Source organism: Pseudomonas sp. GD03903 (assembly GCF_029840045.1).
In the GTDB taxonomy this organism is placed as follows: Bacteria; Pseudomonadota; Gammaproteobacteria; order Pseudomonadales; family Pseudomonadaceae; genus Pseudomonas; species Pseudomonas pseudonitroreducens.
On the sequence record NZ_JAOCBT010000018.1, the window covers coordinates 1 to 53,248 of the forward strand.

63 protein-coding genes and 1 pseudogene are annotated in these 53,248 nt (G+C 62.5%); 23 read left to right on the forward strand and 41 right to left on the reverse strand.

Annotation, left to right across the window (positions count from 1 at the left end; translation table 11 throughout):
• A pseudogene (locus N5C91_RS23390) lies at positions 1-82 on the forward strand (hydrolase); the annotation flags it as partial.
• Between the two features lie 446 nt (positions 83-528).
• Here the strand turns inward: N5C91_RS23390 and N5C91_RS23395 are convergent.
• From N5C91_RS23395 to N5C91_RS23415, 5 genes are all read right to left on the reverse strand, one after another.
• Positions 529-669, reverse strand: coding sequence for a hypothetical protein (locus N5C91_RS23395; RefSeq protein WP_279832328.1), 141 nt, complete (start codon positions 667-669; stop codon positions 529-531).
• Positions 670-1,302: 633 nt separating this feature from the next.
• Positions 1,303-1,773, reverse strand: a complete 471-nt coding sequence (locus N5C91_RS23400; protein ID WP_279832331.1) for a Bro-N domain-containing protein — start codon at positions 1,771-1,773, stop codon at positions 1,303-1,305.
• Positions 1,774-2,129: 356 nt separating this feature from the next.
• Positions 2,130-3,935, reverse strand: a complete 1,806-nt coding sequence (locus N5C91_RS23405) for an NACHT domain-containing protein (protein WP_279832333.1) — start codon at positions 3,933-3,935, stop codon at positions 2,130-2,132.
• Between the two features lie 125 nt (positions 3,936-4,060).
• Positions 4,061-5,308 carry a ribonucleotide-diphosphate reductase subunit beta gene (locus N5C91_RS23410; protein ID WP_045217833.1) on the reverse strand — a complete coding sequence of 416 codons (1,248 nt, stop codon included), beginning with the start codon at positions 5,306-5,308 and terminating at the stop codon, positions 4,061-4,063.
• 332 nt (positions 5,309-5,640) lie between these two features.
• Entirely contained in the window at positions 5,641-8,529 is a 2,889-nt protein-coding gene (locus tag N5C91_RS23415) for a ribonucleoside-diphosphate reductase subunit alpha (protein ID WP_054909345.1), read from the reverse strand.
• Positions 8,530-9,311: 782 nt separating this feature from the next.
• On the opposite strand from N5C91_RS23415, the gene N5C91_RS23420 reads away from it, so the two are divergent.
• Complete coding sequence (locus tag N5C91_RS23420; RefSeq protein ID WP_054909344.1) at positions 9,312-10,016, forward strand: response regulator; 705 nt, start codon at positions 9,312-9,314, stop codon at positions 10,014-10,016.
• A 3-nt stretch (positions 10,017-10,019) separates the two neighbouring features.
• Positions 10,020-10,574, forward strand: coding sequence for a GNAT family N-acetyltransferase (locus N5C91_RS23425; protein ID WP_279832340.1), 555 nt, complete (start codon positions 10,020-10,022; stop codon positions 10,572-10,574).
• A gap of 163 nt (positions 10,575-10,737) precedes the next feature.
• Here N5C91_RS23425 and N5C91_RS23430 read toward each other — a convergent pair whose 3' ends face one another.
• The 10 genes from N5C91_RS23430 to N5C91_RS23475 all read right to left on the reverse strand — a co-directional run bounded on the left by N5C91_RS23430 (position 10,738) and on the right by N5C91_RS23475 (position 23,203).
• A complete protein-coding gene (locus N5C91_RS23430; protein WP_279832343.1) occupies positions 10,738-11,532 on the reverse strand; it encodes a DNA adenine methylase in 795 nt (264 codons plus the stop codon).
• Entirely contained in the window at positions 11,502-11,693 is a 192-nt protein-coding gene (locus tag N5C91_RS23435) for a Com family DNA-binding transcriptional regulator (RefSeq protein ID WP_279832345.1), read from the reverse strand. The genes N5C91_RS23430 and N5C91_RS23435 overlap by 31 nt, the downstream gene beginning before the upstream one ends.
• A gap of 135 nt (positions 11,694-11,828) precedes the next feature.
• Positions 11,829-14,714, reverse strand: coding sequence for a LamG domain-containing protein (locus tag N5C91_RS23440; protein ID WP_279832346.1), 2,886 nt, complete (start codon positions 14,712-14,714; stop codon positions 11,829-11,831).
• Positions 14,704-14,919 (reverse strand): hypothetical protein, encoded by a 216-nt coding sequence (locus N5C91_RS23445; RefSeq protein WP_279832348.1) that lies wholly within the window; start codon positions 14,917-14,919, stop codon positions 14,704-14,706. Before N5C91_RS23445 ends, N5C91_RS23440 begins: the two co-directional genes overlap by 11 nt.
• The gene (locus N5C91_RS23450; RefSeq protein WP_279832349.1) at positions 14,916-15,146 is read right to left on the reverse strand and encodes a hypothetical protein; all 231 of its coding nucleotides are present in this window, start codon (positions 15,144-15,146) and stop codon (positions 14,916-14,918) included. The genes N5C91_RS23445 and N5C91_RS23450 overlap by 4 nt, the downstream gene beginning before the upstream one ends.
• 8 nt (positions 15,147-15,154) lie before the next feature.
• Positions 15,155-15,976, reverse strand: a complete 822-nt coding sequence (locus N5C91_RS23455; protein ID WP_279832350.1) for a phage BR0599 family protein — start codon at positions 15,974-15,976, stop codon at positions 15,155-15,157.
• Complete coding sequence (locus N5C91_RS23460; RefSeq protein WP_279832353.1) at positions 15,966-17,624, reverse strand: hypothetical protein; 1,659 nt, start codon at positions 17,622-17,624, stop codon at positions 15,966-15,968. The genes N5C91_RS23455 and N5C91_RS23460 overlap by 11 nt, the downstream gene beginning before the upstream one ends.
• Before the next feature lie 47 nt (positions 17,625-17,671).
• The gene (locus N5C91_RS23465; protein WP_279832354.1) at positions 17,672-18,565 is read right to left on the reverse strand and encodes a hypothetical protein; all 894 of its coding nucleotides are present in this window, start codon (positions 18,563-18,565) and stop codon (positions 17,672-17,674) included.
• The gene (locus N5C91_RS23470; protein ID WP_279832355.1) at positions 18,565-19,395 is read right to left on the reverse strand and encodes a hypothetical protein; all 831 of its coding nucleotides are present in this window, start codon (positions 19,393-19,395) and stop codon (positions 18,565-18,567) included. The genes N5C91_RS23465 and N5C91_RS23470 overlap by 1 nt, the downstream gene beginning before the upstream one ends.
• A 7-nt stretch (positions 19,396-19,402) precedes the next feature.
• Positions 19,403-23,203: a tape measure protein gene (locus N5C91_RS23475; protein ID WP_279832357.1), complete on the reverse strand. Its 3,801-nt coding sequence runs from the start codon at positions 23,201-23,203 to the stop codon at positions 19,403-19,405.
• Between the two features lie 62 nt (positions 23,204-23,265).
• On the opposite strand from N5C91_RS23475, the gene N5C91_RS23480 reads away from it, so the two are divergent.
• On the forward strand, positions 23,266-23,502 hold the full coding sequence (locus N5C91_RS23480; RefSeq protein ID WP_279832359.1) for a hypothetical protein: 237 nt from the start codon (positions 23,266-23,268) through the stop codon (positions 23,500-23,502).
• Positions 23,503-23,519: 17 nt separating this feature from the next.
• Here N5C91_RS23480 and N5C91_RS23485 read toward each other — a convergent pair whose 3' ends face one another.
• The 23 genes from N5C91_RS23485 to N5C91_RS23595 form a co-directional block, all read right to left on the reverse strand.
• The gene (locus tag N5C91_RS23485) at positions 23,520-23,984 is read right to left on the reverse strand and encodes a DUF6631 family protein (protein ID WP_279832361.1); all 465 of its coding nucleotides are present in this window, start codon (positions 23,982-23,984) and stop codon (positions 23,520-23,522) included.
• Between the two features lie 2 nt (positions 23,985-23,986).
• Complete coding sequence (locus tag N5C91_RS23490; protein WP_279832364.1) at positions 23,987-24,727, reverse strand: hypothetical protein; 741 nt, start codon at positions 24,725-24,727, stop codon at positions 23,987-23,989.
• A gap of 6 nt (positions 24,728-24,733) precedes the next feature.
• On the reverse strand, positions 24,734-24,952 hold the full coding sequence (locus tag N5C91_RS23495) for a hypothetical protein (RefSeq protein WP_279832367.1): 219 nt from the start codon (positions 24,950-24,952) through the stop codon (positions 24,734-24,736).
• Entirely contained in the window at positions 24,952-25,401 is a 450-nt protein-coding gene (locus N5C91_RS23500) for a hypothetical protein (RefSeq protein WP_279832369.1), read from the reverse strand. Before N5C91_RS23500 ends, N5C91_RS23495 begins: the two co-directional genes overlap by 1 nt.
• Entirely contained in the window at positions 25,398-25,913 is a 516-nt protein-coding gene (locus tag N5C91_RS23505) for a DUF1320 domain-containing protein (protein WP_279832371.1), read from the reverse strand. The genes N5C91_RS23500 and N5C91_RS23505 overlap by 4 nt, the downstream gene beginning before the upstream one ends.
• Before the next feature lie 2 nt (positions 25,914-25,915).
• Positions 25,916-26,470, reverse strand: coding sequence for a hypothetical protein (locus N5C91_RS23510; protein ID WP_279832374.1), 555 nt, complete (start codon positions 26,468-26,470; stop codon positions 25,916-25,918).
• 13 nt (positions 26,471-26,483) lie between these two features.
• A complete protein-coding gene (locus N5C91_RS23515) occupies positions 26,484-27,374 on the reverse strand; it encodes a Mu-like prophage major head subunit gpT family protein (protein WP_279832377.1) in 891 nt (296 codons plus the stop codon).
• 15 nt (positions 27,375-27,389) lie between these two features.
• The gene (locus N5C91_RS23520) at positions 27,390-27,794 is read right to left on the reverse strand and encodes a hypothetical protein (RefSeq protein ID WP_279832379.1); all 405 of its coding nucleotides are present in this window, start codon (positions 27,792-27,794) and stop codon (positions 27,390-27,392) included.
• A 2-nt stretch (positions 27,795-27,796) separates the two neighbouring features.
• Positions 27,797-28,906, reverse strand: coding sequence for a phage protease (locus N5C91_RS23525; protein WP_279832380.1), 1,110 nt, complete (start codon positions 28,904-28,906; stop codon positions 27,797-27,799).
• A gap of 210 nt (positions 28,907-29,116) precedes the next feature.
• Complete coding sequence (locus N5C91_RS23530) at positions 29,117-29,692, reverse strand: phage virion morphogenesis protein (RefSeq protein WP_279832383.1); 576 nt, start codon at positions 29,690-29,692, stop codon at positions 29,117-29,119.
• Position 29,693: 1 nt separating this feature from the next.
• On the reverse strand, positions 29,694-30,926 hold the full coding sequence (locus N5C91_RS23535) for a PBECR2 nuclease fold domain-containing protein (RefSeq protein WP_279832386.1): 1,233 nt from the start codon (positions 30,924-30,926) through the stop codon (positions 29,694-29,696).
• Complete coding sequence (locus N5C91_RS23540; RefSeq protein ID WP_279832388.1) at positions 30,916-32,496, reverse strand: DUF935 domain-containing protein; 1,581 nt, start codon at positions 32,494-32,496, stop codon at positions 30,916-30,918. Before N5C91_RS23540 ends, N5C91_RS23535 begins: the two co-directional genes overlap by 11 nt.
• A complete protein-coding gene (locus tag N5C91_RS23545; RefSeq protein WP_347815395.1) occupies positions 32,490-34,163 on the reverse strand; it encodes a hypothetical protein in 1,674 nt (557 codons plus the stop codon). Before N5C91_RS23545 ends, N5C91_RS23540 begins: the two co-directional genes overlap by 7 nt.
• 1 nt (position 34,164) lies before the next feature.
• Positions 34,165-34,713 carry a phage protein Gp27 family protein gene (locus N5C91_RS23550; protein ID WP_279832390.1) on the reverse strand — a complete coding sequence of 183 codons (549 nt, stop codon included), beginning with the start codon at positions 34,711-34,713 and terminating at the stop codon, positions 34,165-34,167.
• Between the two features lie 2 nt (positions 34,714-34,715).
• Entirely contained in the window at positions 34,716-35,015 is a 300-nt protein-coding gene (locus N5C91_RS23555) for an ArsR family transcriptional regulator (protein WP_279832392.1), read from the reverse strand.
• Positions 35,012-35,332, reverse strand: coding sequence for a DUF2730 family protein (locus N5C91_RS23560; RefSeq protein WP_279832393.1), 321 nt, complete (start codon positions 35,330-35,332; stop codon positions 35,012-35,014). The genes N5C91_RS23555 and N5C91_RS23560 overlap by 4 nt, the downstream gene beginning before the upstream one ends.
• Positions 35,332-35,949 carry a lysis protein gene (locus N5C91_RS23565; RefSeq protein WP_279832394.1) on the reverse strand — a complete coding sequence of 206 codons (618 nt, stop codon included), beginning with the start codon at positions 35,947-35,949 and terminating at the stop codon, positions 35,332-35,334. Before N5C91_RS23565 ends, N5C91_RS23560 begins: the two co-directional genes overlap by 1 nt.
• 186 nt (positions 35,950-36,135) lie before the next feature.
• Entirely contained in the window at positions 36,136-36,372 is a 237-nt protein-coding gene (locus N5C91_RS23570; RefSeq protein ID WP_279832396.1) for a hypothetical protein, read from the reverse strand.
• Positions 36,369-36,998: a transglycosylase SLT domain-containing protein gene (locus N5C91_RS23575; protein WP_279832397.1), complete on the reverse strand. Its 630-nt coding sequence runs from the start codon at positions 36,996-36,998 to the stop codon at positions 36,369-36,371. Before N5C91_RS23575 ends, N5C91_RS23570 begins: the two co-directional genes overlap by 4 nt.
• A gap of 2 nt (positions 36,999-37,000) precedes the next feature.
• The gene (locus N5C91_RS23580; RefSeq protein ID WP_279832398.1) at positions 37,001-37,303 is read right to left on the reverse strand and encodes a putative holin; all 303 of its coding nucleotides are present in this window, start codon (positions 37,301-37,303) and stop codon (positions 37,001-37,003) included.
• 145 nt (positions 37,304-37,448) lie between these two features.
• Complete coding sequence (locus N5C91_RS23585) at positions 37,449-38,024, reverse strand: hypothetical protein (RefSeq protein WP_279832399.1); 576 nt, start codon at positions 38,022-38,024, stop codon at positions 37,449-37,451.
• 602 nt (positions 38,025-38,626) lie between these two features.
• Entirely contained in the window at positions 38,627-39,376 is a 750-nt protein-coding gene (locus N5C91_RS23590; protein ID WP_279832400.1) for a hypothetical protein, read from the reverse strand.
• Between the two features lie 21 nt (positions 39,377-39,397).
• Complete coding sequence (locus tag N5C91_RS23595; protein WP_279832401.1) at positions 39,398-39,808, reverse strand: hypothetical protein; 411 nt, start codon at positions 39,806-39,808, stop codon at positions 39,398-39,400.
• Between the two features lie 119 nt (positions 39,809-39,927).
• Between N5C91_RS23595 and N5C91_RS23600 the strand changes: the two genes are divergently transcribed.
• Positions 39,928-40,137, forward strand: coding sequence for a DNA-binding protein (locus tag N5C91_RS23600; protein WP_279832402.1), 210 nt, complete (start codon positions 39,928-39,930; stop codon positions 40,135-40,137).
• Between the two features lie 149 nt (positions 40,138-40,286).
• On the opposite strand, the gene N5C91_RS23605 is transcribed toward N5C91_RS23600, so the two are convergent.
• Together N5C91_RS23605 and N5C91_RS23610 are read right to left on the reverse strand one after the other, a co-directional pair.
• A complete protein-coding gene (locus N5C91_RS23605) occupies positions 40,287-40,556 on the reverse strand; it encodes a hypothetical protein (RefSeq protein ID WP_279832403.1) in 270 nt (89 codons plus the stop codon).
• Positions 40,549-40,818 (reverse strand): hypothetical protein, encoded by a 270-nt coding sequence (locus N5C91_RS23610; RefSeq protein ID WP_279832405.1) that lies wholly within the window; start codon positions 40,816-40,818, stop codon positions 40,549-40,551. Before N5C91_RS23610 ends, N5C91_RS23605 begins: the two co-directional genes overlap by 8 nt.
• Before the next feature lie 123 nt (positions 40,819-40,941).
• Between N5C91_RS23610 and N5C91_RS23615 the strand changes: the two genes are divergently transcribed.
• From N5C91_RS23615 to N5C91_RS23700, 18 genes are all read left to right on the forward strand, one after another.
• Complete coding sequence (locus N5C91_RS23615) at positions 40,942-41,430, forward strand: hypothetical protein (RefSeq protein WP_279832407.1); 489 nt, start codon at positions 40,942-40,944, stop codon at positions 41,428-41,430.
• Positions 41,423-41,647 carry a hypothetical protein gene (locus N5C91_RS23620; protein WP_279832409.1) on the forward strand — a complete coding sequence of 75 codons (225 nt, stop codon included), beginning with the start codon at positions 41,423-41,425 and terminating at the stop codon, positions 41,645-41,647. Before N5C91_RS23615 ends, N5C91_RS23620 begins: the two co-directional genes overlap by 8 nt.
• Entirely contained in the window at positions 41,644-41,952 is a 309-nt protein-coding gene (locus tag N5C91_RS23625) for a helix-turn-helix domain-containing protein (protein ID WP_279832411.1), read from the forward strand. Before N5C91_RS23620 ends, N5C91_RS23625 begins: the two co-directional genes overlap by 4 nt.
• Positions 41,953-42,005: 53 nt before the next feature.
• On the forward strand, positions 42,006-42,929 hold the full coding sequence (locus N5C91_RS23630) for a hypothetical protein (RefSeq protein ID WP_279832412.1): 924 nt from the start codon (positions 42,006-42,008) through the stop codon (positions 42,927-42,929).
• Positions 42,930-42,932: 3 nt separating this feature from the next.
• Entirely contained in the window at positions 42,933-44,699 is a 1,767-nt protein-coding gene (locus N5C91_RS23635; RefSeq protein WP_279832414.1) for a DDE-type integrase/transposase/recombinase, read from the forward strand.
• Positions 44,699-45,874 (forward strand): AAA family ATPase, encoded by a 1,176-nt coding sequence (locus tag N5C91_RS23640; protein WP_279832415.1) that lies wholly within the window; start codon positions 44,699-44,701, stop codon positions 45,872-45,874. Before N5C91_RS23635 ends, N5C91_RS23640 begins: the two co-directional genes overlap by 1 nt.
• 1 nt (position 45,875) lies before the next feature.
• Entirely contained in the window at positions 45,876-46,199 is a 324-nt protein-coding gene (locus tag N5C91_RS23645) for a hypothetical protein (protein WP_279832417.1), read from the forward strand.
• Positions 46,196-46,483, forward strand: a complete 288-nt coding sequence (locus N5C91_RS23650) for a hypothetical protein (RefSeq protein WP_279832420.1) — start codon at positions 46,196-46,198, stop codon at positions 46,481-46,483. The genes N5C91_RS23645 and N5C91_RS23650 overlap by 4 nt, the downstream gene beginning before the upstream one ends.
• The gene (locus tag N5C91_RS23655) at positions 46,483-46,776 is read left to right on the forward strand and encodes a hypothetical protein (RefSeq protein ID WP_279832421.1); all 294 of its coding nucleotides are present in this window, start codon (positions 46,483-46,485) and stop codon (positions 46,774-46,776) included. The genes N5C91_RS23650 and N5C91_RS23655 overlap by 1 nt, the downstream gene beginning before the upstream one ends.
• The gene (locus N5C91_RS23660; protein ID WP_279832423.1) at positions 46,773-47,276 is read left to right on the forward strand and encodes a hypothetical protein; all 504 of its coding nucleotides are present in this window, start codon (positions 46,773-46,775) and stop codon (positions 47,274-47,276) included. The genes N5C91_RS23655 and N5C91_RS23660 overlap by 4 nt, the downstream gene beginning before the upstream one ends.
• Positions 47,269-47,901 carry a DUF3164 family protein gene (locus tag N5C91_RS23665; RefSeq protein ID WP_279832424.1) on the forward strand — a complete coding sequence of 211 codons (633 nt, stop codon included), beginning with the start codon at positions 47,269-47,271 and terminating at the stop codon, positions 47,899-47,901. The genes N5C91_RS23660 and N5C91_RS23665 overlap by 8 nt, the downstream gene beginning before the upstream one ends.
• A 1-nt stretch (position 47,902) precedes the next feature.
• Positions 47,903-48,292 carry a DUF2528 family protein gene (locus tag N5C91_RS23670; RefSeq protein ID WP_279832426.1) on the forward strand — a complete coding sequence of 130 codons (390 nt, stop codon included), beginning with the start codon at positions 47,903-47,905 and terminating at the stop codon, positions 48,290-48,292.
• Between the two features lie 2 nt (positions 48,293-48,294).
• On the forward strand, positions 48,295-49,014 hold the full coding sequence (locus N5C91_RS23675) for an HNH endonuclease signature motif containing protein (RefSeq protein ID WP_279832428.1): 720 nt from the start codon (positions 48,295-48,297) through the stop codon (positions 49,012-49,014).
• Positions 48,998-49,210: a hypothetical protein gene (locus N5C91_RS23680; protein WP_279832429.1), complete on the forward strand. Its 213-nt coding sequence runs from the start codon at positions 48,998-49,000 to the stop codon at positions 49,208-49,210. The genes N5C91_RS23675 and N5C91_RS23680 overlap by 17 nt, the downstream gene beginning before the upstream one ends.
• Positions 49,210-49,776, forward strand: a complete 567-nt coding sequence (locus tag N5C91_RS23685) for a regulatory protein GemA (RefSeq protein WP_279832431.1) — start codon at positions 49,210-49,212, stop codon at positions 49,774-49,776. Before N5C91_RS23680 ends, N5C91_RS23685 begins: the two co-directional genes overlap by 1 nt.
• Complete coding sequence (locus N5C91_RS23690; RefSeq protein WP_279832433.1) at positions 49,776-50,324, forward strand: hypothetical protein; 549 nt, start codon at positions 49,776-49,778, stop codon at positions 50,322-50,324. The genes N5C91_RS23685 and N5C91_RS23690 overlap by 1 nt, the downstream gene beginning before the upstream one ends.
• Complete coding sequence (locus N5C91_RS23695) at positions 50,321-50,689, forward strand: Mor transcription activator family protein (RefSeq protein WP_065085139.1); 369 nt, start codon at positions 50,321-50,323, stop codon at positions 50,687-50,689. Before N5C91_RS23690 ends, N5C91_RS23695 begins: the two co-directional genes overlap by 4 nt.
• 272 nt (positions 50,690-50,961) lie before the next feature.
• On the forward strand, positions 50,962-52,587 hold the full coding sequence (locus N5C91_RS23700; protein ID WP_236174953.1) for an ATP-binding protein: 1,626 nt from the start codon (positions 50,962-50,964) through the stop codon (positions 52,585-52,587).
• A 199-nt stretch (positions 52,588-52,786) separates the two neighbouring features.
• On the opposite strand, the gene N5C91_RS23705 is transcribed toward N5C91_RS23700, so the two are convergent.
• Positions 52,787-53,215, reverse strand: a complete 429-nt coding sequence (locus N5C91_RS23705; RefSeq protein ID WP_236174954.1) for a TOBE domain-containing protein — start codon at positions 53,213-53,215, stop codon at positions 52,787-52,789.
• Positions 53,216-53,248: the final 33 nt, after the last annotated feature.

The window sequence follows — 53,248 nt, forward strand, 5'->3', positions numbered from 1 at the left end:
ACTGGCGGCGCTGTGCTCGAATCACATTCCGGATTATCGGAACCTGATCACTGCCTACAGCACCCTGACTGCTGGCAAGTAAAAGCTCGCTGAAATGAAAAAACCGGAGCTTCGGAAGATGCTCCGGTTTTTCTTTGCTCGGCTCCTGTAGGAGCGAGCTTGCTCGCGAACATGCCGTGGCACGGTGCCTGTTCGTAGGAGCGGACTCCGTCCGCGATGTGCCCGCCTCGCGCCTTGGCTTCCTGCGTCGCTTCGGCGTGCGCTCGGACTTCTCGTTTCGCCCCCTCGGGCGAGTTACTTCTTTCAAACGCCAAAGAAGTAACCAAGAAGGCTTGCCCCGGACATCCGGTTTTTCGCTTAGGCGAAAAATTCCCTCGTTGAACCGAAGTTTCAGGGGCACGCCACGACGGGCCATCCCTGGCCCATCGTGGCTCTCGCGACATCCATGTCGCTCAACCCCTGAAACTTCAATTCAACGAGGCCTCCTGAACGGGGCATTCGGCGCGTGCGGATGTTTCTCTGGAAGACTTATCGAGCCAAAGCCAAAGCCAAAGCCAAAGCCAAAGCCAAAGCCAAAGCCAAAGCCAAAGCCAAAGCCAAAGCCAAAGCCAAAGCTGTGCGGATACGTTCTCCGCAGAAGCGGCTTTCCTTTGTCTCCAGGGTTTCCATCCACCTCGAAGTCACGGCGGAGCACGAACGTAGGATGGCGTGGAGCGCAGCGATACCCATCAATGCCCACGCACCGACAGCATGGCCATCGCAATCTCGCGGAGCGCCGCCCGACCCATCCGACAAATCCATTGCCGAGCGGCGGCAGAGTGCGATTCGCGAGCAAGCTCGCTCCTACAAAGTTGCCGGCTTCGGCCCGGTCCCGGCTCTCGCTTTGGCTTTTGTGAGTTTTCCAGAGAAACAGCCGCACGCGCCGAGTGCCCCTTTCAGGAGGCCGAAGGTGATCGGAGTTTCAGGGGTTGAGCGACATGGATGTCGCGAGAGCGGCGATGGGCCAGGGATGGCCCTTCGCGGGGGGACGCCTAGTTCGGGCCCCTGAAACTCCGAAGAACCGAGGGTACTTTTCGCGAAGCGAAAAGCCGGATGTAGGGGCGAGACCTTTTGGTTCCTTTTGGGGCGTTTGCCAAAAGGGACTCGCCCGAGGGGGCGAAACACAAAGTCCGAGCGCACGCCGAAGCGACGTTGAACACCTAACCACAGGCAAACACATCGCGGACAAAGTCCGCTCCTACGGCAGATCAGCGCAGCGACGGGGCGAGCAGAGCGATGGGTATCGCTCCGCTCCACACCATCCTACGCACCACCCTCCAGCCGGGCACTCAGCTCCGGCCACTGCCGATACGGCACCCACAACACCCCTTGCCACTTCAACACCGACAGCGACTCCGTCGGCCCGCGCAGCATTTCCCGGCGCGGTTCGCCCAGGTCGGTGCGGTGCTGGTCGCGCAACGTCGGAATCACCTGCTGCGACAACCACTGCCGTACGCTGCGATTCTCCGGATGGAAGTAGTGGATCAACGCGGCATAGACGCCCGATTCGCTGATCAGCAGCTCATCGACGTATTCGCCATTGCCATCGCGCACCCAGGCACGGCGGAACTGATCGTCGTCCAGGTTGCGCTCCACGCGCTCGGCCAGATAGGGCGAACCGATCAGCCGGCCCAGGTCGTGGGCGCAGAACCAGCACTGGTCTTCCAGCAGCGCGGCGCGCAGCAGGCGCTTGTGGCGGACGAATTCGGTGGGGATCAGGACCTCTTCAGACATGGCTCACCTCCGGGAAGGAGGTCGAAGAGGGCGGGTACAGCGAAGCGCCTTCGGGATGAAGGCTGGGGGTGGAAGGCATATCCATTACCTCTGGTCGCTTCTTAGGGCGTAATTGGAGTCGGGAGCTAAGAAACCCACCAGAGACGGGCCGGACGTATTCCCCTTGCGGGTCTTGTATTAGCCCACTCCCGACAGCGCGAGTGCCTTTCTTGCGGACGTAGTAAGACCTACGGGTGCAAAAAAGCCGCAAAAGCTATCGGGTGCGGTGGACCGCTCTGGTTTAAGGCGTTTCTTAGGCGCCGATCGTGAGACTACAAAAAATAAGCTAAATGGTCAATTTATACTTGGTCGACTTCTTAGAAGTCTAAGGAGCACTCTTCAAGTGAGATGTTTTTTATTTTTTCACATAGTTCAAAGTGAAGTGCCTTGAAGTTGTTGTCAATAAATGTGCGCGCGCGAGGGAGTTTTCCTTTGGCTTTTAGATATTCATAAAATGGCATCTGAAGATGAGTGTTCTTAAATTCTTCGGATGTCTTCGATATGCCGGGGTTTTTATTGGACATATTGATTAGTTGGGTTGAAAGTTCGTCGTCAATAGATAGTTTCATTCCTGAGGTGACTATTAGTCCGCCTAGTATACGGCTCATAATTTGGTCGCCGGCGTATTGAGATGGAATATTTTGAAGTGTAAAGTGAGGACCGTAATTTGGGTCTTCCTTTGGGAATACTATTGCAAGGTCTTCAAGGAAGAGTCTTGTTTGGCTTTCGCTCATGGGCTTCCAAGCGGTAGAGGAGTCGATGTCATATCTATTTAGTGTTTCGCTCATGCTGGGTATGTAGAGGAATTTTGTATACCTGTATGTGTCGATTTGTTGAAGGAATCTAATTTCTTGTCGCCACTTATAATGTTGGGAGTAGATCATGGCTGAATAGAAAACCGCAGAAGTTTCCTCTGGCCGGCTTCTGATGTAGCTTGCAGCATAGAATTCTTGTACGCTTTTGTGGATGAAGTGATAGGTGTATCCTTCTTCTAGTATTAGGTTTGATACTTTTGTTATATCCTTTATGAAGTCAAGTGTGTCGCAGGTTGTGGCAGTTAATTTGAAGGCCTGCTCGGCGGCGGAGTGCATTTCTATTTGCTGAATTGTTGAAAGCTCTTTTTTCCTGGTTACGTAGCAGAATGCTTCAAAAACTTGTTGTAATTTTCTTTCGTTTAAATCAGTGGCCCTTTCTCTTATGTATCCTGGTTTCGACTTGTCATGGCGAGATAGAAGGACTAAGAATAAGTTTTCATAAAAATCCGCTAGTTGCTCCGGGATCTTGTTTTCGGCTCGATAAACTAACACTAACAGTGTTACCATTAGTGGGGTTGTGAGTAGTTCCTTAATGTTGCTCGGGCTTCTTTTTATTGCTTCTGATAGTTCGGTGCACTTTTCTTTGTTGTTGCTTATTTTTGAGAGAAAGTCCGGTATTTCCTCTTGTTGGAGTGGTGATAGTTTGTAAACTCTGAAGTAAGGAGATCGCTCTATTCCGCTGTCCGGACGCGAGGATATAACTATCTTTAGTTCGGGGTATTTTTCGGAGAGCCCTTCAATTTCATTGATTATTTTGCTTACTTTTTCGCTTGAAATTTCGTCAAATCCATCAAGTAAAAGTACAATCTTTCCAGATGAATACAAGAAGTCGACGGACTCTTGGGATGTGTTGAATCCAAAGTTATCAAGAGACTTTCTGATGTGTAGGTCTAAGGTTTCTCCCGGCTCAATTCTTCTTAGCTCAAAGAATACAGGTATTCTTGATCCGATCCTTATCTCTTGGTAGCTCAGGTAGCGGAGAAATATGGACTTACCTTGGCCAACTATCCCTTGAATGACAATGTTGGTTTCTTCAGGTAGTTTTTTAATGGAATTTATGTTTGTGCGAACTCCATCAATTATAAGGCTTGATGGGTAGTAGAATGATTTTAGGCTGACCTCTTTGTCTATCTGCCATATTGTTTTTACTTTGTGGGTTGCGGAAATTGTTCTATGAATTTTGTTTATGTTCGCTGTTGTTTTTACTTTAAGTAATTGGGATTTGAATCGGTCCTTTCCAAGCTCGTATAGATCGTTTATCGGTTTGCTAAGTATTTTTGCTGCTGCAGATAGCTCAATGGCTGCCATTTTTACTCCTAATAAAAAGCCCCGCACTAGGCGGGGCTTTTCGCTTTCTAATCACTGCCCCAAAAATCCATTTCGGTCTACAGCGTTTCTAATGGTCTTGACTTGCGGTCTTGCTACTACTTCCGTCAGTCCCAGCTCAGCGCGCCGCCGGTCTGGTACTCGATCACGCGGGTCTCGAAGAAGTTCTTTTCCTTCTTCAGGTCCATGATTTCGCTCATCCACGGGAACGGGTTGCTGGTGCCCGGGTATTCCTCTTTGAGGCCGATCTGGGTCAGGCGGCGGTTGGCGATGAACTTGAGGTAGTCCTCCATCATCGCCGCGTTCATGCCCAGTACGCCGCGCGGCATGGTGTCGCGTGCGTATTCGATCTCCAGCTGGGTGCCCTGGAGGATCATCTGGGTGGCCTCGTCCTTCATCTGGGCATCCCACAGGTGCGGGTTTTCGATCTTGATCTGGTTGATCACGTCGATGCCGAAGTTCAGGTGCATGGATTCGTCGCGCAGGATGTATTGGAACTGCTCGGCGGTGCCGGTCATCTTGTTGCGGCGGCCCATGGAGAGGATCTGGGTGAAGCCGCAGTAGAAGAAGATGCCTTCCAGGACGCAGTAGTAGGCGATCAGGTTGCGCAGGAACTGGCGGTCGGTTTCCGGGGTGCCGGTTTCGAACTTCGGATCGGAGATCGAGCGGGTGTACTTCAGGCCCCAGGAGGCTTTCTTCGCGACCGAAGGAATCTCGTGGTACATGTTGAAGATTTCGCCTTCATCCATGCCGAGGGATTCGATGCAGTACTGGTAGGCGTGGGTGTGGATCGCTTCCTCGAAGGCCTGGCGCAGGATGTACTGGCGGCACTCGGGGTTGGTGATCAGGCGGTACACGGCCAGCACCAGGTTGTTGGCAACCAGGGAGTCGGCGGTGGAGAAGAAGCCGAGGTTGCGCATGACGATGCGGCGCTCGTCTTCGCTGAGGCCGTCCTTGCTCTTCCACAGGGCAATGTCGGCGTTCATGTTCACTTCCTGGGGCATCCAGTGGTTGGCGCAACCATCCAGATACTTCTGCCAGGCCCAGTCGTACTTGAAGGGTACGAGCTGGTTGAGGTCGGCGCGGGCGTTGATCATCTGCTTGTCGCCGACTTGTACGCGGGCGGCGGAGCCTTCGAGATCGTCCAGGCCTTCCTGGATGTCCAGGGCGTCGAGGGCCTGCTTGGCGCGGGCGACGGCGTCGGAGTCGTTGGCGGATACGGCGCGCGCTTCTTCGACGGAGCCTGCGGCGTCGGCGTCGAGTTTGTCAGCGTTCTGCGCGGCGGCCTGGGCGACGGCCGGGGCGGCCTTGGCTTCGGTGGCGTCTTCTTTGTCGAATTCGTCCCAGCTCAGCATGGGCTTCCTCTCCTGGTTCTGTGGGCTGCTCTGTGGCGGCCTGATGTCTGATGGCGTGGTGTGCACGCTAAGAGCTTATGCGTCTTCCGCTGGCGAATCATCGCGGGCGGAGGAGGCTGTTGTTCTGCGGGAGCGGGGCCTTAAGAGCCCCTCACCCTAGCCCTCTCCCAGAGGGAGAGGGGACTTTGAAACTCCGCAGTTCTGGCGGTGCCTCGGAGCGAGGCCGCGCTAGGCGCCTGGTAGGTCGGAGCCCCTGAGCGTACGACTGTACGTGATGGGGGCCGACCTGCCGGGCAACGACGCGCGGACCGTTCCGAGGACCGCTTACTCCATTACTGGCAGGCTTCGCAGTCCGGATTGTCGATGGAGCAAGCTTGCGGAACCGGAGCCGGTTGCGGCTCGGCGGCTGCGGCTTGCAGGCCATCGTTGCCACCCGCGGACACGGCGTTCAGCTTGCCGGTGTTGATGGTGGACTTCTCGGTGCTGGTGGCGGCCAGGGCACGGAGGTAGTAGGTGGTTTTCAGGCCACGGAACCACGCCATGCGGTAGGTCACGTCCAGTTTCTTGCCCGAGGCGCCGGCGATGTAGAGGTTCAGGGACTGGGCCTGATCGATCCACTTCTGGCGGCGGCTGGCGGCGTCGACGATCCACTTGGTCTCGACTTCGAAGGCGGTGGCGTACAGGTCTTTCAGGTCTTGCGGGATGCGCTCGATCTGCTGCACGGAGCCGTCGTAGTACTTCAGGTCGTTGACCATGACCGGGTCCCACAGGCCGCGCGCCTTGAGGTCGCGAACCAGGTAGGGGTTGATCACGGTGAACTCGCCGGAGAGGTTCGATTTCACGTACAGGTTCTGGTAGGTCGGCTCGATGGACTGCGATACGCCGGTGATGTTGGCGATGGTCGCGGTCGGCGCGATGGCCATGATGTTCGAGTTACGGATGCCTTTCTGTACGCGAGCACGTACCGGAGCCCAGTCGAGGGATTCGGTCAGGTCGACGTCGATGTACTTCTGGCCACGGGCTTCGATGAGGATCTGCTGCGAGTCCAGCGGCAGGATGCCCTTGGACCACAGGGAGCCGTCGAAGGTCTCGTAGGCGCCACGCTCGTCGGCCAGGTCACAGGAAGCCTGGATGGCAAAGTAGCTCACCGCTTCCATGGACTTGTCGGCGAACTCGATGGCAGCGTCCGAGCCGTAGGCGATGTGCTGCAGGTACAGCGCGTCCTGGAAGCCCATGATGCCCAGGCCTACCGGGCGGTGCTTGAGGTTCGAGTTGCGAGCCTGCGGGACCGAGTAGTAGTTGATGTCGATAACGTTATCGAGCATGCGCACGGCGGTCTTCACGGTCTTCTCGAGCTTGGCGGTGTCCAGCTTGCCGTCGACGATGTGGTTGACCAGGTTGATCGAGCCCAGGTTGCAGACCGCGATCTCGTCCTTGTTGGTGTTCAGGGTGATCTCGGTGCACAGGTTCGAGCTGTGCACGACGCCCACGTGCTGCTGCGGGCTGCGCAGGTTGCACGGGTCCTTGAAGGTCAGCCACGGGTGGCCGGTCTCGAAGAGCATGGAGAGCATCTTGCGCCACAGGTCTTTGGCCTGGACGACCTTGAACACCTTGATCTTGTTGTACTCGGTCAGGGCTTCGTAATACTCGTAGCGCTCTTCGAAGGCCTTGCCGGTCAGATCGTGCAGGTCCGGTACTTCGGACGGGGAGAACAGGGTCCACTTGCCGTCGTCGAAGACGCGCTTCATGAACAGGTCCGGAATCCAGTTCGCGGTGTTCATGTCGTGGGTACGGCGACGGTCGTCACCGGTGTTCTTGCGCAGCTCGAGGAATTCCTCGATGTCCAGGTGCCAGGTTTCCAGGTAGGCGCAGACGGCGCCCTTGCGCTTGCCACCCTGGTTCACGGCGACGGCGGTGTCGTTCACCACTTTCAGGAAGGGGACGACGCCCTGGGACTTGCCGTTGGTGCCCTTGATGTAGGAGCCCAGTGCGCGCACCGGAGTCCAGTCGTTGCCCAGGCCACCGGCGAATTTCGACAGCATGGCGTTGTCGTGGATCGCGTTGTAGATGCCCGACAGGTCATCCGGCACGGTGGTCAGGTAGCAGGAGGACAGCTGCGGACGCAGGGTGCCGGCGTTGAACAGGGTCGGGGTCGACGACATGTAGTCGAACGACGAGAGCAAGTTGTAGAACTCGATGGCGCGAGCTTCACGATCCTTCTCTTCGATGGCCAGGCCCATGGCCACGCGCATGAAGAAGACCTGCGGCAGTTCGAAACGGATGCCGTCCTTGTGGATGAAGTAGCGGTCGTACAGGGTCTGCAGGCCGAGGTAGGTGAACTGCTGGTCGCGCTCGTGGTTGATCGCGGCGCCCAGCTTGGCCAGGTCGTAGCCTTTGAGCTTGCTGTCGATCAGCTCGAACTCGGAGCCCTTCTCGACGTAGGCGGCCAGGGCCTTGGCGTAGAGGTCGGCCATCTCGTGGTGAGTGGCGCTCTCGGCGACGCCGAGGAAGCCCAGCGCTTCGGCGCGCAGGGTGTCCATCAGCAGGCGGGCGGTGACGTAGGAGTAGTTCGGCTCGCGCTCGACCAGGGTACGGGCGGTCATCACCAGGGCGGTGTTGACGTCCTTCTCGGCGACGCCGTCGTACAGGTTCTTCAGGGTTTCGCGTTCGATCAGGCTGCCATCGACTTCGGCCAGGCCTTCGCAGGCTTCGCGGATGATGGTCTGCAGGCGGCCCATGTCCAGCGGCTGGGTGCTGCCGTCGGCTTTGGTGATGCGGATGCTCGGGTGCGGCTGGGCGATGTCGCTGGCGTTGCCGGCGGTCTTGCGCTCGTTGGCGCGGGCTTCGCGGTAGATCACGTAGTCGCGGGCGACTTTCTGCTCGCCGGCGCGCATCAGGGACAGTTCGACCTGGTCCTGGATTTCTTCGATGTGGATGGTGCCACCGGAGGGCATGCGGCGCTTGAAGGTCGCGGTGACCTGCTCGGTCAGGCGGCGCACGGTCTCATGGATGCGCGACGAGGCGGCGGCAGTGCCGCCTTCCACGGCGAGGAACGCCTTGGTAATGGCTACGGTGATCTTGTCATCGGTGTAGGGAACTACGGTGCCGTTGCGCTTGATCACACGCAGCTGGCCGGGCGCAGTGGCGGCCAGATCCTGTGCGGATTCGGCGGCCTGCGGCGCGTTGGCCTGCGGGTTCTCGCGAGTGGTGTCGATTTGCATGGGTGGTTGTCTCCACGTTCTCGTAATGGGTTTGTTGCCGACGCCAGGGGCGCCATTCTCAGAAACAAAGAGCAAAAAGAGCGGTGGCTCGCGGGTGCAGCCGCAAGCTGGAATTCTTCTGGAACAGGGGGAATGACCCGAAGCGCCTCCCTGGCCCAACTCGGGTGCCGGCTTTACGGGCCGGGACCACAATACCTAGTGGTGTTGAACGTTACGTTGCAACACCCGTACCGCATTTCCATCGACATGAATCGCTCCTTGCGGGCAGGGCCGCGTGGCACATCAGTACGTCTGGAATACGTTGTGGTGGAACCGGAGGAGCCGTGGAACAGGCTCGGGATTTCGACTTTCTTCTTGTGTCCGGTTCGTAGTGGCAACCCCAAGATGTAGGGGTATACCGCAACGGGGATACAAGATAATGCGCTATGGGGGTGTTTGCAAGGCGGGGCGTCGGGGAAAAGCTGTGGATAAAATGTGCATGAAATGTGGGTGAAGCGGGGTAACTCGCGCTATCCCTGATGCTGTCTGCCTTTCACCGTTCGTCGTAGTTGGTGAGAGATTTTTCATACGCGTCAGGGGCGCTGCGCGGGGAGGAACACTACCACAAGATGTAGTGTTTCTGTCGCAGCAGCCCTTGACCTTTTCGCGCAATGCCTGCTTACGCCGCTGGCGTGCCGCAGGGCTGGCAATCTGGCTACAATGCCGGCCGCTTTTGCGGGCTCTCTAGTTACTCTCTATTAGTAAGGATGCCCGCGCTCGCTTATGGCGCATCAGGAGGCAAGGTGGAACAAGAAGCGCGCATTCTCATCGTCGAGGACGACCAGCGACTGGCCGAGCTGACCCAGGATTACCTGGAGAGCAACGGCCTGGCGGTGTCCATCGAGTCCCATGGCGGCAAGGCGGTGGAGCGGGTGCTGGCCGAGCGGCCGGACCTGGTGGTGCTCGACCTGATGCTGCCGGGCGAGGATGGGCTGTCCATCTGCAAGCGCCTGCGCCCGGACTACGATGGGCCGATCCTGATGCTCACCGCGCGCACCGACGACATGGACCAGGTGCAGGGCCTGGAGATGGGCGCCGACGACTACGTGTGCAAGCCGGTGCGCCCACGCGTGCTGCTGGCGCGCATCCGCGCCCTGCTGCGGCGCAGCGAGCCGGCCGAGGCCGTACCGGCCGTTGCCGGCAAGCGCCTGACCTTCGGCAAGCTGGTGATCGACAATGCCATGCGCGAGGCCTGGCTGGACGAGCAGACCATCGAGTTGACCAGCGCCGAGTTCGACCTGCTCTGGCTGCTGGCGGCCAATGCCGGGCGCATCCTCTCCCGCGAGGAAATCTTCAACTCCCTGCGCGGCATCGAGTACGACGGCCAGGACCGCTCCATCGACGTGCGCATCTCGCGCATCCGCCCGAAGATCGGCGACGACCCGATGCACCCGCGCCTGATCAAGACGGTGCGCAGCAAGGGCTACCTGTTCGTCGGGGAGCTCTGAGCCGTGAGCGCCGTGCCACCGTTCCCCGAGCTGCACGGCGAGCGCTTCCGCCTGCGCGCCTTCACCGATGCCGACCAGCCGGCGGTATTCCGCGCGCTGTCGCATCCCGAGGTGATCCGCTACTACGGCGTCTCCTACACGACGCTGGAGGCCACCCGCGAGCAGATGGAGTGGTTCGCGCGCCTGCATAAGGAAGGCAGTGGTATCTGGTGGGCAATCTGCCGGCCGGAAGCGCCGGAAGAAATCGTCGGCGGTTGCGGCTTCAATAACTGGCAGCAGGAACATCGCTGCCTGGAGCTGGGCTACTGGCTGCTGCCCGAGCACTGGCGGCAGGGCGTGATGAGCGAATGCCTGCCGCTGATCTGCCGCCACGCCTTCCGCGACATGCACGTGCACCGCATCGAGGCCGAGGTGGAGTCGGAGAACCTCGCCAGCGGCCGCTTGCTGCTGCGCCAGGGGTTCATGCTGGAGGGGCGGCGCCGCGAGTGCGAGGTGAAGGACGGCGCGTTCGTCAGCCTGGATTACTACGGGTTGCTCAATGCTGGGGAGGCCGGGTGAGTATTGCGCTCGGGCTGGCCCTCACCCCAGCCCTCTCCCGGGGGGAGAGGGGGCCGTCCGTGCTGGCTGCCGGTTCGCTCTTGTTGTAGCGCCGCGCGAAATTCGTCGCCCTGAAGCGCGGTAAACCTAGCGCGGCGTTCCTTTCATTGGTGGAAAAGGAATTTCAGAATAGCCCGGCGGGTTCCGCCTGGATATCCCAGCTGAAGATCAGCACCTCCCTCGCATCACTTCCCTTGCCACCGCCGACCGTGTACCGGATGTCCGTCGACTCGATGTGGTAATCGGCAAAGCAGCTCCGGATATCCGGGTGGTCGTTCAGGCTGATGATCGCCTTACCCTTCAAGGTCTTCAGCATGAGGGCCATCTCCAGGTACTGCTCGAAGCCGAACGGCACGCCGTAGCCCTCTGTCTCCCAGTACGGCGGATCCATGTAGAACAGGGTGTGCTCGCGATCGTAGCGCTTCAGGCAGTCCTGCCAGGTCAGATGTTCGATATAGGTGCTGCTCAAGCGCAAATGAGCGGCTGAGAGCGCCTCCTCGATCCGTAGCAGGTTGAGGCCTGGCGGCTGCGTGGTCGCAGTGCCGTAGCTTTGGCCATCCACACGGCCACCGAAGGCGCTCTGCTGCAGGTAGTAGAAGCGCGCCGCGCGCTGGATATCCGTCAGGGTCTCCACGCGCGTTTCCTGCAGCCACTTGAAGACCTGGCGCGAGCTGAGAGCCCATTTGAACTGGCGGACGAACTCTTCCAGGTGGTGTTGGACGACTCGGTACAGATTGACCAGGTCGCCGTTGACGTCGTTCAGGACTTCCACCTCGGCCGGTACCGGCCGGAGGAAGAACAGAGCCGCCCCTCCTGCGAACGGCTCAACGTAGCAGGAGTGGCGAGGGAACAGCGGGAAGATGCGGTCGGCGAGCCGACGTTTGCCCCCTATCCAGGGGATGATGGGTTGGGCGGACATGATGCCTCCTGGCGGCATGGGGCGCTCTGTGGCGCTAGCAGGAGGCTCTCGGCCTTCAGATGGTTCAAGGTGCCGCAGCGCGGGCACTTGATCTGGAGCTGGTCGTATTGGCCCGCTCGGGCCAGTAGGCGGTTGCAGCCGCCACAACGTATCTCTTTCATCCTCTGCAAAGCCTTTTCAATTTTGGTAGGCTCGCCCGGCTCTCGAGAGCAGGGGGGCCTTGGCCGGCTTGCAGGTATCCGCTGCTGGTTGGCACCTGGTTCATGTGTTGCTGCACACGAACCAGGTGCCCCTCTTTATGTCCTGAAGACTTCCTGGTTGTAACGCTGCAGGCTGTTGATCCCGCCTCGGACCGTCCAGGCCTCAATACGCAGCCGATTGTTCAACCTCGCCTTGTTCAACTGGTCCTTCACTGCATTCCAATAGGCGACGGCCCGCGCATCGCTGATCCCCTTGTCGAAGATAGCTACGCTCGCGATCGCGGCGCTGGTGGCGTTGCCCCACGGCGACTCGCCGATGTAGTTGACGGTCCGGGTGATGTTCGTGGGCAGGCTGGCGAGGGTCGCGGTGGCTACCACCACGCCATTCACCCACAGCTTGGCAACCCGATCCGAGCCCATGGTGATGCCGACCAGGTTCCATTTGTTCTGGACGACGGCGCCACCATTAATTGAAGGCCCCTGCGTACTTCCGGCGAACCAGCCGAAGTAGAGACCTGCTGCCGCACCAAACCTGGAGAAGGTGACGTTGTTGCTGGACTGGCCATTGCTGAGGTCCAGGATCCGCTCATATGAGTTCTGCGAGTTGGGCAGCCAAAGGGCAAACAGGCTGATGCCATTCGACCAGTTGGCGAGCCCCGACGGCATGGTTACCCGCCCGGAGCTCTGGAATCGCCCGCTCTGCACACCGAGGTACTTCTGGGCGAAGGCCCCGGCGACCCACGTTCCGTTGCGGCTGTTGCCACTAGAATCGACCGCCACGGTATTGGGCGAGCCTGATGCACCACTGCCGCTATCCAGCTTGTAGTAGGAGTACGGAGCGTCAGCCAGGATCGCAGCATCCAATCCAGCGAGGTCCACGTCCAGCGTAAGGCCAGAGGCGGCAGACTCGTCGGACTCCGACCAGCTCCAGGACGTACCCGTAAGCCCTGTCAGCGATTGAATGAGCGTATCGGTCTCGCCGTAAACGTTAAGACTGGTGGTAGCCCCCGCCTCCAGGGTGATGCTCCCAACCGCGTGATCGATCAACTGGTCGGCCTGGCTGAGGCGGTTGCGGTTCGCCCAGGTCACCGACAAGGGCCCCGTAATCGACGAGTCACCCACTGACTTGCCGTTAATCCGGAAAAGACCAGGCGCATACGGTCGGCCCTGGCGACCAACGAAGGTGAGGCTGTCGATGCCGGCCAGGGCCGGATCGAGCTGGCCGATACTGGTGTTCGTTAGCAGCCTCGCCTGAAGCGTGGTGCCCTGGGTGTAGGAAGTCTCATCGACCGCCTCGAAGCTGTCATAGAACCAGATCCGGGCCCCAGCAGCGTGTGCCGCCGGCAGGGTATCGGCGCAGCCGCGCGCCAGGGTCAGCACCGCCGTGGTGTAGTTCACCGCGTCGACCCGAACGATCTCGTCGTCGACCATGGCCGCCATGCCAACGGTGATGTCTTCGAGGCGGCTGTAGTTGCTCAGGGTTACGACCGATGGGCCTGGGGCCTGGGGCAGGAGAGCGGCCAGCTGGCCGGTCGGACTCCAGTCGGCAACGCCGCGATCCACGAAGGAGCCGGTGGCGCCGACACGATCGGTCATGGAATAGCTCATCGACATCGAGGTGGGTGCCTCGGCGATTGCGGCCAGCCAGGCCTGAGTGGGGCCGATGCTGGCCAGGTTTGCCGGGTCAACCACGCCAGCAAGCTCGCGGTACGGAACCTCGAACAGACGGCGCGTGATCACTGCTCTAGGCTCACGGTCCGGTGGCAGCCAGCCCACCGGCGGCACGGCTATATATGACGCAACGGGCAGGCCGAAGACGTCCTGGAGCGCGGTGATGGTGATCCGGCCATCGGTGAGCGTGCCATCCTCGAACCGGCCCACACGGACGATCACCTCACCAATGCCGCGCTTCAGAGAACGAATGCGGAAAGGCTGACCAGGGTTCAGGTCGCGGCCGCGGCGATCGAGCACGACCTTATATCGCTTCAGCCCGGAGGTGGCGATGCGCAGGTCACGCTGCAGAAGCCTGCCAGCGATTTCACCAGTCGGGGCGCCTGGATAGTCCTTGGCTTCAACGGTCTGCCCGCCATCGCGGGCGGCCACTGCACTGTTCACGCCCTTGACCTGCTTGGACTTCCCGTCGATCGCGTCGACGTACTTGACCACCATGATGCTCGGTACCGAGCTGCCGTCGTTGCTGCTGGCCTCGTCTCTGGTGATCTCCAGTAGACCTGAGTCCTCATCGAACAACGGCAGGCTGGTGACGTCGTAGTCGTCTCGCAGTAGACGGATGCTGATCAACGCCTGGCGGCGGTCGAGATAGACCTCGGCGCTGATATGGGCCAGGACGCTATCACGGAAGGTCTTGAACGTGTCCGAGCGCTTCCACTCCAGGCACAGCCCGAGCTGCTCGTCGTACAGCTTGTCGGCGGCGGCCCGCCAGGCTGCGTCATCCATGCGGGTGCGCGGCAGGCCGCGGAACCGGCTGCCGGTGTACATCAGATAGAGAATGTGGGCGGGGTTCATGGCCTTGATCTTGCCGTCGGCCAGCCAAATGAATTGCTTCTCCGGATACCAGGCGGCGCCGTTGTCCCACAGACGATTCCCGCCACGGCGCAAAATTTTCCAGGGCTTCGGGTAAGGGTTCATGGAAGTGACCAGGCCGGAATAAAAAGCTGTGGTGATTCCCCGGAAGCCTGGCACGACACCGCCCAGCATTGAGACCAGCTTCGCTACTGGCGCCTGGTCCTCTTCGCCGAACATCACGTCCAGCGTACCGTCCAGACCGCCTTCGCCTTTGTCACCGCCGAACAGGTTCGGCGCATTGATGCGGATCTGCCCGTTGGCGGTGATAGAGCCCTTCCAGGCTGTCTTGTCGCTCGCTTGGATCTCGCAGATCTCATCCAGCGGCAGGCCGAGACCGAAATGGATGTCAAAGGAGTAGCGATAGCCTACGGTCTGAGCCTTGTTCTTAGTTCCCATCACCACACTCCCGCGCATGCTCGACGACGTAGATGGCCAGCGCATCGCCTGTGGCGATGAGCAACTCCTCGGCGATGCCGTTCTGAACGAAGTCCAGCCAGTCGAGATCGTGCTCGGCGAAGAACTCTCGTGCTTGGCGGTGGCAGAAGCCTTGGCGGCCGTTCCAAGTGGGCACTGAGTGCAGGTGCTGGATAGTCACGATCACTTCTTCGACCCCTCGGTGCGGATCGCCTTGGTTCGGTAGCGCCCGACCGTCAGGACAAACCAGCCCTCGGTCCAGCATTGACCGAACACCGCGCCCTTGCTTTCGCCTTCCTCGCAGAGCGGAAAGTCGATGTCCTCGAAGGCCGTGGGCTTGGGGGCCTTGGGCTTGGGGGCCAGTGCCGTACTGAGTACGTAGCACGCGACCATAATTACGAGTTGAACCCACATGGTTTACCTCACCAAACCTGGTTGCCGTCAAAGGGAGATTCGCCCTGCAGATAGGGCTCCCCCCGGAAGTTGTCCTTGTTGCCGAACTTGCCCTGGCAGGTGCTGATCAGCCCGTTGCAGCCTGGATATAGACGCAGTGCGCCAGATGAAGGCATGCCGGAGGTGCCACCGAGCATCACCAGTTGATCGCTGGTATGCAGTTCTACATGGCGGCGGTTGTAGTTGCCGCTACCCATCGCCCACTCCACGTAACCTCCCGTGAACCATCCATCTGGATAAGCTCCGGCAGCCCCAGCCGTAACTGCGGAGCCGGTCATGCCCTGAATCTGACCGACGACCAGGTAGTTGCTCAGCGCGACCTTGCAGCGACCGTCGCCCAGGACAGCGAGGCAGGTTTTGGAGTAGGTCTCGGTCAGGCCAGGCTGCTCGAGCATGGCGTCGATGCTCAGACAGGTGATGCTCGCGGTGTCGACCTTGGGCCAGTTGACCGAGGCGATCGATCCCATCCAGCTGACCAGCGCCTCGCTGTCGCCCCAATGCAGGTCGTAGATCACCAGCCCGATTTCATCGCTCGGAGGAGTGCCGCGGTAGAGCTGGGCTACTTCCAGATCACCAGGAGCGGTGATAGTCATCTTGTCCGCCTCGGGATCGCCTGACTGGACGATGCCAGAGTCGATGATGCCCCCGACCACGCTGCGAAAGAGTTGGTTGTTCCAGGTGAGGTCCGCGCTGCTGGTGTTGTAGCTCCAGCGCAGAACGCCCCAGCTGAACTGGTACAGCCGCACCGGCTGGCCCAGGGCGAGCGACTTCTCGCGTGCATCAAAGCTCATCGTCGGGTACTCCGCGGAAAGTGATCGCGCTGCTGGCCAGGCCTTCGCTATCGGTGATGTGTTCGATCTCGACGACATCGCTGCTGCCACGGCTCAAGGCCATCCAGCAGATACGGGAGACCTGGCTTGGCAGGACCAGGCGGCCGAGGCTGACGTCGATGGCGAGCCGTTCGGTCTCCGAGTCCAGTTCTGTGGAGTTGAGGATGCGCCGGTGAAAGACCGAGCCGTCGCGCAGCTCAATGCGAATGTCACGGCGGCCCGGACGCGCGCTGGCAAAGCGGGTGTAGCCCACGTTCGTCACGTCCATCGTGGTGGAGAGATCGTTGACCTGGTTCACCAGCGTCAGGTCGTCGGCATGGGTGGGTACCCAGACTGCGGTTTGCCGGCCGCGCAGTCCGTGAACGAGCGAGCGCCAGGCCGAACGGCGCGCTCGACCGAGGTCCAGCCAGCGGTAACCCGTTACAGGAAATGGCCGATCGGCCAATTCGGTCACTCTCGGCATGGCGAGCGCACTGTCCAGCTGCAGCTGGATCCGCTCTACGGTGCTGGTGAGGTCTTCGCTTTCGTCCGGGCGCTCCTCAAGAACGGGCCGACCGCGGTACTGGGTGCTGGGAAGTACTTCGGGCCAGTAGCAGGCTTCCATGACCAGGAAGTGGACCTTGGCACCCTGGGCACGGTCGGTCAGTCGAGTGAGCGAGGGTTGCTCCATCAGTTGGGCGCCTCGGGCCGGATACAGCCGGGTACCTCTCCGCCAGGCTTGCTGAGTCGGGCGCAGCAAATCCAGTCCGGTACTGTCGATCGCCTTGACCTGGACCACCTCATAGTTGAATGCGGACTCGCCCCGCAGCATCACCATGCCGCCCTGGACGAAGTCCAGGTAGGCGGTGCTGCAGTTGATTCGAAGCGCGCCGGCGGCGACTGGCTGGGTGAGTAGCTGCACGTCGGGCCATACCGGCATTGCCCAGATCCGCCCGCTCCAGCCGTACAGGGCCAGATCGAGGAGCTGCCGCTCGCGGTCTTCGGCATACATCTGCGCTTCGAACTCGCGACGCGGTGCGAGGCGCAAGGCGCGGCGCTGCTCCGCTCCTGACTCGCTCTGCAGCACATCGGTCAGCGCGCTGAGGCGCTCGATCACGCTGTCGCCCCAATCGGGAGCGAAGCTCCAGGCGATGATGCGGTTTGCGGTTACTCGGACAGCCGGCTGCTCGTCGTTATCAAAGACCCAGGCCACGCTGGCATCCAGCACCGGCTGGCCGTCGGGAGTGACGCTCAACTGCCAGGACAGCTCCTTCAGCGCCTTGAACAGCACTGGCGGTTCAGACTGGCCACTGACCTGCAGCCCAGGGTCGGTACCGGTGATGTCTTCCAGCGTCCGCGCAACTCGCCAGGCGTTCCACACCTGGATCGTCGTGACTTGGGTCGAAACTACGTTTCCAAGATCGAGGCGCACCGGGACGATATGGACCCGGTCGTAGTAGTCACCAACATAGCTCCGCGCTGCTTGCGCCTGGATAGCGCGAGGTGCTGCCGAGACAGGCAGCTGCGAAATCATCGCCTCCTGCCTGGCGCGGGGGACTTTTACTGTTTCCGGCGGCCAATAGGACACCTCGAATCCGTCGAAGAAGGAGCCGAGGTTGCCATTGATCATGCCGCCTGCAGGTGAGCGGACTGACTGAATAGCGAGATTCGCCATGTTCAAGGCCCGTCGTAGCGAACGGCCCAGCCCATGGTGCCGGAATGGGTAAGACCCGTTCCGCCATCGCGTGAAGGCACGTTCTTGCGGAACCAGGGGAACACCTTCCAGCGATCAGGCCCCAACGGCACCACCTGCCCTGGGTCGTAGTTGTCGATTCGGGTGTAGCGCGCATGGGCAAGGTCCGCGACCATCGAGACCTTGCTCTCCGGCCGAGGTACATAGACCTGGATCGGCAGCAACACCCCCTCAGCGTTCCATGCGTTGGGCAGGCGCTGCATATGAGGTTGAGCAGCGGTCACCGCGATGGCGCCATCCGCCACCAGGTAGCCGCTCCAGTCCTTGGCGTCGAAACCGTGGTGAATGAAGCTGTTCTGCAGGACGCCCTGTGAGCTGGAGTCGGTCAGGTAGAACAAGGCCGGCGGCGCCTGCAGGTTGCTGCCGGGCGCCCCACCGCCATAGGGAAACATGGCGATGAACTGGGAGGTCTGGGCGACCGAAGCGGAGTACCAGCTGCCGGTGCCAGGCAAGCCAGTGATCGAGGACGCACCGAACGCCAGGTACTCGTAGAAGTCGACGTTGAACCTGACGACCAGGTACACCTCGTCCGGCGCAGTACCTATGAATACCTCGTAGGCCAGTGGCCAGGTCAGTGCCTGGCTCGCCAATGGCCCGAGGCGGCTATAAAGCAGAGCACCACCGACCAGGTTGTTGCTGCCGTCGATACCGGTTCCACCGCGAACAGTCAGGAAACCGCTCTGAATCAAGACCTCTACATAGACATTGCCCTTGTGCAGGACATTGCCATGGAGCTGCCAGCCATTCGCGGTGCAGGCGTCAAAGAGCGCCTGGCGCAGGGCTGCGAGGTCCCCAGCACTACCACTGTCGTATGCCATCAGGAGTCGAGCCTCATCGCGTAGTAATCGGCAAAGCCGGTCCGGCCGACGTCCTGGATCACGACCAGGTCAGTGCCAGCAGTGTTCTCGACCGCGTTGTTGAAGCCGGTGACGAACAACACGCCATCCAGCTCACCGTAGATTCCGTTGGCGTCACTGAGCACGACCGGCAAGGGCTTGTAGTTGGCCCCTGTGTCCCGTTGCTGCGTGGTGCCTGTTAGCTGGGCATTGTTCCAGGGGTAGCACTCCGGCTGCCGCCAGGCGCCATCGTTGAAGCGCATTCGCATGTTGGCCCGATTGCCCTTGAAGGGCATGGAGTGCGCGGTATCGCTGAAGCGGGTTGCTGCAGCACCGTTGAGCATGCCCCCGCAGACCACGGGATACGGATACTGTGACGGCCGGGCGTAGGGCAGGAACTTGCCGATGTAGGCCGTTTCGTAAACCGGCGTCCCCACCTTCATCGCCAGAATCATTCGTTGGCCGTTCATGGTCAGCCAGTAGTCGATGCGATTGTTGTGGGCTGGTACGCCCGAGATCACCGCACCTGGTTGTGTGTCGAAGCCGTTCCCAGCGACGTAGCCGGTGAACACCCCGGCCGCCAGGTTGTAATAGTCCGCGTCGGCGTTCTGATAGGTACGGAAGCCCAGGAAGATCTCTTCCTCCCCACTCAGGCCAGGCGCCTTCATGATCAGCTCGCGGTTGGCCGGCGCGGTGTTGTAGCGGAGGATCTGCCAGCCATTGTCCGCTGCGAAGTCGCGGATCCGTTGCAGCATGTTGTAGTGGGCGAGCGTACCGCCCGCGTTGTCCACATAGTCGATTGAATGAGGCATATGCGTCTCACACCTTGAGGATGGAACGGAAGCGAGCCGGGTCGCGGGAGATGGCGACATACATCCTCTCCATGCCGGCCTCGCCAAAGGCGACGTCCTGGATGCGGCTGGGATCGTCGACCAGGTAGAAGTTCTGGTTGTTCTTGAGGGTGGCGCTCAGCGAGGAGGCAGGCTCGGCGGCGCGGCCACCGGGCAGGCTCGGCACCGGCATTGCCGGCGCCGGAATGCCGGCCAGGCCGCCGGTGGCGTGGCGAACACGGTTGGCCCAGTCGTAGAGGGCGGACATGCCACGGGCGTTGATGTCGTGCAGCAGCGGCAGCATCCCTGGTTGACGAACCACCGCCGCGCGGGTGACGAACTCGTTGTCGGAGAGCCAGGTGGCGATCGAGTCGCTGGTCTCGGTACCAGGGCCGCGGACGTGGCCACCACCAGCCGCAGCCACTGCTGCAGCGCCGGCACCGCCAAGGATCGAGCCGAACAGCGAACCACCACCGGCGGCGCCACCACCACTGAAAAGGCCGCCCAGGCTGCTGAAGAGGCTGCTGAACAGATCCGCACCACCGCTGAAGATCGAGGACAAGGCATCGCCGAAGATGCCGCTACCCTGGCTGGAGGCCGAGGTGATCGCATCGCCCATGGCTGCGGCGCCCTCGGTCGAGGCCGAACCGATGGCATCGGCGGAGGCCGAGGCAGCAGCCTCAGCGCCAGGCCAGCTCACAGTTGGCACGGGGGACATGAAGTTATCGACCGTGCCCTTTACCCAATCGGCGCCAGGGACTGACGGCTTCGAGCCCCCTGCCAGGCCAGCAGCCGCTGCTGCACTGGCAAGAGAGGCAGCCGAGGTAGAAATTGCAGCCGCGCCAGTGATGAGCGTTGCGCCAGCGGCGGACAGCTCGGTGGCGGAGGTCGATACCGCGGCGGCGCCGGTGGTCATCGAGGCGCTGGCGGAGGTGTCCTGGAACAGCTTGCCCAGCTTGTCGGTGGCCATCTGTGCCAGAGTCTGCGAGGCAACGTCGGCCATGGCCTTGGCCACGTCCTGGAGGAAGGCGATCGCCGCTTCCTTCAGGTTCATGGTGCCGGTGGCCAGCCCCTGCAGGGCATTCTGCAGGCCGTTTTCCAGGCCAGTCTTCAGCGCCTGGGTGACCTGGTCCGCGGCGCTACGCAGGGTTCCGAGCTGGGCCTCCAGGTCCTTCACGCGTTCCAGGGCTTGCGGGTCGCCCGTGCGCTCGGCCAGCTCCTTCATTTTCGGCAGCAAGGCTTCGACCTGGTCGGCGGTGGCCTTGTGCAGGTCGACCAGCTTTTGGCGAGCGCCCAGCTCACTCATCAGCCCGGTTTGCTCCTGGGTCTGGATCGACTGCTCCTGGCGCGACTGCTCGCCGAAGATCCGATCGACCTGCTGCTGCAGCTGGTCCAGCTCGGCCTTGGCCTTCTCGATGCCCATCAGCTTGCTGACCAGGCTGGTGCCCTCGGCATTGCCTGCGGCCTCCAGGCGCTTGCGCAGCGCGCCGTACTTCTTCTCGATCTCCGCGCCAGCCGCCTCGACGGTCTGCCCGCTGGCCTTGAGGTAGTCAAGGTTCAGCTGGGTGAGGGTCTTGGCGTCTTTCTTGGCCTGCTCGTCGGCCTTTTTCTGCTTCTCCGCGGCATCGAGCATCGCCCAGGCCGCCTCGGCGCGCTCCTTGAGCGAGCCGGTGAGGTTGCGCTCCTCCAGCTCGTACTCGCGGCGTGCAGCCTTGGTGGCGCCGTACGTGGCGGCCTCCTTCTCCAGGGCCTTGACCCAGTCTTCGTTCTGCTTGGCCAGCTTCTTGGCGCCCTTGTCGTCGCCGGTCGGCGTGAAGGGTTTGTTGCCTGCAGGGGCCGGCGCAGTGACCGTGGTCGGCGGAAGCTCAGCGGGCTTGCCGTTCTGGTAGAAGGCATCGAGCTGGGTCTGCCACTGCTGGATCTTGCCGCGAGACTCGTCGAGCTGCGCCTGCAGGCGATCGAGGATCTTCTCGTTACGCGCCACAGCTGCATCATCGTTTTTAGCGGCCGCTGTGTTGAGTGCCTCGCTGGCCCGCTCGAAACGTTTCAGGCGCTCCTGGTAGTACTCGGACTCCGAGTCGATCGCATCCTGCAGGCGGACAGGGTCGTCACCTGCAGGGCCATTCATCCGGGCAGCGAACTCCTCGCCGATCCAGGCGCTGAAGCCAGCAACGCCACTGGCCCCTTTGGCAGCCCATTCGGCGCTCTTGCCCATGCCCTGGATCAGCAGGTTGAGCCCCTGGACGACGTTGGGGTCCTTCAGCACGTCGCGCAATTGGCGCACTGCATTGGTGTAGGAGTCGATGAAGCCCGACTCGCCCGCCTGGACCTTCAGCTCGGTAAAGGCGTTCTGCAGGCGGTTCAGCTCGGCGTTCAGGCCGGTCGCGGCCTGCTGTGCTGCCGGCCCGTAGGCTTCCTGCAGGGCGGCGCCGAAGCGCGGCAGGAACTCGGTGGCCGGGATCATGCCCTTCTCCAGCCACTGGCTGAGCTGCTCGGTATTGGTCCCCAGGGCCTTGGCGGCCAGGCCGAACGCACCAGGTACACGCTGGCCGAGCTGCAGGACCAATTCTTGGGTCTGCACCTTGCCCTTGCTGACCATCTGCTCCAGGGCGAGCAGGATGCCGTTGGTCTGCTCGCGGGTCAGGTGCAGGGCGGTGGTCGCCGAAGCTACACCGTCGAATACCGACTGGATCGATTTGCCCAGCTCCGGCGACTCCTTGGCGGCGGCCACCAGCTTGGCGTAGGCCTGGCTGGTGCTCAGCAGCTCCAGGCCGAGGCGCTCGGAGATCTCGCGGACGTACTCCAGTTCCTGGCGGGCCTTGGCCGAGGAACCGGTGGCCGCTTCCATGGTGTACAGCGCCTGCTGCCACTGCAGGTTGGTGTTCACCACCGAACGCGCTGCCGAGGTGATGCCGTAGCCGCCGACGCCCACGACCAGGAGGCTCTGCAGGCGGCGCGCGGTCGCCGCCAGGCTGGTCATCGCCGCGTTCGTGCTCTTGGCCTGGGTCTCGATGCCGGTCAGTGCGTCACGGCGGGCCTTGATCTTCGCCATGGAGTCGGCGTACTGGTCGGCCTCCAGGCGGCCAGCGCGCAGATGCTCGGTGAGCTGACGCTCCTGCTGGTCGAGCTGGGCGAGGCCACGCTGGGTGCTGTCGATCTGCCCCAGGAGCTTCTGCAGAGCACGGGCCTGTTGCTCTTGCTCGACGGCGGCCTTTGCAGCCGCCTCTGCGGCCTTCTGTTCGGCCTCCGCCTGCTGGATGCGTTTGCGCTCCGCATTGCTGTAGGCATTCATCGCCTCAGTTTGCGCGCGGGCGTTGGCCTGCCAGTTGGAGTTGGTAGCCGCTACAGCGTCACCCAGGCGCCGGGCGCTGACGGCAGCTGCATCCTGCGACGACTTCTGCTCCAGGCTGGCGGCCACCATGGCCTTGATGCGTGCCGCCTGCTGGTCGGCCGACTCGCCCACCAGGGTGATCTCGCGAGCCGCTTCGGTGGCATGGGTGCCGACGTTGTCGAGGGACTGCCCCAGCTTGTCGACGACGGCCGGCGCCTGTTCAACGGCGCCGGTGGTCCCGACTTTCTGGAGTTCCTTGCCGACTTCGACGGCCTTTTCACTCACGCCGTCCAGGGACTGGCCGAGCTTGTCGATGGCGACTTGCGCCTGGTCGACTGCGCCGGTGGTGCCAACCTTCTGCAGGTTGGTGTTGGCCACCTCGGCCTTGTCACCCACATTACCGATAGCGGCTGCGAGTGCATCGACGGCGCCTTCGCCATCTTTCAGGTCGGCACGCATTCGAAGCGCGAGTTCTAGGTCTTTGCCAGCCATGAGGAATCACATTCGGAGGGATGCCCCGGATGGTCGCGCGCGCGCGTGGCTGGGTCTTTTGGAAGGCGCGAAAAAAGAAAGCGGCCCGGAGGCCGCTGACGCTACTTGAGCAACTTCTTGATGTGGGCAGTAGCGTCCTTGCCACCGGCGAAGGCGAGGTTGAGGTCGATCACTCGCTCAGCTCGCTCTCGCCGCCGGCGGCGCTCGACTGCTTCGCAATAGAGCAGGATCTGGCGCCGCGTCATCTTGCCGATCTCGGCTACTGAGCCGTAGCCGGCAGCAACTAGGTAGTCGATTGCGTCTGCCCAGCTACCAGCTGCCTTGCCTGCCTTTCCATGACCTGCGCTGTCACCAGACGCTTCTCGGCGCAGCGCTTGCAGAAAGGGCCGTTGACGATCCACCACCACCAGATCAGCTCATAGCCCTGCTCGGCATTCAGGCCACGCATCCATTCCATCTCGACCGATGCAGCCTTGGCGATCAGGTGCACCAGGACGTCCGCATGGTTGCCGAGGAAGCTCGGGACCGAGTTGAAATCAGGCCATGGCGCCCCGGCTTTTGCCTGCTCCTCCAGGTCGACCAGGATCGGCTCCAGCAGAGGCAGCAGCGGCAGCGAGTCGAAAAAGCCGTACTCGCGCATTTCCACGACACGGCCTGCAATGGTGGGGTGACGATTGGGCTGAAGCACCGACAGGTCACCCACCGCCTTGTCAGCGGCGGGCTTTCTCTTCGTTACTTTTGTGGCCATCGTCAGGCCGCCTGCTTCTCGATGTAACGGCCGTAACCGCCGAGCAGCGGGTCGCCGGCGTTGAGCGGATCGTAGAGTACCGATCCGGTCAGAGGCAGGTTGCCGTACTCGTCGTGGATCAGGCCGAGGGTGCCCACCGGGTTGAACTTGGTGCGGAACAGGTCAACGATCACCGACTTGCCGGTCTCGGTGTCGATGCCGTCCAGGACGAACCAACGCTCCGGCGGCTGCTGAGTGAACATGGTCAGCGCCACAGCCGCCTCAGTCTCGTAGGCCGCCGTGACTGCGGTAGCCTGCGCAGTGAGGAACTCGATCAGACCGGCATTGGCCGACTCGATGCGGTAGTCGGTACCCGCCACCAGCGGAACCGCCGACTTGGTCAGCTCCAGATCGCTGATGTAGGGCTTGGCGAGGCGGATCATGTCGCCAGCAGCAAGCGGAGTCGGCAGCGCTTCGCCGGTTACGGTGGCCGCGGCGATGGACTGCTGCTGCGCATACAGCCCCAGGATCAGGTTAGGCAGCAGCCACTCGTCCAGGGTCAGGTTCAGCGTGGCCGTCTTGCCACGTTGCAGCAGGCCGTACTGCAGGCGGTTGCCGCTGAACGACTCGGTCTTGTTGGTGGTTTCGGTGCTGAGCTGCAGCTCGCAGGTCGGGGCGTTACCCACCCAGGTGTGCTTGATCGCTTTGCCGAGTGCAGTGCGCTCGGCCAGCAGAACCTTGCCTTGAAGGGAAATCAGGGACATGTCGGGTTACTCCTTTGCCGGTTCGGCGGCAGTGGCCTGGCCGGCCGGTGCCGCAATGCGCTCATGGCGGACCAGCCAGTCTTTCTCGGTGGCGGTGACTTCGATCTGATCACCCACCTTGCACGCCTTGTCGGCGTGCGTGTGGGGCGCGATCAGAGTGACCTTTTCCAACTGCGGAGCAGCTGGGGCGTCCTGTTTGGCCGCGGCGGCTTGTTTGGTACTCATTACGATCTCCCGATGGAGTGTTGGGTGGAGTAGATCTCGCCCCAGAGGAGCGTGGTGTCGTCGGAATCCAGCACCTTGCCGGTGACGAACTGGACGCCCCTGCCCAGGGGCAAGTCGGGCACCCAGCCCACCAATGCGCCGCGCACCTGGTCGAGGATCGATCGCAGGTCATCAGCCGCATCGGCCAACTGGTCGTATCGATAGCTGCGGACGGCCAGCACAACGCCGAACATGGCGCCGACCCGCTGACGTGCTGGTCCAGTGCTGTTGCCGGCTGCTTTTGGTTCACCAGTCTCTTCAGCCAGAAGCACATAGGCGGCCGGGGTCGGGAAGTCCTGCAAGCGCTGGACGGCCTTGAAGTCGGCCGCAGTACCCACCTCGCGTAGCGCAGGCAGAGCGGCTCGCAGGCGCTCGATGACCAAGCGATGGTCGAAAGGTGCGTTGCTCACCGGAAGCTCCTCAGCTGCTGGCGGTTGAAGACGTTCTCGTCCGCATCGAAGCGAACGTCAGCCAGCATGGGATCGGTGGCGATCGGGTCCTCGGCGCCGAGACTGAAGCTGCCGTCGACGACCATCTGCAGGAACTTCAGCGCGTCCTTGTAGTTGCGCAGGATGGCGTCCTTGTCGTCGGAGATCCGGTCCTTGTGCAGCAGGTAGCGACCGATATCGCGCACCCAGCCGGTGACTAGGCCAGGTACTGGGCTCAGCGGCAGGCTGTAGCCCCGCCTGGTCAGGTAGCCATTCACGATGCTCTCGGCCTCGGTCATGGCTTCGGTGATTCGTTCCAGGACGAGATCAGCCCCCGCCACCTGTTCGGGCGTCCAGGCACTGCGATCGCCACCGCGCAGCGAGGCATCCATCAGCGCGAAGTCGACGATCTGCAGGTGCTGGGCGCTGGCCACCTGGGCCAGCTCCTTCGCACCAGGACGTTCGGCGAGGTGGTCGAGGGTGATGTAGTCCATGGTCAGCTCACGTCCTTCAGCGGGAACGAGCAATGCTCGACGACCAGGTTCGGGTCGGCGTAGAGCGCATCGATCTGCTCATCGCTCAGCAGGGAGACCGCAATGCCATGACCTTCACGGGTGAAACGGTGGCCACAGCGGCGGAAACTCTCCGGCACCGAACGGATGAACAACGCCTCGACTTCCTCGTCTTCAGATGCGCCGGTACCGGCCACAGGCTGCTGGGCAGCGCCAGGCACCGGGCGTTCGCCCTCAGTCGAGAGAATGAGGTGGGCATCCTGCCCGGTTGTGCCCCCGGTGGTATCCGGCTCCGGGGCGGCGCCCGCGACAGGCGCCTCGCTCGCGGTGGGTTGTACGAGAGTGGTACCGGCGGCCGGGTCGACCGCCGCCAGGCCGGGCGTGCCGGCCGAGGCAATCGGCTGGACAGCCAGTTCGCCACCTTCCAGGGCCGCAGCAGTTGCTGCGGCATCGGATGCACCCGCCGGCAGGCTTCCCTGCTTTTCGGCGGTCGCAGCGGCCGCGGGAGCGGCCTTAGCTGCAGTTTGACGTTTCGCCATCGTCGCTACCTCGTCACGCCAGCCACGGGGTGACGAGCACGTCCACCACGTCGCGGTTGATGTTGGTGGCGCCGGCCGCGTTGCGCTCGGCCTTGACCACTTCGAGGGCCTGGCTGCGCAGGGACGGCGGTACGACCAGGAGCTTCGGTCGGATACCGAGGATCTTGCCCTGGTCGCCCTTCATGCTCTGCATGTCCGCATAGGCATCGTTGAAGGCGGCGGCGTCGAGGGTCTCCTTGGAGGCGTATGCGAGCTGCCACAGGCCATAGCCAGCGTTCAGGCGCGCATCTACGCCATAGACGTACTCCTTGCGCATGAACACGTTCTCGTCCTTCTCAGCATCCATCGAGACGAAGTTGTAGTTCTTACGCTTCTGCAGAATCACCGGCTTCATGACCCTGGTGGTGTCGAGCAGGAACCACGAGGTGCCGGTGCCGCCCTGGAAGTTGCTGGCCGACACTTCGCCGCCACCGGAGGTCACCGGGTGATCGGTATCGAAGAAGTACTGGCCGTCGTAACACTTCTGGCTGAAGCCGGAAGCGAGCAGCGCGTACACCAGCATGGCCGGGTGCATGGCCGCGTCCTGACCCAGCTGAGCCATCAGCGGTGTGAACAGGCCATAGCTGTCGTCCTCGATGGTCTCGCGCGGCACGCCGACGGTGTTCTCGAAGGACTTGTTCTTGATGCTGTAGTCGTGCAGCGCCAGGTTCTGGATCACGCGATCGCCCAGCCACTCGCGGAAGGCGGTGGAGTTGCCGAGCCAGCCGTACTGCTCGACGGAGTTCTGCGAGGTCACCGTCAGCACGAACTGATCGAAGTCGGGCTGCACGCCGTCGAAGGCGTTCTGGAAGGCGGCGCGATAACCGATGAAGAGGTTACGCAGGTTCGCTTGGTTGATGATCATCTGAGTCTTGCTCCCTTAGATCTCGACCCAGACGCCCGCGCTATCCACGTCGCGGATAACGCCGGCAACCGAGCGGGTGTTGGTGGCGGAGGTCTTGGCGACCGTCTGGTCGTCGACGATGTAGCACTGGGCGCCGATATCGGCCCGAGCGATCTGGTCCGCCGCGGCACTGTTGGCGAACTGGAAGGTGCCGCGGCGGGTCTCGATACGCTGATCGCCGGCAGCGCCACCGGTGTTGTCGACCTGTTCCTGGGCAACACCACGAGCTTTCAGGGTGGTCGAAGTGGCGCCAGGCACGGCGTTGCCCGAGGCGTCCAGGCAGACCAGGCTGCCTGCGAAGATCTTCGCGTTCGCCGCCACCGGGTCGTTGAACTGCTTGCCGTCGCGGCGCGGAGTGTTGCGATCCTTGGTCAGGGCCATGATCAGGCCTCCTTCGCGGCCTTGAAGGCCTCAGCGGTAATGTTCATGGCCGAGCAGACGGCCAGTTCGTCGGGGGTCAGGCCGGTCTTCTCATCCGGAACCGGCGGTTCGCCGTTGGTCTGCGACCCACGTAGTGCGGGAATCGGCTTGGCCGCGCCCAGGTACGCAGTCAGCGAGGCGCGATTGGATTTGCCCAGTTCGCGCGCCCACGGCTCCATGCTCTTGTGCAGACGACCATCGTCCAGAGCGGCCTTGATCTCGCTCTCCAGGTCCTTGTCGTCGCGCTCACCGAGGCGGGCGGTCAGGGCTGCGATTTCACCTTTCAGCTCGTCGACGACGGTGACGGGGACATGCTTGGCGGGATCGACGGCGGTCGCAGCTTTGGCCTTCAGGCCGGTGCAGGCGGCAACCATCGCGCTGCAGGCGGCGGTGTCATCGAGGCCCAGCTGCTTGCGCAGCGAGCCCAGGTCAGTGGTGTGAGCAGTGAGCGCGGCAACGGCCTGCTCTTCGGTAGTGGTCTCGGCGAGGCCGAGGGCGGCAAGCACCGCTTTCAGCAGTGGGTTCACGAGCAGTTCCTCGTTGGGGTGATCGATGGACAGTTGGAAGGTGGCGGCGGCGCGCTCGCTGAGGGCTTGCATGCCGTCGATCGCCGGGTTGTTGGTGAGCGCCCCCATCTGGACGTCCAGGACGTCACCCGTGACCGGGTCGAACATGAAGACAGGGCTGAAGTAGCGGTACTCGCCATCGGCGATGTACTGCTTGGCACGGGCGGTCAGCTCGACCTGGGCGAACAGGCCTTCACCTTCACGCCATTCCAGGGAGCGGAAGAAGCCTGCGGCGGGAGCCGGCTGGCCGTTCTCTTCCTTCCACAAGGTCTGGTGCTCGTAGTCAACCACCGGCGGCGTCTTCTTCGCGGCAAAGCGCTGGACCACTGCGGTGGCGAGTGCCGTGTTGATGTTCCAGGACGGGACCTTCATCTCCCGACCATCACGCGGCTTGAACTGCCCTGCAGGAGTCACCTGCAGGGTGATGATGTTGCCCTCAGCGGGCGCCTGCAGATCGAAGCTGCAGGCGGCGAGAGCGATGGCGGCGAGGAGCGGTGTCTTCTTCATGGCGCCACTCTGGCGCCTGGTAGGTCGGCTGTATTTTGGAAGGGGCGAAAATCGCGCGGGATGGGTGAAGCGAACGAGGATGAGGAATCTCGCCTGCGACTCGAAGCGGAAAAGCGTCAGGATGGATTTATAAACGCTGTAGCTGCGCCGATTGGCTCCTGACGTGAACCACGGCAGCCAGAAAGGCCCCTACGGGCCTTTCTGGGGCCTTCAGGAGCCTGTTCCGGAAAATGCCTTGTCGAGGTGCTTGTGAGCGATGGCGAGCAGCTCGTCATCGTTCTCGGTGCTGGTCCCCAGCCAGGGGCGTGCCGGGATCTTGATGGTGTACGGACCAAGCGTGACCCACTGCGAGAAGTTGGCCTTGCGCTTGTTCACGAAGCGCGGGGCGACTTCGTTGGACTTGGTGTCGTGGTGGAAGTAGGCCTGCTGGCTGCGCGCAGCGATCTGGATCTCGCCGCCGAACTGGTGGATGGCTGCATAAAGACGATTCGTACCGACCGCCAGCTCGTCCTCGCTGACCTGGTAGCGGATGGTGTTCTTCAGGTAGCCATCGAGCACCAGGATCTTGTCCTGGTTCTTCCGCTTGCGCTTCTGGTAGGACGGCGACAGCGCCTGCCAGGGCGTGCCATCCGGTGCAGTCTGACTCTCGAAACGTGCGTCCAGGGCCAGCAGCATGTACTCGCCCATGTCGCGGAACATGGGGACTGGGTTCCGCAGCAGGTCGGCAGCTGACTGCAAGGCCTCCATGACGCGCGAGACGTCGTATTCGAGCGTTACGCCGGCCATCTCACTTCTCCTGGTAGAGGCGCACGCCCTGGCGATATGGGGTGAGCGGCTGCTGGCCTGCCTGGACCGTAGTCGCGCTGGCGGCCCAGCCATTGGCATCGATCTCGACGACGACCTGGACGGGCGCAGGCTCGCCTTTCACCTGCAGGCTGGCCAGGTAGCGGCGACGGACCACAGCCTTCTTCAGCGACTCCACCCAGTCCAGCCGCACCCACACTTCGGCCGGTCGCCGCAGCGTTTCAGCCGCCAGCAGCAGCCACTTCTTCGCCAGCCCGGGCTGCTGGATCACCAGCTCACCGCTGGCCGGGCTGATGAACATCTCCTTGCCGACGACCAGGCGCTGACCCACGACGTCCTGGAAGATCGCCGGCTTGTCCAGGGAGGCGCCCAGCGGCTGCAGGAAGCGTTTGATCGCGTCGGTATCGAGGATCTCTTCGCCCAGGACCTGGCTGGCCGGTACCGGCCGAGCGGGCGGCAGCGAATCTGGCGGAAGGTGATTCGGCAGACCCGGCTCCGGCCCGCCGCCACGAGGAAAGGGGACTTCGCTCTCCAGCCTGGCCTGACCCGGCATGTACTCGAAGCCGGGGTCGATGCCCTGGGGCACTTCGACCACTCGCGGGCCGTCCGGGCTGTTCTGGCCGATCGTGCGGGTCTGCCAGACGATCGGCGGCGCCTCGTCCGGCCCGGTCTTCCCCATGCGCCGCAGATCGTCCTCGCTCAGCGCGCGGACGCTGCACTGGCAGCCCCAGGCGTTGATCGGGAAGTGGTACTGCCACCAGGGATCGTCCAAGCGCAGGATCAGCCCATTCCAGGACTCATGCTCCGGCCGCGGGTGTTCGACCGCATCGCTATGCAGGTACTGCCAGTACGGGCGCTCCTCACGCACGGCCATCAGTTGCTCCAGGCGACCGGCCATGTAGCTGCTGCGCATGTTGGTCTCGTAGATCACCCGGCTGCGCCAGTTGCGGCCGCCGCGGTAGCTCCAGCCGTACTTGGCGACGATGCGGTCGAAGTCCTTGCGGAACTCCTCCAGGGTGGTGCCGTCGGCGATCGCCTTCTCGACGGCCTGGCGGAAGTCCTGCACTAGGTCATCACGGTTGGCGCCGGCGACGACAAAGGCATAGTCATGGTCGCGGGTGTAGATGTCCGTCCAGGCGTTGGTCGGCAGGTTGAGCTTGCGCCGGAAGAACTGGTTCTGCTCGGCGAACTGCAGCGAAGTCGCCTTAAGCGCCACCGGCCACCTCCTGCAGGATGTCGACGCGGCCCTGCAAGGCGGCGGCGGCCAGGGCCTGCGCCATGGCGTCTGCGTACTGATCCAGGCTCATGTCCGGCAGCAACTGCTCCAGGCCGTCGCGGATCTCGTCCAGGCTGGTGGCGTTCTGCACCAGGGCGCGGATCTTGTCGATCCATTGGTCAGTGCTCGGACGCATCGTGTCGTCCAGCTGCTCCGTAGCGGTCTTCGGCGGCGCGACCTGGGCGGTGGCCACCGCCTTTCCAGGAGCTGCTGCAGGAGCACCTGCAGGCTCCAGCTGCGCCACAGGCTTGGCAGCCGCAACCAGTACTTCCTCGCCCTCGGCAGGCTCCGGGATCGCCAGGCGCTGCTGGGCCCAGCTACGCGGAATCCTGAAGCCGAGATCCACCAGCGGCGGCAGCGCAGTGGCATAGGCGCCCAGATCCTCGGCCTCTTGGACGTCGAAGACCAGCCGCGGGCAGCGCCCCCAGTTGTCCGTCAGGCCATTCAGGACTGCGATCGGGTAGACCAGGTCGCGCGAGATGGACTTGGCCACCAACTTGGCGTCCGCATCCCGCAGGTCCTTGCGGACCTCGTTGTGGACGTTGCCCAGCGCGTTGGTACTGGTCTTGCCGTCGGCCTGGCTGGTCAGGGTGCCGCCGAGGATGGCCTTGGATTGGGTGCGCTCGCACCAGTCGATCATCAGTTGGAAGGCGGCCGGATCGCCCTGGGCGGCGTTGAGGAAGTCCAGCTCCATGCCGATCGGGATGATCCCGGCAGCGTTGTGGCCGAGCGCAGCCAGGGCACGCAGCAGCGTGAGCTTCTCCTTCTCGGTGGCGCCGGTTGGGTATTTGCCCACCCGCATGGGGATGCCGTAGATCTCAAGGAACTCGGCCAGGTCGCCGACGCTGTAGTTCTTGAACAGATAGGGCCAGACCAGGACGCGGAACAGCGCAGCGCGCTCCAGATAGCCGCTCTTGGCCTTGTGGATGTGGGTGATCCAGCCGAAGGGCTGCAGCGGCGTGCCTTCCAGCGGCCCCCGCAGGCGGATCTCCTGGCGGTTGCCCCGAGGCAGCTGGAACCAGGACTGAGGCCGGTGAATGATCGCCTTGGGCAGCCAGTTGCCGTCGACCCGCTCCCAGCCGTCGAACTCCTGGCAGACAAAGGCCTTGCCGAAAGCGTCGGTGGTGTCGAAGAGCACCTCTTCGAAGTCATCCAGGCCCTGCATCAGGCTGGACAACGTGGCCGCTGCTTCCTTCTCCTTCGCCGTGGCGTTGTCCGGCGGGACGATGTTCCAGTCCAGCTGGGCGACCGCGCGGCGGCGCTTGGACATGTCAGCGTGGATATGGCCGTCCTTCTCTTCCATGTCCTCGAACAGCTCGTACTGGGCGACGATGTCACCTTGCTCGGCGGCATCGAGGATCTGGGCCAGCTTCGAAGGCGTCAGGCCGCGAGAGGGATGGCCTGCGACTTCGTGGTGCAGGCTGGTCAGATGGGCGGTTTGGGGCTCGCGGATCTCATCGAGACGCAGCGGCTGGCCATCAGGGCCGAGGATGCGAGAGGTGTTCACCATGCGGAGGGCTCCGGTAGTTCAATGTCGTCGTCCTGGTTCTGGACGTTGTCGAAGCCGCGGCTGTGGCGCGGCAGGCTCCGGAAGTCGATCTCGCCGCCCTCCATGAAGCTGGCCCGGACGGCCATGACCAGGGAAATGGCGGCATCGCCGTGGCGCTTACCCTTGCCGCTGGCGGACTCCAGGTCCTTGGTGCGGCCCTTGTCGATGACCGGGATGCCTTTCTCGACCTTGATCGAGAGCAGGTCGTCCAGCTCGGTCTGGTGCCGCGGGATCTCCAGATTGAATGCCTCGAACTCGCCCTTGAGCTTCGGCATCCAGGTGGCGTACCAGGCCAGGTTGAGCTGCACCTGGTCGACCATCCCGGCGCCGTACTTCAGTGCGGCCTGTTCGGCCAGGTAGCCGCCGTTGCCGGTGGCGTCGAAGGCCAGCCCGCTGAGTCGCGGCAGGCGATCGCAGATGAAGCGCATGATGTCGCGCTGGGCCTCGTAGGTGAGGTTCCGCAGTTCGACCTGGAAGGGAACGCGCTTGCGCAGGGTCGGCGAGATCGCCAGAGGCGTGAAGACGGTCAGGTCGCCGCGGCGGGCGAAGTCCTCGCCGAAGGTGTGGCGGTTCTGGTCGCTGAGGCGGGCCAACTCTGGCAGCAGGTTCTCTTCGCACCAGGTGCGAACCTCAGCCTCTCGAAGCTCTGGCGTCCAGCTCTCGAAGCCGGCCGGCGCCTCGTAACGGCAGATGCGGATCGAGTGGTCGGCGACCATCGCCTGCTCGATCAGCACGCGCGACAGGTAGGCGCCGCCGGACTTCTTCGGGACGCAGCCGTACTCTTCCTCGGCCGACTCGATGTTCGGGGCGTTCTTGTACAGGCCATCGCGCCACTTCTTCTCGGCCTCCGGCGACCAGGTCTGGCCGGTGACGTAGCAGATCCGCTTGTACAGGCCCTCGGCGATCGCATCGTCCAGGGTGATGCGATGGATGCTGTAGTCCTTCCGACCTTCGCGAGCATCCTGGATGTAGCTGTTGAAGGCGTTGTCCACGCCGTTGTGGGTGCTGATCAGGCGGACCTTGTTGCCCCACATGGTCAGCGCCAGGGCCGCCTTCAGTAGCTCCTCCAGGGACTCGTGGAAGGCGGCCTCATCGATCACGACGTCGCCCTGCAGGCCACGCAGGTTGCTCGGCCGGCTGCTCAGCGCCTGAATTTTCCGTCCCGACTTCGGGAAACGGATCATGTAGGCGAGGATTTCTTCCTTCTTGCCCTCATCCCAGAAGGTCTGCTCGTAGACGTCGGCTTCCGCCAACTGGTTGAAGGCCCTGGCGAACAGCGCGCAGGCGGCGATGTACTCCAGCGCCATCTCCTGCTTGCTGCCCACGTAGAAGGTGTTGCAGCCGCCGCGGGTACGGGGCTTGGCTGCGTTGATCACGTTGCGCCCGGACTCGGCCCAGGTCAGGCCAGTACGTCGGGACTTCTCCGCGATCATGATCTGGCTCTGGTCCTCAAACCAGCGCTGCTGATACGGCAGGAAGACGGCCTCATTGGCCGGCTGGGCCTCGGAGATCTCTTGCGGTACATCGACGCCGTGCAGCGCCATCTCCTCGGCGAGATCGATCTTCCGAGGCGCGCTGGTGGCAGTAAGTCCTTCGCCCAGCGAGGCAGTGTTCGCGCGCATGGCCATATCAGGCTTTCCCCAGCAGGATGCCGCGGATACGGTTTTCGAGCTGCTCGCTCATGCCGTCGCTGCCGCGCTGCTCTTCCAGGCGCTGCTCCTGTTCCTGGAGCAGCTTCTCGCGGGCCTCGCGCTCGATCTGACGGCGCTCCTCCCGGCTGACCTTGCGCGCCTGCAGGACGTCCTTCGCTGCCCTGGCCAGCTTGCGCACGTCGTCGACGGTGGTTTCCTCGTCGACCTGGGCGCCCATCGCGGCATGGGTTGTCAGGGTGGTGATGGACTGAACCATGAGGGCGCCGGCCCGGTCGTCCGGGTTCTCACCCAGCTCTTCGACCAGGAGCTGCGCCATGGCTTGCTGCTCGCGCAGCCGCTTGGCCATCTCGTCGAAGCTGACCTTGTAGCGGCCGATCGCTGAGCGGCTGGGCTTCTGCTCGCTCGGGAAGCTCGCCACCAGGTCCTCGATCAGCTCGTCCAGGGTGAGCCGGTTCTCGCGGAGACGTCGCTCGATATGTGAGCGAACCGCAGGGTCGAGCTTTTCGATACTGGACTTGCGCCCCATGGTCAGGCCCCCGGACGCTTCACGCCATCTACACGGGCCCGGCCGGCAGCCACATCGGCGCCGCGCTCGGTCAGCTTGGCCAGCAGCACCGCGCCATCGGCGACGTCATCCAGCTGGACCAGGCGCTGCTCTTCGAGCCAACGCAGCTCACCCTTCACCTGGTCGCGGGTAGGCTCGTGGCCCCACTCCTGCAGCACGGTGTGCAGGACCGAGCTATTGGCGCGGTAGCCGGGCATTTCGGTCAGGATGCGCAGGATCACCAGACGGCGGTCCTCGCTCAGATAGTCCGCGTACTTGCTCATAAAGATCTCCCGTTCAGCAGGTAGTCGTTGACCCGGTCCACCGAGCGGGTCAGGGGTTCCAAAGACTTCGCCAGGCCTGCCAGCTCGGCCTTTATGGCTTTCATGTCGCCGGCCAACTCGGCCAACTGCTGACTGTCGGGCATATGTTCAATGCACTGCTCCAGCACCAGGATTCGGTTTTCCTGGCCCTGGAGCCGTTCCTCCAACTTGGTGGCCTCGGCCTTGGAGCTGGAGCGCCGCGCGGCAGAGACCGAAAACATGCCTACGGCAGCGGTGAATACGAACTGGCCGGCACGCAGCGCGAAGTCCCAATCCATTAGCGAGATTCCTTGTTGTGTAGGTCGAGTAGCCCGTTCAGCTGCACGAGGTTGGTGAGGGCCCAGGCGCCGTAGTCGCGGGCATGGGCCAGGATGTCAGCCGCGCTGACCCCGCTTTCCAGTAGCTCGGCGTCAGAGCCGGGGGCGGGCCAGGCCGCTTTTTCAGCAGTGGAGGCAGTTCTGCAGGCGGCTGGGGCGGACAGATCGGCGCCGAGGGCGAGGTTGTAGTCCCGCAGCCAGCCACAAGTGACAACGAAGCGAGGAGCAGGCACAGGGGCAGCGCCCGGCGCTGGCCGGTACTGAGTCGATACATGGGCAATACGCTCCGAGAGCTGATGCTGAAGGGATGCGATCTGGTCCTGGGCGCCGAGGAGGCGCTCCTCGGCCTGATTCGCGCGGGTGACCTGCTGCGTGTACTGCAGCAGATTGTCCTGGGCGACTTGGGCGCGTTCGTTGGCGTACTGCTCGCGTAGATCAGCCAGAGCCTTGTCGCCCTCGACCTTTGCCTTCTCGAACCCGTCGTCATATCTGCCCTGGCCGTTGACGATCAGGATTAGCGTGAAAGCGCCAACGGCAAGGACGGGCCAGAAGGCGCGCAACCAGCTAAGTACGGCCATGGTGTGCTCTCCGGCGCTTGTACTGGCGAGACTTTCGCTTGGCCTTGGCTACACCGGACTTGCCGTGCCGTTCCCGAGGGACCGGTGAGCAATACAGCTCCTTTGCGGTGAGGAAGTTGGCGCTGGCCGCGACCAGGGCCAACGACGAGAACGCGTGTGCCATCAGACAGCCGAGGTACAGGCGCTTCATTCGGACACCTGCAGGCGCACGTTCAGTTGAAAGCTCTGGCTGAGACCAGTCGCGAAACCCTTGCCGAAGGTAAGCCCCAGGGCATAGAGCGCGATGGCCAGCGCGACGATACGCAGGGCGTCCTTCAGCATTGGTCCGGTGGCGCCCTTCAGCCAATCCCGGAACCAGAACCAGCGATGTGGATCGCGCATGCGGAACAGCGCGCGCACCTCGGCGAACGAAGTCTTGCTCATAGCACGTACCTCTCGGCGCATACGCCGTCGCCCCATTCGCTGTAGAGGCGTTCGTAGCGCAGCAGGATCAGTCGGGGGTAATTGCGGTTCTCGCGGAAGTTCGCAGTCGAGCGCCCCGCGTTGAAGCGCTCGACGGAATCGAACCAGGCCAGCTGATCGGCGCCGGATGCCGAGGCCAGTCTGCGATCGCGGTTTACCCACCCCTGGCCACCGTTGTAGGCGGCCAAGACGAACCCCCAGCGATGGCATTCGCTGATGGCCTGGTTACGGGCGTAGAGGTAGCGGTCATAGGTCACCAGGGCGCGCAGAGCCCAGCCAGGGTTGTATGGCTGGTTGGCACCCAAGGCCGCGGGGTACAGGCCCGAAACCCATTCCGCAGTGCCCGGCATGAACTGAGCCAACCCCTCTGCACCAACGGGCGAGCGGGCATCGGCGCGCCAGCGGCTCTCCTGGTGGATCTGAGCGGCGAAGGTGGCGACCGGCGCATCCAGGCCCCACTCGGCGTGAGCAGCACGAACCAGCGTGCGGTGGTACTGCTCAGCCTGGACCGGAATGGTGTCAGCCGCGAAGCCGGACAGGCTCAGCAGAGCCAGCGCCACTGCGCTTCCGATGATCAGGACACGCATGGTCAAAGCCCCAGCGTCATGCCGAGGACAACGGCCACGGCAATGAGCGCACGACGAATCCAGGCACCCACGATGTGCATGCCGCCGATGCACTCATGCGGGCGGGCTTCGACCGGGAAGAGGCTACGATCGGCCCAGTAGCTGATCACGATGGCCAGGGTGACCAGGCCAGTCTTGTACAGGACGACCTGGAGCTGCTCCGGGCGAATGACTGCCAGGGCGAGGAACAGGCAGAGGGTGACGAGGGCCATTACCGTCTGGCGCGGGCCACGACGGTAGAAAGGCTTACGGCGGGATCGGTGCATGATGCTCTCCGCATGGGCGGCCATCCTTGGCCTGGGTGAAGGTCCTTCCTGCAGAAGCAGGCAGGACGATCATCCCCACGGGAGAGCGGAATGTATTTTGGAAGGGGCGAAAATGCGAGGCTGGACTACAACAGGTAATGGCCCGTCAGAAGATGCTGGTGAGTTTTCTGTTCTCATGCATGAAGAGGTTGAATCCATATTTGGCATGAGCGCCGGGAATGAGCTTTAGCAGCTCTCCCGCAGCGAGGTGAGCCATAGTTCTTGCTGATTTCTTCCCCTTTTTCCTCTTGGCGTTCTTCAAGTATTCCTCAGTCAGCTTGGAGAAAAAAACCATGTCGATTGCACTACCATCGACCCAGTCAACAGACTCACCGTAACCCGCAAGCCATTCGAGATTTGTCGGCGCGTACTCCAAGAAGAACTTGCCCATGTCTTTGTTTCCAGTGAGGCAGGTGCCCAAGTACAGCCCTTTCAGCTGCAACGTAATATTTCGCCTTTCGATGATATTTCGGAGTTCAGTTCGGCTAAGGTCGTGGCCGGGCGCTCCGCCAATCCGCGTCGCATCGCCGTGTGCGGCCAAGTAGATCACTTCTGTCTGCTGATCCATACACCGAGCATCCAGAACCGCATCCAGAGACTTCTTTTCGCTGAACATGTCGTAAAAATGAGCGCTGGGATTGTCGTAGTGAATCCCCGAAAGAGCCTCGAAGAGCGGACGCACGCTGTGATTCCCAACTTGCCACCAGCGCGCCTCTACAACTGAATACGGGCATATAGCCATTCTAAGTCCTCTGGAAAAGGGGCTACTGCCCAGTAATCTCTCGGTACCGCCGCTGGTACTCGTCGTATGGAATCTGTTGCCTATTCAACTCGTCGAGCTGCTCTTGAACTGATGGACTTGCAGTAGATGTCGCTGCTGCCGCTGCAACAGGTCTCCCCGCAGGCGCGGGTGCATTGATCAGTTTCTCGGCGCGTAGAAGGCGCCCATCAGGACTAAAGACGAGCGCCGCACCTTGCTGACTGGTCTGCACATCCACCGAGGCGAAGCCGCTGGTAGCATCTGATCTGATGTACTGCCATATGAGCAGTTGCTCGCCTGAGCTATTGGTTACCACTTGGTAGGGGGCACCCAGAAGGCGCCGTGCATCCGATGTAGTCGAGACACCAAGCTGCAGCTGAGCCACGTTATTGGCCGGGAATGGCTTGCCGATGGTGGTTGATGCGCAGCCAGCGAGTCCAGCCGCAAGAACTCCTACCAGCACCCATGCCGGCATCCGTCTTATTGCCTGATTCATACGCCGTGCCTCCTTGGCGAGGGTTGTGTCAGACGATCTTTCCCAGAATCATCAATGCAAAGGCAATTGACCCACACTGCAACGGGTAGCGCAGGAAAAAGCCTTTGGCCTCGATGAAAAAACTTCCCTGCGATGTGACAGCAGGTGCGGGTGCGGAAGCAGCTGAGGCTTCCACCAAAGGCTCTTTGACTGGCTCATCTTTCACAACGGTGGCGCCGTCCAAGAACTTGAGCACCTGCTTCAACTGATCGGGGTTCAGGTTGTTGAGGGCAGTCTCTCCGAACTCTCGCGAGCAGAACCTGGTCATCGCCTGATAGACGTCCGCGCTATGTGCAAGCTGCAGTGCCTCAGCTACCAACCGCTTTACATGGCTCTGTTCTTTGCTCTCCGCCAGCTGAGCCTTGACCAGCGCCTCGTATACATCGAGAGCCTGGGCCGCCTCTATGAACTGTGCCTTAGAGATCTCTCCCACGCTGCTAACACCGAATCGGGTATGGATCACCTCACGCCAGATAACGCGAGGGTCTAGACCGTAGCCCTCCGCAATCTCCTTCACCCGGTCGTTCAGGTTTCTCCGTTGCGAGAACGCAATTGGCTCCGACGACAGCGTATTACCGATGTTGAACTGCGTACCGAAGTTGACGTTGCCGCTATTGTTCTTCACTCGAACATCAGGCTGGGCGGCACTGTGCTCTTCGGGCGTGGCGCTTGGAAGATTGTCACGGACTCCGTGAAGCTTTTCGGCCAACTTGGCCAGGCGATCATCCTCGCTCTGCATGACTACTCCTTTCCTACGACTTCAGCGATTCACCACCAACTTCAAAATCCTTTCTACCTTGGGCTCATCCAAGGCGGGATCGTCCACCAGGACGTTGTAAACCTCTGCCGCAACCGCCAGGAGCTGGCCGCTTGGCCAGCGCTTACCAGCACTGCCAGCAAAGGCCTCAAGCATTTCCACGATGCGCGCCAGACGCTGCACATCGATTTCACGACTAGGCAAATGCGTCGTTAACGCCGCATTTGAGCGAACCCCAGTAAGCACGTAGAGCACATCAGCCCCTGCAGATGCCCAGACAGCCAGGGCCTCGGCGTCAGGATAGGCGCCACCCTCCTGCTCCCAGCGAATCTGCGTTTTCTTCGAGGCGTCAACCAACTCCGCGAATTGCGTCTGGTTGAAACCCAGCCGTTCGCGTTCCTCTTTGATCCGCATTCCTATGGACAAATTTGTCCCCTTATCGCTTGACGGGTCCCATTTTTGGGACCATCATCGACCCTACAAACACCAAACATCTTTAACGATCTTCAAACATTCGCCGAGGAGCCACCGCCATGGCAACCCAGCAAAAACCCAAGACTGCCGAGCAGGTGAAGAAGCACTTCCGCGATGCGGGCCTCACCGTGACCCAATGGGCCTTGGACAACAACTTCCCACCGAACGCCGTTTACCAGGTGCTCAACGGCTTTTCCAAAGGCCGCTATGGCCAAGCCCATGACATTGCCGTGGCGCTTGGGCTGAAGCAAGTGGCCGCAGCTGCTTGAGCTGTTCCGCCATGCCTGGAATCACCAATCACCGCCTGCAGCAACGTAATGCTGATGGCAAACGGCTAGCGCAGTGGTGCGCCAATGTACCACGGAGCAGCCATGGCACCACCTATCTGACCACCAAGGTCTATGAGGGCTCCGCCATGTCACTGAACATCGAACACATTGACCTCATCCCGCACCCAATGGACGCCTGGCGGGCTGCCCTCGACGCACTGATCGCTTGTGCTCCTGGCGATGCCTGCGACATCGCGTGGCACCTCGCGGATTCCCAGGTGCAGGTTCAGCTCCTGCTTGATCGCACCCCGGCGACCCCAGGTGTCGAAACTCTGGTCGATCGCCTGATGTTGATTGCGGCTGGACGCCTGATCGGCGCTTCGAGAACGCCCAGGCATAACGAGCACGGGTTTACTCATCAAGCCCAGTTTCTCGGTAGCGTGCAACACGCTCTCTGCTTGCCCTTGCATCAGCCATCTCATCAACCAGGTGCTGCATTGTCCGGTGTGCATGAGGCTCAAACGGAGCTCCCTGCCAGTTCGTCGCCAGCATCGACCGGTCCAGCGCCTCATGATCTAGAAGGCCCTGCATCTCTGCGTTTGCAGCCAAATAAAGCCATGCACGAGCAAGGGCATGTATCTGCCCCTCGATCTGCAGCAAGCGAACTTCATCAGCGTCCATCGGGTGACTCCTCGTGTCAGTGAGATTTGCTCGAAATGCTGGCCGACAGGTGCCTCTGCTGCCAACTGATGGATCGGGATTTTTTTCGGATACCCGCCAGGGGTCCGTCGGGAGCGCCATCCGATGAGCCGTCGTAACTGGAAAACCTGGGTGCCACGTTCGCCAGTGGAATCCATTCGTGGCTGCGTTGAGGCGGCGCGCGATCAGCGAAATCGCAGCACGGACCGTCTGTCCTTCGATTACCTGGCGCTGAACAACGGTTCGAGCCTTTACAAGTGGCAGGCCGATGGCCGCCTGCCACTTAGCCTGATCCTGCCCTTGGAGCATGCCTGCGGCTACCCGCTGATCACACGCTACCTGGCGGCCGCCCACGGCAAGCTGCTGGTGGACATCCCAACCGGCCGCTCCAGCTCGGCTGAAGACATGCAGCGACTCCAGCAGGTCCTGCATGAGGCAGCTGGGGCCCTGATGGCCTTCTATGCCGGTCGCCAGAACACCCAGCAAACGCTGGACGCCATCCGTGCCGGCTTGGAGTCCCTGGCCTGGCACCACGGCAACGTCCAGCAGCACGACCACCCGCAACTTGACCTTGGGAGCACAGACCATGAGTGAAGCCCAGCGCATTCATGACGAGCGTTTCGCTGTCGGCAATCCGCGCAGCCCCGAATACAAGGCCGGAGCCCTGTACTGCCTCCGTTATCACGCTGGCGAGACCCCAAAGGCTGATTGCCCCTATCGCATCGGTACCGCCCAGGCGGACGCCTGGTTCGCCGGCTGCTGGGAAGGGACGGACCTGTGGCGCCGCGCCCAGGCAGCGTGCGCCGTATGAGCGCTGCCAACCGCCCCACCAGCAGCGCTGGACGTGTGCTCCGGGTACTCAAGGCCCTGCGCGGCCACACCCTGAGCGGCCTTTCCAATACCGAGCTGGCCCAGGCACTGGGCGAGAGCCCAGCCAACATCACCCGCTACATGGACATCTTGATCGCAGAGGGATGGGCAACCCGGTACGAAGACACCGGCCGCTTCGCCCCGAGCGTGGCCTTCCTGCAGTACGCCATGGCCACGGCAGACGAACTCAACCGCGGCGCTGCCCGCATTCAAGAACTGGGCGCCCGCATCAGCGCCCGCACCTGACCCTGAGGAGTCTCGATGAACAACGCCACATTCACCTCATGGAGGACCGTGTAATGGCTCGTCAATCCCGCACCACCACCGAACCGGCTGAGCCGGACAATCTCGACCAACACGCGCTCCTGGAGCAACAGCACCAGGTCGCGCGACTGACCAACGAACAAGAGGCGACTGTCCGCGCGATCGCCATCCAGCTGGGCTATCAGTTGCCGGCTGATTGCACCGACCCCGACCTAATCCAGCGTGACATCGCCGCCAACATGCGCCGCAGCGTCGAGGCATGTCTGGAGGTAGGGCGTGGTCTGCAGGTGCTCAAGGCCGCATGTGGTCACGGCCAGTTCATCCCACGCCTTGAGTCCCTTGGCCTTGAGACTCGCGTTGCTCAGAAATTTATGGCAGCGGCAGCGAAGTTCGCCAACGGCAAGGGCCAACCGCTGCTCGCGGCCATCGACAGCCAGACCAAGCTGTTCGAGATGCTGGTCCTGGATGATGAACAGCTGGAGGAACTGGAGCTGACCGGACAGACCGGCGAGCTGACCCTCGACGACATCTCCACGATGAGCGTGAAGGAGCTGCGCAAGGCCCTGCGCGACACCCGCGAATCGGTGGAGGCAAAGGACCGCGTGCTGGCCGACAAGAGCGCCAGGATCACCAGCCTGGAAACCGCCCTGGCGAAGAAGCCCAAGGTCATTGTCCTGCAGCCTGAAGAGGAAGCGGTCCAACTGCGCCAGGAGGTCGTCGTCGAGGCCTACAAGGTCGAGGGGCTCCTGCAGGGCACCTTGCGTCAGGCCTTCACCGACCTGGCCGAGCTGGGCGGGCGCACTGGCCAGGATCACCGTGCCTTCCAGGCCTCCCTGGTGCGCAACCTGGAGGTGACCCTGATGGCTATGCGCAGCGAGTTCCGCCTCCCGGAGCTGCACCCCGACGAACTGCCGACCTGGCAGTCGCTGATGGGCCTCGACAACTTGGCCGAGGGCTAACCCATGAACCCCATCCATGCCCAGGAGATCCTGGCCGCACACCAGCAGGCGCTGGCGTCAGGCGCCGGTGGCCGCACCGCTATCTATAAGGCTGCCGCCGCGCGCCTGGGCATGTCCATGGCCACCCTGTACCGCAAACTGGAGTCCTTGACCATGAAGGACAAGCCCCGCAAACGTCGCTCCGACGCGGGTTCGACGGCCATTCCGCTGTACGAGCTGCAGCTGATCTCCGCGCTCCTGGTGGAGAGCATCCGCGCCAACAATAAGCAGCTGTCGTCGATCAAGCTGGCCGTGGCCCGCCTGCGCAGCAACGGCCTGATCCGCGCGGAGTCGGTCCACAAGCCGACCGGCGAGCTGCGCCCGATGTCGGAGAGCGCGATCACCCGCGCTCTCTACCAGAACAACCTGCACCCGTCGCAGCTCCTGGCGCCGGCACCGGCCATCAGCTTGGCGAGCAAGCACCCGAACCACGTCTGGCAGATCGACGCCTCGATCTCCACCCAGTTCTACCTGGACGACGACGGCGCCAAGACCATGAGCCATGCCGAGTACTACGACGGCAAGCCGGAAAACCTGAAGAAGATCGAGCGCAAGCGCCTCTGGCGCTACGTCATCACCGACCACACCAGCGGCACCATCTACGTGCAGTACGTGCTGGGCTCCGAATCGGCCGAGAACATCTGCCACGTCCTGATCTGCGCCATGCAGAAGCGCGGCGAGCAGGACCCGTTCCACGGCGTGCCCTTCATGCTGATGACCGACCCCGGCGCGGCCATGAAGTCGGCGATGTTCCGCAACCTGTGCCAGGCCCTGGGCATCGAGCTGATCATCAACGAAGTCGGCAATGCCCGCGCCAAGGGTCAGGTCGAGCAGGCCCACAACATCGTCGAGAAGGAGTTCGAGTCGGGCCTGAAGCTGGAGAAGGCCGAGTCCCTGGAGCACATCAACGCCCGCGTGGGCGAGTGGATGCGCGCCTACAACGCGACCGAGATCCACACCCGCCATCGCCGCACCCGGTATGGCGTCTGGATGCTGATCACCCCGCAGCAGCTGCGCATCGCGCCGCCCGCCGAGATCTGCCGGGAGATGGCCACCAGCGCGCCGCAGAGCCGCGTTGTCAGCCCGCTGCTGCAGGTGTCCTTCAACAGCGCGGAGTACGACGTCAGCAGCGTTCCGGGCGTGATGGTCGGCGAGAAGGTGCTGATGACCCGCAACCCCTGGCGCGATGCGGAGAGCGCCCAGGTCATCCGCCACGACGACAACGGCCACCAGGTGCTGTTTGTGGTCGAGCGCATCGGGGTCGACCAGTTCGGCTTCCGCGACACCTCGGCCATGCTCGGCGAGGAGTACAAGCGCCACGCCGAAACCCCGGCCCAGGTCGCACGCAAGGTGCTCGAGCAGATCGCTACCGGCACTGACACCCAGGAAGACGCCGAGAAGGCCAGGAAGGCCAAGGCCGTGCCGTTCGCCGGCGCGATCGATCCGCATAAGCACCTGACCGATACCTCGCTGCCGGCCTACCTGCCGAAGCGCGGCACCGAGGTGGAGACCACCGTGACGGTGGCCACCGTTGAGATCAAGCGCATGAGCCACGCTGCGGCCGCCAAGGCCCTACGTGCGCGCATGGGCGCTGACTGGACCGCTGAGTCGCTGTCCTGGCTCAAGTCCAACTACCCGAGTGGCGTCCTGGACAGCGAACTTGACGCCATCGTCCAGCAGCTGCAGGCACCGGTCCGTCCCGGCCTGCGCATCGTGGGAGGGACTCACTGATGCAGCACCTGAAGGAAGTACTCAGCACCGTCAAGAAGGCTCAACGCGACCTGGCCCGCGCCGTGGAAGTTTCCCCGGCGACCATCGCGCAAATCATCAACCACGGCCAATGGCCGAAGTCCATCGACAAGACGCGCCTGTTCGGGCGTATCGCGGACTTCCTTTACGAGAACGGCGCGAACGATGGCGACATCGCCGCGCTGGAAGAAGAGATGGAGCCCCGGCGCGCCAACGCCGAGGCCCCTGCAGCCCCCGAAAACGATCAGGAAAACGAGGAGTGCCAACCCATGCTAATGCCGAAACAGCCCCTGCTGCCAGCAACCAAGCAAGCATTCGGACTGTTCATCGACCCCTTCGACGAGCTGCGCTCGGCCGACGACATGTACGTCACCAAGGACATGCTCTACGTCCGTGAGTCGATGTACCAGGTCGCCAAGAACGATGGCTTCCTCGCCGTGATCGGTGAATCTGGCTCCGGGAAGTCAGGCCTGCGCAAGGACCTGGAACTGCGCCTGGCGCGCGAAGGGTCGACCATCATCGTCATCAAGCCGCATGTCCTGGGCTCGGAAGACAACGACGTGAAGGGCAAGACCATGAAGTCCCTGCACATCGCCGAGGCGATCATGAAGGCGATCGCGCCGCTGGAGAAGCCCAAGTCCAGCCCGCAGGACCGGTTCGACCAGGTCGAAAACGCACTGAAGGCCAGCAACTCTGCAGGCCAGCGCCACCTGCTGATCATCGAAGAAGCCCACAGCCTCTCGATCCCGCTGCTGAAGCACCTGAAGCGGTACCGCGAACTGGAGGACGGCTTCACCAAGCTGCTCTCCATCATCCTGATCGGCCAGCCCGAGCTGGCGGTGAAGCTGTCGCCGCGCAACGCCGAAGTGCGCGAGGTCACTCAGCGCATCGAAATCACCCGCCTGCAGCCGCTCCCGGTGAACCTGGTGGAAGCGCATCTGACCCACCGCCTGAGCCGCGTGGACAAGAGCCTCGGCGATGTTATGGAGGCCGGCGCCGTGCAGGCCCTGATCGAACGCCTGAGCACCAGCGGCAAGGACAAGACGAGCCAGCTCTATCCGCTGGCCATCGCCAACCTCACCAAGGCCGCCATGAACCTTGCCGTGCAGATCGGTGAGGAGCGCGTGACCGCGGACGTAGTTCGGGAGGTGGTGTGACATGGGAACCATCCATCAAATCCAGCTCCCGCCGGTGCAGCCTCCGGCCATGGTCCACCTCACTGATGCTTTCGCCAAGGAACTGGCCGCATTCAACGCCATGACCCGCGCGCTCCACGCCGCTGACATTGAGATCGTGGCCCTGGTGCAGCCCGACAACCGCATCTTCATCCGCACCGAAGACTCCGACCTGGTCAAGAGCAACTTCCTGTCGGAGATCCGAGGCATGCGTTACCGCACCGTCGGCAAGTACACCCACAACGTAGTCACCATCCGCGGCGTCGACGTGGCCTGGCTGACGCCGGTGAAGGAGCAGGACCAATGAACCAGGCAACCGTGCAGGTCCCGATCACTCTCATCAAGACGGAGTACCTCAGCGAGCAAGAGGTTCGCACGCTTCTGGACGAGGCGCTGCTTCAGGTCTTCCAGAAGGATCAGCAGATCTACGAACTGAAGCGGAGCCGGCGGCAAATCGATCGCCTGCTACTCAAGCTCCTCGACCTCTTCATCGCCGAGAACTACTCGAAGCTCCATGCCGAGCTGAAGTTGATGGCCGAATACGTCCAGGAACAGCGAGCTGCCAAGGCTGCAGCAAGGCGGATGCACTGATGATCGCCTATCAAGTCAACGGCCATAGCTACAGGCTGAGTTACGCCGAGCTGCGCGAGGCGCACGTGCGTCTGTGTTCGCTGCCGGACGAGGAGTTCCTGGCTGCACTGCCGGAGGTGCTGCACCTGGCGTGCATGATCGCCTGGCTGAAAGAGGTGCCGGCGGACTTGCTTCTCTGTGACGAGGGCCTGCTGCACCAGCTGACCCACCTGCTGCACATCCCCGATGAACCGCTGATCAACCTCCAGCAGGTTCGGGCCGCCTATGCCTTGCAACTGGAGTTGGCACCATGAATCGACAACTCGAATGCCGGCATTTGGGACCGGAAACGTCTGTCATCCTGGTCGATCTGCTGCGCCAGGCCCAGCCCTATGTGGGCCGGGCTTCTAGCGGCCCCGGCCAGGCGCTCAGCACCAAGATCGTCGACACCCTCGCTCTGATCGGCCAGGCCGAGCAGTGCTCGCCCGCCGTCGCCGACGTGCTCGCCGAGCGCCAGCGCCAGATCCACGTCGAAGGTTTCTCCCTGGAGCACGACGACGAGCACCACAAGGGCGAGCTGGCGATCGCCGCCGCCTGTTATGCGGAAGAAGCCTTCTGCCAGCTGCAGGACCCTGACCGCCTGCCGGAGATCAGCCAGATCGTGCCCTCGCTCTGGCCTTGGGAGCCTAGTTGGTGGAAGCCCAGCCTCGACGCGCGCAAGAACCTGGTTAAAGCCAGCGCGCTCACCATGGCGGCGATCGGTGTGATCGACCGCGCCATCGAACGTGAACTTCTGGAGCTGAGCCATGACTGAGAACCAAGCCACCGCCACCGAAATTCCCGCCGGCTACCGCAAAGACGCCCTCAACCGTCTGGTGCCTGAGGCGGCCATCAAGCCCAGCGACCTACTGCGTGACAAGGTCGTCCTGGTTGCCGTTGAGAAGGCGAAGTTGCTCAGCGAGCAGCTGGCCGCGTTCAAGCACGAAACCTTCGGCGAGATCGAGGCCTTGGAACAGATCAGCGCTGAGCAGTATGGCGTCAAGTTTCGCGGCCAGAAGGGCAACCTGACCCTGACCAGCTTCGACGGTCGCTACAAGCTGTTGCGCACGATCCAGGACCTGATCGAGTTCAACGAGCATCTGCAGGCGGCAAAGGCGTTGCTCGACGAGTGCGCGAGGGAATGGACGGAAAATGCCCACCCAGGCGCCAAAGTGCTCATCAATGACGCCTTCCTAGCGGACCGCTCCGGAAAACTGCGGACTTCCCGCATCCTCGGCCTGCGCCGGCACAACATCGATGACCCTCGCTGGAAGCGCGCCATGAAGGCGATCGGCGATGCGATCCAGGTTAACGGCAGCCGCAGCTATATCCGCCTGTATGAGCGAGTGGGCGACTCCGACCACTACGAAGCGATCAACCTTGACCTGGCGGGGGTGTGACATGGCGAACCTGAAGCGTTTCACCCTGAAGGATGGCTGGAAGGACTGGGACATCACCTTGGAGGTCAATCTGGACCAGCTCACCACCGAGCGGGCCACCCTCATCAACGAGTTCTGGAGCGGTCACGACGATCGCCTCGATGAAGCCGACGGCGACGTCGTGCATGCCGTCATCAAACTTGCTGCAGAGCGCCTGGTATACGCGTTCCTAGAGCGCGGTGGCGCGTCAGTGCGCGACGGTGAGCAGTCGAAGATCTGGACCCAGCAGGATCTGCACGACCAGGAAGGCTGGGGCGGCACTGAGGACGGCGATCCGTTCGGTTGGTGCGGCATTCGCCTGGTCAGCGCTGACGTCCAGGTCGACCTCGATCTTGAGTTCCAGGACGCGTAGCGATGGCCATCGCCCTCAACCAGCTCGCTCAGGAGGCTCTTGAGCGAGCCCGTCGGCGCCAACGACAGTCACAGGCCCGCCTTAATAGACAGGCCTGGACTTCCGACGAAGAAGCCGAACTCCGTAGGCGGTATGCCGATGAGGAAACCAGCCAGATTGCGCTGGATCTTGGTCGCCCGATCGAGCGTGTCTATGCCAAGGCTGCTGCACTCGGACTACACAAATCCGCAGCGTTCATGGCCGATTGCCTACGGAAATGCGGCCAGCAGCGTGCAGAGAATGGTCGTGCAACGCAGTTTCAACCTGGAATGACGCCCTGGAACAAAGGGCAGAAGGGGCTCCCTTCGACTGGTCGGATGAAGGAAACCCAGTTCCGGAAAGGGAATAGGCCGCACACCTGGGTGCCTGTGGGAACAGAGCAGGTCCGGGATGGCTATCTCTGGCGGAAGGTTACCGACTTTGGTGGCCGCCATGACTGGAAGCAGGTCCACGTCATGCTGTGGGAGGAACACAACGGCCCCATCCCAGACGGCCAGATCCTCTGCTTCAAGGATGGCGACAAGCAGAACATCGTCCTGGACAACCTCGAACTGATCACCCGCGCCGAGCGCATGCGGCGCAACACCATTCATCGCTACCCGCCAGAGCTGAAAGACGCGATTCGCGTGGTCGGCAAGCTCAAACGCACCATTCGGGAGATCGAGCATGAAAAACAAAGTTGAAGATCTGCGTAACCATCTCTTCGCCACCCTCGAAGGGCTGCTGGATGAAGAGAAGCCGCTGGATATCGAGCGCGCCAAGGCAATCGCCCAGGTGGGCTCGGTCATCATCGAGTCGGCCAAGGTCGAGGTGAAGGCCATGGAGCTGCTCAACTCAAACGGCAGCAAGTTCCTCCAAATTGGCGAGGAACCCAAGTAATGGCTCTGGCAAAAGCACTGCTCAGTAAGATCCATATCGCGCGACAGCAGCTCGGCCTGGCCGAGGACGTCTATCGCCAGAAGCTCCAGGGCATGTTCGGCAAGGCCTCCTCGAAGGACCTGAGCCCGCGCCAGGCAGAAAAGCTCCTGGAGGAGTTCAAGCGCCTGGGCTGGAAGCCTCAGCCCAGCAAGCGCGCCGCCGGCAAGCCGCATAACTTCAGCAAGCTCCCGGCCGAGATCGAGGTCATCGAAGCCCAGCTGACCGAAATGCGGCTCCCCTGGAGCTACGCGGACAAGATCGCCAAGCAGATGTTCAAGGTGGAGAAGGTGGCCTGGCTCAAAAAGCCTGACCAGGTCAAAGCAGTCCTGGCCGCGCTGCACGTCGAGCAAGAGAAGCGACATCTGCGGGCTGAAGTGGATCGACTCTGCCAAAGCCTCGGCATCGAGCATCCAGAACAGGCCGCCGGATTGGATCAGCTGCCGAAGGACTGGCAGCGGCAACGTCCAATCCTCAAGGCTCTGGTGGATGCCCTGAATGCCGCCGTTGAAGCGAAGGGGAACAGCTGATGGAGCTGCAGTGCCCATGCTGCGGCGAGCAGTTCCCGTTCGAGGCGGGCTTCGCTGATGCAGACGGGAAGCAGCTGGCCGCTCAGTTCGCCGGCATGGACCCGAAACTGGGGCGTGCCGTGCTGGGCTACCTCCGCTTGTTCAGCCCGCGTAGCCGCGGGCTGCGCACCACCAAAGCGATCCGCCTGGTGGCAGACCTGGTCCAACTGGTTGATGCAGGACAGGTTCAAAGGGACGCACGCACGGCGGAGTTCAAGCCGGCCCCGCCGCGACTGTGGGTGGCGGGAATCGAGCAGATGCTGGTGCAGCGCGAGCGACTCCAGCTGCCGCTGGAGAACCACAACTATCTCCGCGCGGTGGTTTGGGGCCTGGCCAGCGATCCCGCCCAGGTTCAGGCGGAGCTGCCGCGGAAGGCACGAAGCGGTGGCCTTACCCCGCAAGGGATCTACCAGGACCAGGTCGGACGAATCCGCTCTGACATGCTGCTCGGCCTGATTTCTAAAGAGGATGGAGAGCGCCAAATCGAAGCGCTGAAGGGGGAAACATGAAACAGGGTTCCATTCTGGCTGAGACTCGCCACGAGCTGCTGGACGACATCGCGGCGCACACGGCAACGGTGCTGTCAGAGCATGGGATCGACGCTGCCTTGGCCGAGCAGGCTGGCAGCGCGGTGGCCGATCATCTGGCGAACCAGTGGCGGGGAGCAACGCTCTACATCCCCTCCGACTATCACCACCGTCTCACGAAACGCGACTTGCAGATCTTGGGCGAGTTCAACGGCCGCAACCACCACGCGCTTGCCCGGAAGTACAATCTGACGCCCAGCTCTATATATAAGCTGCTGAAGCGGACCCAGGACCGGAAGTTCGACCGCGACCAGGGTAAACTGGACCTCGGCGACGGCCTGGCCTGACGGCCGCCGCCTTTTTCATCCTTGGAAACTCTTTTTCACTTCCTATCCCGCTAAATCCCTTTCCCTTCCTCTATATCCCGCAATTATCTCGCTTTACTCTCTTGGTTTATCTCAGTCCCTCTCATCTTGTCTTGCCATGAACGACGCCCGCGGAGCCATCCGGGCAGAGCTCCCATCTTCATGCGCACGCCGAACAGTCCCCTCTCCCTTTGGGAGAGGGTTAGGGTGAGGGTATTCCCAGCCTGCACCGCGTCTGTCCGGAACAACCACCCATGAAATCCATCTTCCTGCGCATCTACGGCGGCATGCTGCTGACCCTGGTGGCGGTCGCCGCGCTGGCGGTGCTGACCTTACACCTGGTCAACGACGTGCGCGGCGAGCGCTACCGCGAGGACCTGGCGCGCGGCACCTTCCGCCTGATGGCGGACGAGCTGCTGCCGATGAGCGAGGTGGATCGCAAGCGCGCGCTGAGCCAGTGGAGCCGCCTGCTGGGCATTCCGCTGAAGCTCACCAGCCTGGACGCGCTGGGCATGGAAGGGCGCAGCCGCGCGCGGCTGATGAACGACCAGGTGCTGGTGCAGGCCGGCGCGCCCCATGAAGTGAAGGTGATGACCCAGGTGAGCGCGGCCGAAGGGCTGATCCTCACCGGCGAGGTGGAGCAGGTCAGCGAGCAGCTGGCGCGCGCGACGATCTACCTGCTGATGGACGAGCTCAAGCGCTACCCGGCCAGCGAGCAGCCTTATCACCTGGCGCGCATCGTCCGCGACAAGCGCTTCGGCTTCGAGGTGCACCTGCTGCGCCTGAAGGAAGTCGACCTCGACGACGACCAGAGCCGCCGGGTGGAAGAGGGCGATACGGTGATGGCGCTGGGCAAGGGCGGCGATTCGATCCGCGTGCTCTCGGGCATCCTCGACACGCCCTGGGTGCTGGAGCTGGGGCCGATCTACCAGATGAATCCGTATCCGCCGCAGTTGCTGACGATCATCGTGGTCGTCGCGCTGACCCTGATAGGCCTGACGCTCTATCTATTGATCAGTGGCCTGGAGCAACGCCTGCGTGGCCTGGAATCCGCCGCCACGCGCATCGCCCGCGGCAGCCTGGATACCCGCGTGGAAGTGCGCGGGGCGGACTCCGTCGGGCGGCTGGCCGGGGCCTTCAACCACATGGCCGAGCAGCTGCACCTGTTGCTGACGGTGCAGCGCGAGCTGGTGCGCGCGGTTTCCCACGAGCTGCGCACGCCGGTGGCGCGGCTGCGCTTCGGGCTGGAGATGATCGAGTCCGCCGAGACCGACACGGCGCGGCGCAAGTACATGGAGGGCATGGATGGCGACATCCAGGACCTCGACCAACTGGTGGACGAGATGCTCACCTACGCGCGGCTGGAGCAGGGCTCGCCGGCGCTGAGTTACCAGCGCATCGAATTGGGCGCGCTGGTGGAGCAGGTGGTGGCGGAGATCGCCCCGCTGCGCCGGGAAATCACTGTCACCTGCGAGCCGGGTGCGTTGGTGCCGTTCGACCAGGGCAGCTGGATCGAGGCCGAGCCGCGCTATCTGCATCGCGCCCTGCAGAACCTGATGACCAATGCGCTGCGCTACGCCGAAGGGCGGGTGCGGGTGAGTTACCGGGTGAGCGTGGATCGCTGCCAGGTCGATGTGGAAGACGACGGCCCTGGCGTGCCGGAAGCGCAGTGGCACCGGCTGTTCCAGCCGTTCTTCCGCGCGGACGACAGTCGTGCGCGGGTCACCGGTGGGCATGGGCTGGGGCTTTCCATCGTGCGGCGGATCATCCATTGGCATGGCGGCCGCGCGCAGATCGCGAAGAGCGAAGTGCTGGGTGGCGCGTGCTTCACGCTGATGTGGCCGCGCCGCCAGGCACCGAAGGTCGACGACAGTATTTGACCTTGAAGTCAAAAAATGCAGAATGCTGCGGTGCCATCACGGGTTGATGGCGCCCGCCGCGTCGCTGTGCAATTTCCTTCAGTGAAACAGCTCTCTTAAGAGGTATTGCAGAGTCACCGGTATCGTTATGTAATTTTTGCTATAACGAGCGCTTGCGGCAGGGCAGGCGGGCCGGTTAGCGACAGGCCCGCGCAGGGTTTCAGGCAGGAACACCGAGGATCACATGGGACGCTTTGATCACTGCAGTCGCCTTCACGCCAGCCGCCAGGCCGAGCTCGCTGACCGCATCGCGGGTGACCACCGCGACCACTTCGGCGCCGCCGGGCAGGCCCAGCACCACCTCGGCATTCACCGCTCCATCGGTAACCGACTTGACCGTGCCGCTCAGGCAGTTGCGCGCGGACAGGCGGATGTCCTCGGCCTCGGTCATCAGCATTACCCAGGGCGCCTTGACCAGCGCGATGACGTCCTTGCCCTGGGCCAGGCCCAGGCTCTTGACGCTTTCCTCGGTGACGATCGCCACCAGTTCGCTGCCGCCGGGCAGGGCGACCACGACTTCTGCATTGACCGCACCGTTGCGCAGTTGCTTGACGCTGCCCTTGAAGACGTTGCGTGCACTGACCTTCATGAACTGACTCTCCTGAATTCGTTTGCATGGCCG

Bases quoted from the DNA above. Each gene is read 5' to 3' on its own strand.
- N5C91_RS23395 (WP_279832328.1), bottom strand. From the start codon at position 669: ATGGAAACCCTGGAGACAAAGGAAAGCCGCTTCTGCGGAGAACGTATC.
- N5C91_RS23400 (WP_279832331.1), bottom strand. From the start codon at position 1,773: ATGTCTGAAGAGGTCCTGATCCCCACCGAATTCGTCCGCCACAAGCGC.
- N5C91_RS23405 (WP_279832333.1), bottom strand. From the start codon at position 3,935: ATGGCAGCCATTGAGCTATCTGCAGCAGCAAAAATACTTAGCAAACCG.
- N5C91_RS23410 (WP_045217833.1), bottom strand. From the start codon at position 5,308: ATGCTGAGCTGGGACGAATTCGACAAAGAAGACGCCACCGAAGCCAAG.
- N5C91_RS23415 (WP_054909345.1), bottom strand. From the start codon at position 8,529: ATGCAAATCGACACCACTCGCGAGAACCCGCAGGCCAACGCGCCGCAG.
- N5C91_RS23430 (WP_279832343.1), bottom strand. From the start codon at position 11,532: ATGTCCGCCCAACCCATCATCCCCTGGATAGGGGGCAAACGTCGGCTC.
- N5C91_RS23435 (WP_279832345.1), bottom strand. From the start codon at position 11,693: ATGAAAGAGATACGTTGTGGCGGCTGCAACCGCCTACTGGCCCGAGCG.
- N5C91_RS23440 (WP_279832346.1), bottom strand. From the start codon at position 14,714: ATGGGAACTAAGAACAAGGCTCAGACCGTAGGCTATCGCTACTCCTTT.
- N5C91_RS23450 (WP_279832349.1), bottom strand. From the start codon at position 15,146: ATGTGGGTTCAACTCGTAATTATGGTCGCGTGCTACGTACTCAGTACG.
- N5C91_RS23455 (WP_279832350.1), bottom strand. From the start codon at position 15,976: ATGAGCTTTGATGCACGCGAGAAGTCGCTCGCCCTGGGCCAGCCGGTG.
- N5C91_RS23460 (WP_279832353.1), bottom strand. From the start codon at position 17,624: ATGATCAATGGCAACCTCGGCTCCTTCTTCGACGGATTCGAGGTGTCC.
- N5C91_RS23465 (WP_279832354.1), bottom strand. From the start codon at position 18,565: ATGGCATACGACAGTGGTAGTGCTGGGGACCTCGCAGCCCTGCGCCAG.
- N5C91_RS23470 (WP_279832355.1), bottom strand. From the start codon at position 19,395: ATGCCTCATTCAATCGACTATGTGGACAACGCGGGCGGTACGCTCGCC.
- N5C91_RS23475 (WP_279832357.1), bottom strand. From the start codon at position 23,203: ATGCGTGCCGACCTGAAAGATGGCGAAGGCGCCGTCGATGCACTCGCA.
- N5C91_RS23480 (WP_279832359.1), top strand. From the start codon at position 23,266: ATGGTCGCGCGCGCGCGTGGCTGGGTCTTTTGGAAGGCGCGAAAAAAG.
- N5C91_RS23485 (WP_279832361.1), bottom strand. From the start codon at position 23,984: ATGGCCACAAAAGTAACGAAGAGAAAGCCCGCCGCTGACAAGGCGGTG.
- N5C91_RS23490 (WP_279832364.1), bottom strand. From the start codon at position 24,727: ATGTCCCTGATTTCCCTTCAAGGCAAGGTTCTGCTGGCCGAGCGCACT.
- N5C91_RS23495 (WP_279832367.1), bottom strand. From the start codon at position 24,952: ATGAGTACCAAACAAGCCGCCGCGGCCAAACAGGACGCCCCAGCTGCT.
- N5C91_RS23505 (WP_279832371.1), bottom strand. From the start codon at position 25,913: ATGGACTACATCACCCTCGACCACCTCGCCGAACGTCCTGGTGCGAAG.
- N5C91_RS23510 (WP_279832374.1), bottom strand. From the start codon at position 26,470: ATGGCGAAACGTCAAACTGCAGCTAAGGCCGCTCCCGCGGCCGCTGCG.
- N5C91_RS23515 (WP_279832377.1), bottom strand. From the start codon at position 27,374: ATGATCATCAACCAAGCGAACCTGCGTAACCTCTTCATCGGTTATCGC.
- N5C91_RS23520 (WP_279832379.1), bottom strand. From the start codon at position 27,794: ATGGCCCTGACCAAGGATCGCAACACTCCGCGCCGCGACGGCAAGCAG.
- N5C91_RS23525 (WP_279832380.1), bottom strand. From the start codon at position 28,906: ATGAAGAAGACACCGCTCCTCGCCGCCATCGCTCTCGCCGCCTGCAGC.
- N5C91_RS23530 (WP_279832383.1), bottom strand. From the start codon at position 29,692: ATGGCCGGCGTAACGCTCGAATACGACGTCTCGCGCGTCATGGAGGCC.
- N5C91_RS23540 (WP_279832388.1), bottom strand. From the start codon at position 32,496: ATGGTGAACACCTCTCGCATCCTCGGCCCTGATGGCCAGCCGCTGCGT.
- N5C91_RS23545 (WP_347815395.1), bottom strand. From the start codon at position 34,163: ATGGCCATGCGCGCGAACACTGCCTCGCTGGGCGAAGGACTTACTGCC.
- N5C91_RS23550 (WP_279832390.1), bottom strand. From the start codon at position 34,713: ATGGGGCGCAAGTCCAGTATCGAAAAGCTCGACCCTGCGGTTCGCTCA.
- N5C91_RS23555 (WP_279832392.1), bottom strand. From the start codon at position 35,015: ATGAGCAAGTACGCGGACTATCTGAGCGAGGACCGCCGTCTGGTGATC.
- N5C91_RS23560 (WP_279832393.1), bottom strand. From the start codon at position 35,332: ATGGATTGGGACTTCGCGCTGCGTGCCGGCCAGTTCGTATTCACCGCT.
- N5C91_RS23565 (WP_279832394.1), bottom strand. From the start codon at position 35,949: ATGGCCGTACTTAGCTGGTTGCGCGCCTTCTGGCCCGTCCTTGCCGTT.
- N5C91_RS23570 (WP_279832396.1), bottom strand. From the start codon at position 36,372: ATGAGCAAGACTTCGTTCGCCGAGGTGCGCGCGCTGTTCCGCATGCGC.
- N5C91_RS23575 (WP_279832397.1), bottom strand. From the start codon at position 36,998: ATGCGTGTCCTGATCATCGGAAGCGCAGTGGCGCTGGCTCTGCTGAGC.
- N5C91_RS23580 (WP_279832398.1), bottom strand. From the start codon at position 37,303: ATGCACCGATCCCGCCGTAAGCCTTTCTACCGTCGTGGCCCGCGCCAG.
- N5C91_RS23590 (WP_279832400.1), bottom strand. From the start codon at position 39,376: ATGCAGAGCGAGGATGATCGCCTGGCCAAGTTGGCCGAAAAGCTTCAC.
- N5C91_RS23595 (WP_279832401.1), bottom strand. From the start codon at position 39,808: ATGCGGATCAAAGAGGAACGCGAACGGCTGGGTTTCAACCAGACGCAA.
- N5C91_RS23600 (WP_279832402.1), top strand. From the start codon at position 39,928: ATGGCAACCCAGCAAAAACCCAAGACTGCCGAGCAGGTGAAGAAGCAC.
- N5C91_RS23605 (WP_279832403.1), bottom strand. From the start codon at position 40,556: ATGAGTAAACCCGTGCTCGTTATGCCTGGGCGTTCTCGAAGCGCCGAT.
- N5C91_RS23610 (WP_279832405.1), bottom strand. From the start codon at position 40,818: ATGGACGCTGATGAAGTTCGCTTGCTGCAGATCGAGGGGCAGATACAT.
- N5C91_RS23615 (WP_279832407.1), top strand. From the start codon at position 40,942: ATGAGCCGTCGTAACTGGAAAACCTGGGTGCCACGTTCGCCAGTGGAA.
- N5C91_RS23620 (WP_279832409.1), top strand. From the start codon at position 41,423: ATGAGTGAAGCCCAGCGCATTCATGACGAGCGTTTCGCTGTCGGCAAT.
- N5C91_RS23625 (WP_279832411.1), top strand. From the start codon at position 41,644: ATGAGCGCTGCCAACCGCCCCACCAGCAGCGCTGGACGTGTGCTCCGG.
- N5C91_RS23630 (WP_279832412.1), top strand. From the start codon at position 42,006: ATGGCTCGTCAATCCCGCACCACCACCGAACCGGCTGAGCCGGACAAT.
- N5C91_RS23635 (WP_279832414.1), top strand. From the start codon at position 42,933: ATGAACCCCATCCATGCCCAGGAGATCCTGGCCGCACACCAGCAGGCG.
- N5C91_RS23640 (WP_279832415.1), top strand. From the start codon at position 44,699: ATGCAGCACCTGAAGGAAGTACTCAGCACCGTCAAGAAGGCTCAACGC.
- N5C91_RS23645 (WP_279832417.1), top strand. From the start codon at position 45,876: ATGGGAACCATCCATCAAATCCAGCTCCCGCCGGTGCAGCCTCCGGCC.
- N5C91_RS23650 (WP_279832420.1), top strand. From the start codon at position 46,196: ATGAACCAGGCAACCGTGCAGGTCCCGATCACTCTCATCAAGACGGAG.
- N5C91_RS23655 (WP_279832421.1), top strand. From the start codon at position 46,483: ATGATCGCCTATCAAGTCAACGGCCATAGCTACAGGCTGAGTTACGCC.
- N5C91_RS23660 (WP_279832423.1), top strand. From the start codon at position 46,773: ATGAATCGACAACTCGAATGCCGGCATTTGGGACCGGAAACGTCTGTC.
- N5C91_RS23665 (WP_279832424.1), top strand. From the start codon at position 47,269: ATGACTGAGAACCAAGCCACCGCCACCGAAATTCCCGCCGGCTACCGC.
- N5C91_RS23670 (WP_279832426.1), top strand. From the start codon at position 47,903: ATGGCGAACCTGAAGCGTTTCACCCTGAAGGATGGCTGGAAGGACTGG.
- N5C91_RS23675 (WP_279832428.1), top strand. From the start codon at position 48,295: ATGGCCATCGCCCTCAACCAGCTCGCTCAGGAGGCTCTTGAGCGAGCC.
- N5C91_RS23680 (WP_279832429.1), top strand. From the start codon at position 48,998: ATGAAAAACAAAGTTGAAGATCTGCGTAACCATCTCTTCGCCACCCTC.
- N5C91_RS23685 (WP_279832431.1), top strand. From the start codon at position 49,210: ATGGCTCTGGCAAAAGCACTGCTCAGTAAGATCCATATCGCGCGACAG.
- N5C91_RS23690 (WP_279832433.1), top strand. From the start codon at position 49,776: ATGGAGCTGCAGTGCCCATGCTGCGGCGAGCAGTTCCCGTTCGAGGCG.
- N5C91_RS23695 (WP_065085139.1), top strand. From the start codon at position 50,321: ATGAAACAGGGTTCCATTCTGGCTGAGACTCGCCACGAGCTGCTGGAC.
- N5C91_RS23700 (WP_236174953.1), top strand. From the start codon at position 50,962: ATGAAATCCATCTTCCTGCGCATCTACGGCGGCATGCTGCTGACCCTG.
- N5C91_RS23705 (WP_236174954.1), bottom strand. From the start codon at position 53,215: ATGAAGGTCAGTGCACGCAACGTCTTCAAGGGCAGCGTCAAGCAACTG.